General features: G+C 41.6%; 51 protein-coding genes (1 of these 51 running past the window's edge). 23 read left to right on the top strand and 28 right to left on the bottom strand.

Annotated features, from left to right (window positions below):
• Together I8748_RS12565 and I8748_RS12560 are read left to right on the top strand one after the other, a co-directional pair.
• On the top strand, window positions 1-230 hold the 3' portion of the coding sequence (locus tag I8748_RS12565; RefSeq protein ID WP_318781215.1) for a peptidoglycan DD-metalloendopeptidase family protein. It extends 2,086 nt beyond the left edge of the window; 230 of the gene's 2,316 nt are visible here — the last part of the coding sequence; the start codon falls outside the window, past its left edge; the stop codon is at window positions 228-230.
• A gap of 535 nt (window positions 231-765) precedes the next feature.
• A complete protein-coding gene (locus tag I8748_RS12560) occupies window positions 766-2,430 on the top strand; it encodes a sensor histidine kinase (protein WP_198124915.1) in 1,665 nt (554 codons plus the stop codon).
• A gap of 81 nt (window positions 2,431-2,511) precedes the next feature.
• Here the strand turns inward: I8748_RS12560 and rsmH are convergent, their stop codons facing one another.
• The gene (gene rsmH / locus I8748_RS12555) at window positions 2,512-3,411 is read right to left on the bottom strand and encodes a 16S rRNA (cytosine(1402)-N(4))-methyltransferase RsmH (RefSeq protein ID WP_198124914.1); all 900 of its coding nucleotides are present in this window, start codon (window positions 3,409-3,411) and stop codon (window positions 2,512-2,514) included.
• 460 nt (window positions 3,412-3,871) lie between these two features.
• Here rsmH and I8748_RS12550 point away from each other — a divergent pair, with 460 nt between their 5' ends.
• The 5 genes from I8748_RS12550 (at window position 3,872) to I8748_RS12530 (ending at window position 9,385) form a co-directional block, all read left to right on the top strand.
• Window positions 3,872-5,056: an NAD(P)H-quinone oxidoreductase subunit H gene (locus I8748_RS12550; protein ID WP_198124913.1), complete on the top strand. Its 1,185-nt coding sequence runs from the start codon at window positions 3,872-3,874 to the stop codon at window positions 5,054-5,056.
• A 496-nt stretch (window positions 5,057-5,552) separates the two neighbouring features.
• A complete protein-coding gene (locus I8748_RS12545) occupies window positions 5,553-6,092 on the top strand; it encodes a GAF domain-containing protein (RefSeq protein WP_198124912.1) in 540 nt (179 codons plus the stop codon).
• Window positions 6,093-6,274: 182 nt separating this feature from the next.
• Complete coding sequence (locus I8748_RS12540; RefSeq protein WP_198124911.1) at window positions 6,275-6,664, top strand: VOC family protein; 390 nt, start codon at window positions 6,275-6,277, stop codon at window positions 6,662-6,664.
• Between the two features lie 256 nt (window positions 6,665-6,920).
• The gene (locus tag I8748_RS12535) at window positions 6,921-8,180 is read left to right on the top strand and encodes a class I SAM-dependent methyltransferase (RefSeq protein ID WP_198124910.1); all 1,260 of its coding nucleotides are present in this window, start codon (window positions 6,921-6,923) and stop codon (window positions 8,178-8,180) included.
• A 338-nt stretch (window positions 8,181-8,518) separates the two neighbouring features.
• Window positions 8,519-9,385, top strand: a complete 867-nt coding sequence (locus I8748_RS12530) for an NAD(P)-dependent oxidoreductase (protein ID WP_198124909.1) — start codon at window positions 8,519-8,521, stop codon at window positions 9,383-9,385.
• 103 nt (window positions 9,386-9,488) lie between these two features.
• On the opposite strand, the gene I8748_RS12525 is transcribed toward I8748_RS12530, so the two are convergent.
• From I8748_RS12525 to I8748_RS12495, 7 genes are all read right to left on the bottom strand, one after another.
• A complete protein-coding gene (locus tag I8748_RS12525) occupies window positions 9,489-9,719 on the bottom strand; it encodes a hypothetical protein (protein ID WP_198124908.1) in 231 nt (76 codons plus the stop codon).
• 310 nt (window positions 9,720-10,029) lie between these two features.
• The gene (locus tag I8748_RS12520; protein WP_198124929.1) at window positions 10,030-12,243 is read right to left on the bottom strand and encodes a tetratricopeptide repeat protein; all 2,214 of its coding nucleotides are present in this window, start codon (window positions 12,241-12,243) and stop codon (window positions 10,030-10,032) included.
• 463 nt (window positions 12,244-12,706) lie between these two features.
• Entirely contained in the window at window positions 12,707-12,886 is a 180-nt protein-coding gene (gene psb34 / locus I8748_RS12515; protein WP_198124907.1) for a photosystem II assembly protein Psb34, read from the bottom strand.
• A gap of 160 nt (window positions 12,887-13,046) precedes the next feature.
• Entirely contained in the window at window positions 13,047-14,804 is a 1,758-nt protein-coding gene (locus tag I8748_RS36050) for a thiazole synthase (protein ID WP_198124906.1), read from the bottom strand.
• The gene (locus I8748_RS36270; RefSeq protein ID WP_198124905.1) at window positions 14,686-15,093 is read right to left on the bottom strand and encodes an FAD-dependent oxidoreductase; all 408 of its coding nucleotides are present in this window, start codon (window positions 15,091-15,093) and stop codon (window positions 14,686-14,688) included. Before I8748_RS36270 ends, I8748_RS36050 begins: the two co-directional genes overlap by 119 nt.
• Before the next feature lie 135 nt (window positions 15,094-15,228).
• On the bottom strand, window positions 15,229-15,711 hold the full coding sequence (locus I8748_RS12500) for a hypothetical protein (protein ID WP_198124904.1): 483 nt from the start codon (window positions 15,709-15,711) through the stop codon (window positions 15,229-15,231).
• A gap of 36 nt (window positions 15,712-15,747) precedes the next feature.
• Window positions 15,748-16,071 carry a 2Fe-2S iron-sulfur cluster-binding protein gene (locus I8748_RS12495; RefSeq protein ID WP_198124903.1) on the bottom strand — a complete coding sequence of 108 codons (324 nt, stop codon included), beginning with the start codon at window positions 16,069-16,071 and terminating at the stop codon, window positions 15,748-15,750.
• A 72-nt stretch (window positions 16,072-16,143) separates the two neighbouring features.
• Between I8748_RS12495 and cimA the strand changes: the two genes are divergently transcribed.
• Window positions 16,144-17,886, top strand: a complete 1,743-nt coding sequence (gene cimA, locus I8748_RS12490; protein WP_198124902.1) for a citramalate synthase — start codon at window positions 16,144-16,146, stop codon at window positions 17,884-17,886.
• Window positions 17,887-18,383: 497 nt separating this feature from the next.
• On the opposite strand, the gene I8748_RS12485 is transcribed toward cimA, so the two are convergent.
• Complete coding sequence (locus tag I8748_RS12485) at window positions 18,384-18,617, bottom strand: hypothetical protein (RefSeq protein ID WP_198124901.1); 234 nt, start codon at window positions 18,615-18,617, stop codon at window positions 18,384-18,386.
• A gap of 160 nt (window positions 18,618-18,777) precedes the next feature.
• On the opposite strand from I8748_RS12485, the gene I8748_RS12480 reads away from it, so the two are divergent.
• A complete protein-coding gene (locus tag I8748_RS12480) occupies window positions 18,778-20,928 on the top strand; it encodes an NAD(P)/FAD-dependent oxidoreductase (protein ID WP_198124900.1) in 2,151 nt (716 codons plus the stop codon).
• Between the two features lie 190 nt (window positions 20,929-21,118).
• On the opposite strand, the gene I8748_RS12475 is transcribed toward I8748_RS12480, so the two are convergent.
• From I8748_RS12475 to I8748_RS12460, 4 genes are all read right to left on the bottom strand, one after another.
• Window positions 21,119-22,699, bottom strand: a complete 1,581-nt coding sequence (locus I8748_RS12475; protein ID WP_198124899.1) for a hypothetical protein — start codon at window positions 22,697-22,699, stop codon at window positions 21,119-21,121.
• A 466-nt stretch (window positions 22,700-23,165) separates the two neighbouring features.
• Window positions 23,166-24,662 carry an Ig-like domain-containing protein gene (locus I8748_RS12470; protein WP_198124898.1) on the bottom strand — a complete coding sequence of 499 codons (1,497 nt, stop codon included), beginning with the start codon at window positions 24,660-24,662 and terminating at the stop codon, window positions 23,166-23,168.
• Between the two features lie 211 nt (window positions 24,663-24,873).
• Entirely contained in the window at window positions 24,874-25,641 is a 768-nt protein-coding gene (locus I8748_RS12465) for a TIGR03943 family putative permease subunit (RefSeq protein ID WP_198124897.1), read from the bottom strand.
• Window positions 25,642-25,727: 86 nt separating this feature from the next.
• Complete coding sequence (locus tag I8748_RS12460; RefSeq protein WP_198124896.1) at window positions 25,728-26,783, bottom strand: permease; 1,056 nt, start codon at window positions 26,781-26,783, stop codon at window positions 25,728-25,730.
• A 678-nt stretch (window positions 26,784-27,461) separates the two neighbouring features.
• On the opposite strand from I8748_RS12460, the gene I8748_RS12455 reads away from it, so the two are divergent.
• Both I8748_RS12455 and I8748_RS12450 read left to right on the top strand, forming a co-directional pair.
• Complete coding sequence (locus I8748_RS12455; RefSeq protein WP_198124895.1) at window positions 27,462-28,820, top strand: sensor histidine kinase; 1,359 nt, start codon at window positions 27,462-27,464, stop codon at window positions 28,818-28,820.
• Between the two features lie 237 nt (window positions 28,821-29,057).
• The gene (locus I8748_RS12450) at window positions 29,058-30,164 is read left to right on the top strand and encodes a hypothetical protein (protein WP_198124894.1); all 1,107 of its coding nucleotides are present in this window, start codon (window positions 29,058-29,060) and stop codon (window positions 30,162-30,164) included.
• A 301-nt stretch (window positions 30,165-30,465) separates the two neighbouring features.
• Here I8748_RS12450 and I8748_RS12445 read toward each other — a convergent pair whose 3' ends face one another.
• Entirely contained in the window at window positions 30,466-31,926 is a 1,461-nt protein-coding gene (locus I8748_RS12445) for a glycosyl hydrolase family 57 (RefSeq protein WP_198124893.1), read from the bottom strand.
• Window positions 31,927-31,996: 70 nt separating this feature from the next.
• Between I8748_RS12445 and I8748_RS34585 the strand changes: the two genes are divergently transcribed.
• A complete protein-coding gene (locus I8748_RS34585; protein WP_214662534.1) occupies window positions 31,997-32,179 on the top strand; it encodes a hypothetical protein in 183 nt (60 codons plus the stop codon).
• Window positions 32,180-32,198: 19 nt separating this feature from the next.
• Here I8748_RS34585 and I8748_RS12440 read toward each other — a convergent pair whose 3' ends face one another.
• Window positions 32,199-33,002 carry an SDR family NAD(P)-dependent oxidoreductase gene (locus tag I8748_RS12440; protein WP_198124892.1) on the bottom strand — a complete coding sequence of 268 codons (804 nt, stop codon included), beginning with the start codon at window positions 33,000-33,002 and terminating at the stop codon, window positions 32,199-32,201.
• Between the two features lie 562 nt (window positions 33,003-33,564).
• Here I8748_RS12440 and I8748_RS35045 point away from each other — a divergent pair.
• The 4 genes from I8748_RS35045 (at window position 33,565) to I8748_RS12425 (ending at window position 36,190) form a co-directional block, all read left to right on the top strand.
• Complete coding sequence (locus I8748_RS35045) at window positions 33,565-33,732, top strand: hypothetical protein (protein WP_225896394.1); 168 nt, start codon at window positions 33,565-33,567, stop codon at window positions 33,730-33,732.
• A gap of 128 nt (window positions 33,733-33,860) precedes the next feature.
• The gene (locus tag I8748_RS35040) at window positions 33,861-34,034 is read left to right on the top strand and encodes a hypothetical protein (protein ID WP_225896393.1); all 174 of its coding nucleotides are present in this window, start codon (window positions 33,861-33,863) and stop codon (window positions 34,032-34,034) included.
• Window positions 34,025-34,972: an ABC transporter permease gene (locus tag I8748_RS12430; RefSeq protein WP_198124891.1), complete on the top strand. Its 948-nt coding sequence runs from the start codon at window positions 34,025-34,027 to the stop codon at window positions 34,970-34,972. The genes I8748_RS35040 and I8748_RS12430 overlap by 10 nt, the downstream gene beginning before the upstream one ends.
• Window positions 34,973-35,794: 822 nt before the next feature.
• The gene (locus I8748_RS12425; RefSeq protein ID WP_198124890.1) at window positions 35,795-36,190 is read left to right on the top strand and encodes a response regulator; all 396 of its coding nucleotides are present in this window, start codon (window positions 35,795-35,797) and stop codon (window positions 36,188-36,190) included.
• Here I8748_RS12425 and I8748_RS12420 read toward each other — a convergent pair.
• The 4 genes from I8748_RS12420 to I8748_RS12405 form a co-directional block, all read right to left on the bottom strand.
• Window positions 36,159-36,563, bottom strand: a complete 405-nt coding sequence (locus tag I8748_RS12420; protein WP_198124889.1) for a DUF2294 domain-containing protein — start codon at window positions 36,561-36,563, stop codon at window positions 36,159-36,161. The genes I8748_RS12425 and I8748_RS12420 overlap by 32 nt on opposite strands.
• Before the next feature lie 806 nt (window positions 36,564-37,369).
• On the bottom strand, window positions 37,370-38,005 hold the full coding sequence (upp, locus tag I8748_RS12415) for a uracil phosphoribosyltransferase (RefSeq protein ID WP_198124888.1): 636 nt from the start codon (window positions 38,003-38,005) through the stop codon (window positions 37,370-37,372).
• A 155-nt stretch (window positions 38,006-38,160) separates the two neighbouring features.
• The gene (locus I8748_RS12410; RefSeq protein ID WP_198124887.1) at window positions 38,161-39,426 is read right to left on the bottom strand and encodes a URC4/urg3 family protein; all 1,266 of its coding nucleotides are present in this window, start codon (window positions 39,424-39,426) and stop codon (window positions 38,161-38,163) included.
• Window positions 39,427-39,497: 71 nt separating this feature from the next.
• Window positions 39,498-40,754 (bottom strand): GTP cyclohydrolase II, encoded by a 1,257-nt coding sequence (locus I8748_RS12405; protein WP_198124886.1) that lies wholly within the window; start codon window positions 40,752-40,754, stop codon window positions 39,498-39,500.
• 293 nt (window positions 40,755-41,047) lie between these two features.
• Here I8748_RS12405 and I8748_RS12400 point away from each other — a divergent pair, with 293 nt between their 5' ends.
• The 3 genes from I8748_RS12400 (at window position 41,048) to I8748_RS12390 (ending at window position 43,299) form a co-directional block, all read left to right on the top strand.
• A complete protein-coding gene (locus I8748_RS12400; RefSeq protein WP_198124885.1) occupies window positions 41,048-41,518 on the top strand; it encodes a tetratricopeptide repeat protein in 471 nt (156 codons plus the stop codon).
• Window positions 41,519-41,636: 118 nt separating this feature from the next.
• Window positions 41,637-42,692: an ABC transporter substrate-binding protein gene (locus I8748_RS12395; RefSeq protein WP_198124884.1), complete on the top strand. Its 1,056-nt coding sequence runs from the start codon at window positions 41,637-41,639 to the stop codon at window positions 42,690-42,692.
• A 403-nt stretch (window positions 42,693-43,095) separates the two neighbouring features.
• Complete coding sequence (locus I8748_RS12390) at window positions 43,096-43,299, top strand: hypothetical protein (protein WP_214662533.1); 204 nt, start codon at window positions 43,096-43,098, stop codon at window positions 43,297-43,299.
• 193 nt (window positions 43,300-43,492) lie between these two features.
• On the opposite strand, the gene I8748_RS12385 is transcribed toward I8748_RS12390, so the two are convergent.
• The 4 genes from I8748_RS12385 to I8748_RS12370 form a co-directional block, all read right to left on the bottom strand.
• Window positions 43,493-44,095: a hypothetical protein gene (locus tag I8748_RS12385; protein ID WP_198124882.1), complete on the bottom strand. Its 603-nt coding sequence runs from the start codon at window positions 44,093-44,095 to the stop codon at window positions 43,493-43,495.
• A 146-nt stretch (window positions 44,096-44,241) separates the two neighbouring features.
• The gene (locus tag I8748_RS12380) at window positions 44,242-44,481 is read right to left on the bottom strand and encodes a hypothetical protein (protein ID WP_198124928.1); all 240 of its coding nucleotides are present in this window, start codon (window positions 44,479-44,481) and stop codon (window positions 44,242-44,244) included.
• A 34-nt stretch (window positions 44,482-44,515) separates the two neighbouring features.
• Window positions 44,516-44,785 carry a hypothetical protein gene (locus I8748_RS12375; protein ID WP_198124881.1) on the bottom strand — a complete coding sequence of 90 codons (270 nt, stop codon included), beginning with the start codon at window positions 44,783-44,785 and terminating at the stop codon, window positions 44,516-44,518.
• Between the two features lie 12 nt (window positions 44,786-44,797).
• A complete protein-coding gene (locus I8748_RS12370; RefSeq protein WP_214662532.1) occupies window positions 44,798-46,807 on the bottom strand; it encodes a serine/threonine-protein kinase in 2,010 nt (669 codons plus the stop codon).
• A 245-nt stretch (window positions 46,808-47,052) separates the two neighbouring features.
• Between I8748_RS12370 and I8748_RS12365 the strand changes: the two genes are divergently transcribed.
• The 4 genes from I8748_RS12365 to I8748_RS12350 all read left to right on the top strand — a co-directional run bounded on the left by I8748_RS12365 (window position 47,053) and on the right by I8748_RS12350 (window position 51,599).
• A complete protein-coding gene (locus I8748_RS12365; protein WP_198124879.1) occupies window positions 47,053-48,153 on the top strand; it encodes an ABC transporter substrate-binding protein in 1,101 nt (366 codons plus the stop codon).
• 314 nt (window positions 48,154-48,467) lie between these two features.
• Window positions 48,468-49,229: an ABC transporter ATP-binding protein gene (locus I8748_RS12360; protein WP_198124878.1), complete on the top strand. Its 762-nt coding sequence runs from the start codon at window positions 48,468-48,470 to the stop codon at window positions 49,227-49,229.
• Window positions 49,226-50,074, top strand: a complete 849-nt coding sequence (locus I8748_RS12355; RefSeq protein ID WP_318781214.1) for an ABC transporter permease — start codon at window positions 49,226-49,228, stop codon at window positions 50,072-50,074. Before I8748_RS12360 ends, I8748_RS12355 begins: the two co-directional genes overlap by 4 nt.
• Window positions 50,075-50,228: 154 nt before the next feature.
• Window positions 50,229-51,599, top strand: coding sequence for an aromatic ring-hydroxylating dioxygenase subunit alpha (locus tag I8748_RS12350; RefSeq protein WP_198124876.1), 1,371 nt, complete (start codon window positions 50,229-50,231; stop codon window positions 51,597-51,599).
• Between the two features lie 282 nt (window positions 51,600-51,881).
• On the opposite strand, the gene I8748_RS12345 is transcribed toward I8748_RS12350, so the two are convergent.
• From I8748_RS12345 to I8748_RS12325, 5 genes are all read right to left on the bottom strand, one after another.
• Window positions 51,882-52,274 carry a hypothetical protein gene (locus I8748_RS12345; protein WP_198124875.1) on the bottom strand — a complete coding sequence of 131 codons (393 nt, stop codon included), beginning with the start codon at window positions 52,272-52,274 and terminating at the stop codon, window positions 51,882-51,884.
• A 634-nt stretch (window positions 52,275-52,908) separates the two neighbouring features.
• Window positions 52,909-55,104, bottom strand: a complete 2,196-nt coding sequence (locus I8748_RS12340; RefSeq protein ID WP_198124874.1) for a lytic transglycosylase domain-containing protein — start codon at window positions 55,102-55,104, stop codon at window positions 52,909-52,911.
• Between the two features lie 316 nt (window positions 55,105-55,420).
• Window positions 55,421-55,933, bottom strand: coding sequence for a GNAT family N-acetyltransferase (locus I8748_RS12335; RefSeq protein WP_198124873.1), 513 nt, complete (start codon window positions 55,931-55,933; stop codon window positions 55,421-55,423).
• Window positions 55,930-56,247, bottom strand: coding sequence for a type II toxin-antitoxin system TacA family antitoxin (locus I8748_RS12330; protein ID WP_198124872.1), 318 nt, complete (start codon window positions 56,245-56,247; stop codon window positions 55,930-55,932). The genes I8748_RS12335 and I8748_RS12330 overlap by 4 nt, the downstream gene beginning before the upstream one ends.
• A gap of 148 nt (window positions 56,248-56,395) precedes the next feature.
• Window positions 56,396-57,655 carry an FAD-dependent hydroxylase gene (locus tag I8748_RS12325; RefSeq protein WP_198124871.1) on the bottom strand — a complete coding sequence of 420 codons (1,260 nt, stop codon included), beginning with the start codon at window positions 57,653-57,655 and terminating at the stop codon, window positions 56,396-56,398.
• Window positions 57,656-57,671: the final 16 nt, after the last annotated feature.

The following is a 57,671-nucleotide window of genomic DNA, read 5'->3' as shown; positions in this document are numbered from 1 at the left end:
ACGGTGGCTATGGCAACCTTGTAGATATCCGCCATCCTGATGGCAGTATGACTCGCTATGGTCATAACAGCAAGATTCTGGTAAAAGCAGGTCAGCAGGTGCATCAAGGAGAGACAATTGCTTTCATGGGTAGCACTGGTTACAGTACAGGCCCACACAGCCACTTTGAAATTCATCCATCAGGCAAGGGAGCAGTTAACCCAATAGCTATGCTACCTCCCCGCCTATAATTCTTGCTTGACTTGAACTCAAAATAATTACCTTATTTGTAAGAGGGGGCTAAGCTCCCTCTTTTTCTTTCAATTTTATTAATTTAGGATTTGGGATTTGGGATTTTGTGAGGCATCCTATAATGTTTACAGTGGACTAGACTCACCTTCTGCCTGCTGCCTCAAAACCTGTAACTTTTGTACTTCATGCCAACGAAAGCAGCTGTATGCAAGAAGTCTATATTTTGAGCTAAGTAACTTTAAGTAAATTAAATGTCATAATAACTAAATATTTTTATCTATCATAAGTAAAATTTATAAGTAAAATTTAACAGATACTTGCTTAACTCAGATTGTAGAAAAGTAAGTCATAGTAGAGCAAAATAAAACAATGAATAAAATTATTCCGTATAATCACTTAATAAAAATTAGTTTATGGATTAAAAGAAGTTGCTAAAATGATTCCTATAGAAGAAACGCCTAAAATTGTATTGTGGATTTTGATGAGGTAAAAAATATAGAAGCAAATTAGACATTCAAGATAGCGGGCTAAACAATGCAATTCTCAAAAGCCACAGAATGTCAAAAAGCGATATCTAAGGATAAACCGCACTGTATATACTCAGCGGATATTCCCCAGACTATGGAAGAAGTGAATCAAGCCTCCCTGCAAGAAGAAGACAGTTTTAGGAAAAGCTTGTTAAATAAAACTGCTGAAGAACAACAAGTAAGTGATCAAGGAAATGATTGCCATCAAGCAATCATGATTTTAAGTGGAGAACAACATACAAATTTGGTAGAAAAACCAAATTCCTTCCACATGTTTAAGCAAATGGGGTTACTTCAGCGGCTCACAAACCTCATCAACCAGCAATTAATTTACTTACCTCAATTATTAAACAAAATATTACAGGAAATTTGTGATGCCATTGATAGTGCTGAATTTTGTTTTATGGCATTAAATAATTCCCAAACTCAACAATTAGAATTAAATGCCAAAGCTGGAATAGAAGTAGACAAACTCTCATTACTCAATTTGAGTAGCAAAGTAGAATCAGGCTCAATGTCTTTTCCTGTACCTGCTCATATCAACTTAGCTTTACTAGATCAAGTTTTTGCCACAGGTATTTCACACTTATTCCAGGGTAGTGAGGAACTTGAAGAAAGTTTTGTTGTAGCCTGTCCAGTCTTCTCTCATCCCTATTTTTCCATGTTTTCTTATGTCACCCCTGCTTCCATGTATGGTGTAGCGATAGAGTCAGCACAAGCGGGACGGTTGGGAGTGCTAGTAATTGGTAACTGGGAAAATTCTTGTGCTTTTGATGTGACTTCACAAAAACTTTTGGATGCAGTTGTTGAAGTAGTAGCGATCGCTATCAATCATGTCAGAATAAATCAAGCTTTGCAAAAGCAAGAAGAACGCTTAGCTAAACAAACAGCAATTTTATTACAGCAAACTCAGGAACTAGAAAAAAAACAACACCAAATTCAGCTACAAAATTTACAACTATTAGAAGCAGCTAAGCTAAAATCAGAATTTTTATCTACCACCTCTCACGAACTTCGCACACCCTTAAATGTTATTCTAGGTTTATCACAAGTCTTGTTGCGTCAACGCCATTCCACCTTATCTGAGCAACAAACAGAGATGGTGCAACGCATTCTTAGTAATGGTAATCACCTGCTAGAAATGATTGACGATATGCTGTACTGTGCTACAGTCCAAGCTGGTTGTATATCATTACAAATAGAAAAATTTAATTTAGCTACTTTAGTATTGACAACTGTAGCCGAACACCACTCATTAGCAGAAGATAAAATCTTAAACTTGCGAGTAGATATCAATATTAATTATCCTTTTGTGGTAAATGATCGCACCCGTCTCAAACAAGTTTTGATCAAGCTATTGTTAAACGCCATTAAGTTTACAGAAACAGGCGGCATAGCAGTAAAATTATGGGAAACTTCTAATGGACAAATAGCGATCGCAGTTCAAGATAGCGGTGTTGGCATTGCTGAGTCTGACCTCGAATCTATTTTTGAGCAATTCCGCCAAGTTGATCAAACTACCACACGTAAATATAGCGGTATCGGATTGGGGCTAGCAATCACCAAATCATTAGTAGAAATGATGCAAGGCACAATCAGCGTTACCAGCAAGCTAGGGGAAGGTTCCACCTTTTACATAGAATTGCCGAGAAAAATTGAAGTTAGTTGCTAGTTGTCAGTTGTCAGTTGTCAGTGGTCAGTTGTTATTCTCCCCATCTCCCCTGCTCCCCTGCTCCCCATCTCCCCTGCTCCCCTACTCTTGCTTCCTCTGCGCTATCCTCAGCTTAGCAGAACGCGATCGCGGATTATTTGCAATTTCCTCTTCAGATGCAGTAATCGGCTTTTTTGTCAAGACTTGCAACAAAGGGGAATTTCGTAAACCATGTTTAACTAAACGGTCTTCCAGGCTGTGAAAACTAATAATTGTAATTCTGCCACCTGGAACTAAAGCCTTTGGTGCTTGTTCTAAGAAGGTTTCTAAAGACTTTAACTCATCGTTGACGACAATTCGCAGGGCTTGAAAAACACGCGTAGCAGGATGAATCCTACCATAACGGTATTTAGGAGGAACACAAGTGGCGATCGCATCAGCTAATTCTGTAGTCGTGTGCAACGGGCGTTTTTCGACGATGCGTCTGGCAATGCGCCTTGATAGTCTTTCTTCACCATATTTAAAGAAAATGTCTGCTAATTCCGCCTCATCCCATTCATTAATCACATCGGCTGCGGTTAGCGGCTGTCGCTTATCCATTCGCATATCCAGACTGGCTGTGTGGCGAAAGCTAAAACCCCGTTCTGGCTGGTCTAGATGGTAAGAACTTACCCCTAAATCGGCGAGGATACCGTCGAAAGTGTTGGGAGTAAACTTGTAGGCAGCAAAATTGCTGAGAATAAATTGTATGCGATCGCCATACTCAGCTAAATTTTTCTGCGCCGCCGCTAAAGCATCCTCATCTTGGTCAAGCGCTGTTAGTTGCACATCCGCAGCAGCTTCTAGTATGAGGCGACTGTGACCACCACCGCCCACCGTCGCATCCAAATAATGACCGCCAGGACGTACCGTCAGACCTTCAATCACCTCTCGACTCAAGACAGGAATATGGGAAAAGGTCACGGTTTCTAAATCTAGCGGTGTTTGTGAATCTGGTGTCATCGGTCAAAGGGAATAGAGAATAGGGAATAGGGGCAGCCTATGGTGCAGTGTAACGCCTTACCAAGGCTTACCGCCAATGGGCAGGGGTTCAGACTCATCAGTTTTGGGGTAGGAGGGTATAGATAAATTTTTACAAATTAGTTTGCTCTCTATTCCCCGTTCCCTATTCCCTGTTCCCTACCCCGAAGCAAATGAAAAAATTCCTACGCCTCAATTCCTTGCATATCAAGCTTCCATATAATAATTGAAGAAGTGAAACAAAATGCAACATCAAATCAAATCCCTTCGCTGCCACCCCATCTCCAACCTAATCCTGTATGGGCAATACATTTAGACACCTTTAGGGGGCCTCTATAAATATGTTGCTCTTACACCTTCAATTTTGGCAGACACGATAAATCGGGTCTGGTTGGCATCTACGCTGTTCAAGTCGAAATTTTCATAGGAGAACACGGAATTTATGGCAAGAATAGAAACCCGCACTGAACCTATGGTGCTAAATATGGGGCCTCACCATCCCTCCATGCACGGGGTTCTGCGGCTAATTGTTACTTTGGATGGCGAAGATGTCATTGATTGTGAACCGGTAATTGGCTATTTGCACCGAGGAATGGAAAAAATAGCTGAGAACCGCACTAATGTGATGTACGTCCCCTACGTCAGTCGGTGGGACTACGCAGCGGGAATGTTCAACGAAGCCGTCACTGTCAACGCGCCAGAAAAATTGGCAGGTGTAGCTGTTCCTAAACGTGCTAGCTACATTCGCGTCATCATGCTGGAATTGAACCGCATTGCTAACCACTTGCTGTGGTTTGGCCCATTCCTGGCTGACGTGGGTGCCCAAACTCCCTTCTTCTACCAGTTCCGGGAACGGGAGATGATTTACGATTTGTGGGAAGCCGCCACAGGTTACCGCATGGTGAACAACAACTACTTCCGCGTTGGTGGCGTTGCCGCTGATTTGCCCTATGGTTGGGTAGATAAGTGTTTGGAATTCTGCGACTACTTATTGCCTAAAATCGACGAATACGAACGCTTGGTTACTAATAACCCCATCTTCCGCCGTCGTGTTGAAGGCATTGGCACTATCACCCGCGAAGAAGCGCTGAACTGGGGGCTGTCTGGCCCGATGTTACGTGCTTCTGGGGTTAAGTGGGATTTACGGAAAGTTGACCATTACGAGTGCTACGACGATTTCGACTGGGAAGTGCAGTGGGAAACCGCCGGTGATTGCTTTGCCCGTTACGTCGTGCGGATGCGGGAAATGCGCGAATCTGTGAAGATTATTCGCCAAGCTATCAAAGGATTACCCGGAGGCCCCTACGAAAACCTCGAAGCTAAGCGTTTAGCTGCTGGCAAAAAATCAGAGTGGGATGCTTTTGATTATCAGTACATTGGTAAGAAAGTTTCCCCCACCTTTAAGATTCCCAAGGGTGAAATCTATTCCCGTGTGGAAAGCGGCAAAGGTGAACTAGGAATTTATCTGGTTGGTGATGATAACGTCTTCCCTTGGCGGTGGAAAATTCGCCCAGCAGATTTTAATAACCTCCAGATTCTTCCCAGTTTATTGCGGGGCATGAAAGTTGCAGATATTGTCGTGATTCTCGGCAGTATCGACGTGATTATGGGATCTGTAGACAGATAGCCAACACGAGTATGAAGGGTAAAGGATAAAGTAACTGTAATTTATTGTCTTTCGGCCTACCCTAGCTTACCGCGTCTATGGGAAGGCCTGACAGCGAACGGTAACAGTTTCGCCGAACATCTTTTATTCTTCATACTCTCGTTATAACTAAAAAACTAAAATAAATGTTAATTTTTCATTTTTTCTGATGAATTATGCTAACAAACTAGAGTTTGCAGCTTAAAATTTGGCATTTTAAATTAAGGAGGTAAATATAAATAAATCAAAGTTTGTAGTAACAGCTTTTGCAATGAGTGCTAGTGGCTCCAGCGCTCATTACTAACCATGACTACGCTTTATATTTAATTGTACTCAGCTATTTGCTTGGAAATTTTAAGCAAAATTTTATTCGATGCTGATCTTCTGACTGTTTTTCATATAACAAGATTTTTGATGATAAGTCTGATAAATTACTAGATAACTATGACGGTGTTTACTTAGCCATAATTGTAGAACTGTGCAAATTCATTCTCAATCGGAGTCTGACCCAAGCCCAAATGAGCATACTGAACAGGGTTTGCAAAGAGTGCTTAACCGCCTTGTGAGAACAACGCATCGGAATGCGTTAATCCAACAAACGACGGATCAACTTAGAGAGTCACTTCAGGTCGATCGCGTGGTTTTGTATTACTTCTATTGGCAGTGGCACGGGCAAGTAACTTTTGAATCCTTAATTAATAATAAATTTTCAATATTAGGTTCAATAGGAGAAGATGATTGTTTTAATGACCATTATGCTGCCCTGTATTTAGCTGGGCGAGTCAGAGCGATCGCTGATATTGAATCAGAACCAATCCAGCCTTGCCACCGAGATTTTCTCCGCAGCATCCAAGTCCGCGCCAACTTGGTAGCACCAATTTTGATACCTAGAGGATTGTGGGGATTATTAGTAGCTCATCAATGTCAAGAACCTCGCTCTTGGTCGCCATTAGATATAGAATTAATACAAACAGCAGCAATAACTCTAGCAACAGACAGTAACATCCGAGAGAGTTAGTTAAGGAAAAATAAGACTACTAAAAAGCTCATCTTTTTTTAAATATTTGACAATTCAAAATTTCATAGCATTTGCAAACATGATAATTATTGTTATCAGATTTACATTTTATTAACATAAATTAACATTGTTTATTTTTAAACATAATCTTGGCATTTTCGCTAACTGAAGGAGTATCCGCCATGAAGTTTGGTTATACAATCATCTGGGTTAACGATGTGGCTAAGACGGTAGAGTTTTACGAAAAAGCCTTTGGTTTAGTTCGTCGCACTCTCCGGGATACAGGTAAGTTTATCTGGGCTGAAATCGAAACTGGAGATACCACACTGGCTTTCTCCTCTATCAGCGAAGCAGAGACATTATTTCCAGGTGGTTTTTATGCCAATGACCCTACACAACCTCCGGCATTAATCCAAATATCATTTATTACTCCTGATGTTGGTACCGCTTATATGAAAGCATTAGGAGCAGGAGCAAAAGCCATAGATGCGCCGAAAGCCCAGCCTTGGGGACAAACAATTGCTCGTGTCCGCGATCCTAATGGTGTGCTAGTGTCGCTAGTGAGTGGATGAAAGTTTCACTGATGACTGATGACTGTCAAGAACGAACAGTTATGAGGGGATATTTTTTGTTTGGTAACTTATATCAGTTCTTTATAAGCTGCGCTAAGTAAAGCTTCAAGAATAAAGTCGTAAGAACTGAGAAAAGCAATAGCACCAATTGCACTCATTTATAGTTTGACCTAGTTTGGCGCAGCTTCACACAGAATTGGTATTAGTCTGGCAAGCTATAATTCATAACTCCTAACTCCTAACTCCTAACTTTCTTATGGATTCTAATGCAGCGCTGTGTACAGCCATAGCCCATCGCATTGCTGCTAGTCCTAAACGGCGAATTACTTTTGCCGAATACATGGACATGGTGTTATATCACCCAGAACATGGTTATTATTCCAGCAATGCAGTCAAGATTGGATTTAAGGGCAGTGATTTTTTCACATCTTCCAATCTCGGTGCTGACTTCGGTGAATTACTGGCAGAACAATTTGTCCAGATGTGGGAAATTTTAGGGCGACCTACCTCTTTTTCTCTAGTAGAAATGGGAGCAGGTCAAGGTCTATTAGCACTGCATATCCTCAACTACCATCAGCAGCACCACCCAGATTTTTTTGCCGCGCTGGAATATGTGATTGTGGAAAAGTCACCAGCATTAAAACAAGAACAGCAGCAACGCTTGCAGCAGTTCCCTGTGCGCTGGTGCAGTCTAGAGGAGATTCCTAGCAATGCAATAACAGGCTGCTTTTTTTCCAATGAATTAGTCGATGCCTTACCAGTCCATCAGTTCGTATTAGAGAAAGGCGAACTGCGAGAAATTTATGTGACAACGAGGGGAGATAAGGAAGATGAGACAGATGAGACAGATGAGGGAGTAATTTCTTCCTCTGCTCCCCTGCTCCCCCGCTCCCCTGCTCCTCCTAATTCCCCTTCCTCTCCACTATTTGTAGAATTGATAGGGGAACCTTCCACGCCACAACTGGTAGAATATTTCAATATAGTCGGAATTGATTTGACTCAAAGTTCCTATGCAGATGGTTATCGCAGCGAAATTAATTTAGCTGCTGTTGACTGGTTGAGTATAGTAGCAGACCGCTTGCAGCAGGGGTATGTGTTAACAATTGATTATGGCTACCCTGCCAGCCGTTATTATAATCCCAGGCGATCGCAAGGAACGCTACAGTGCTACTATCAACATCGCTACCACGACAACCCTTATATCAATATCGGGCATCAAGATATCACAGCCCATGTTGACTTTACTGCTTTGGAACAATGGGGTAAGCGGTGCGGTTTAGAGAAAGTTGGTTTTACGCAGCAAGGTGTATTTTTGATGGCATTGGGTTTAGGAAGTCGTATAGCTGCCCTTTCTCATCAAGAAATACCCATCTCTCAATTGCTGCAACGGCGTTCAGCACTACATCAGCTACTAGATCCCACAGGACTGGGTGGCTTTGGAGTCTTAATTCAAAGCAAAGGACTCAACGAGAAAGAAAAATCTCAAGCACTCAAAGGATTAACTGTGGGAGAGTAAAAGCAAATCTCAAAGGTTAAAACTCTCTTTAAGAATCCTGTATCGGTCTGATATGGACTAGCATTACATTGACTACTATCAAGACAAAAATAGTACGAAGGTAATAATTATGAATGCTCATGACCTATTTTTATTGGTGACATTACTTACTCCTGGTATCTTACTTTCAGTTCTAATTATGGTGACTTTTGCCGCAGGTGGCTGAACGGTGGAGTTAAGGAGTAAAAACTAGCAATTAGGGAGTAGGGACGTTGAGATTGAATCTTAAATAACTACTTCCTAGCAACTGGCAATTAAACGATGAAAACGCGATCGCGCTTACTAAAGGAACGTGAACAATGAAGGTGGCATTTCTGGGAACTGGACTGATGGGACTACCAATGGCTCAAAGATTATTAGCAGCAAATATAGAGGTAGTTGCCTATAATCGTACCCCAGAAAAATTAGCACCCCTACAAGCAGCTGGCGCCCAAATCGTCACACACCCCCGCTACGCAATTCGTGAAGCTGAGTGCATTATTCTCATGCTCACAAATGCCGCAGCCATTTATCATGTGTTGCTTTCAGATACTTCTTGGCGAACTCTAGAAGGACGCACCATTATCCAGATGGGGACAATTACCCCCACAGAAAGCCAAGAGATTAGAGATTCAGTGGTTGGGGGTGGGGGACAATATTTAGAAGCACCCGTGCTGGGTAGCATTCCAGAAGCAAAAAATGGCAAGCTGATTGTCATGGTGGGTGCTGAACCAAAGCAATATCAAAACCATTTACAGTTACTACAAAATTTCGGCCCAGAACCTTTGCTTGTAGGGCCAGTGGGGGCTGCGGCGGCGCTGAAGTTGGCACTAAATCAACTAATTGCTTCCCTAACAACTAGCTTTGCCCTGAGTCTAGCTTTTATCGAGCGTCAGGGGGTAGACGTGGATTTATTTATGCAAATCCTACGTGAAAGTTCATTGTACGCGCCTACCTTTGACAAAAAGCTGCAACGGATGTTGGATGGCAATTATGCCAATCCTAATTTCCCCACAAAACACTTGCTCAAAGATACAGATTTGTTTATTTCTGAAGCAAAATCTTTGGGTTTGGATCTCAGCAGTATTGAAGCCGTGCGGCAAATTTTGCACACAGCAATGAAAATGTCATTTGCTAATGATGATTACTCATCCTTATTTTCTGTCATTAAAGAATGGGGAGAATAGTGTTAGTCGAGTGCAGTTGCGATGGCATCTCCCAACTGTTTCAATGCTCTTTGTTTACGAAGCCGCATAATAGATATGCCCGCCATAGTAGCGGGCAATTATACTAAATTGAGTATCGACGATCAGGGCCTTTGTAGAGTGTCATCATTTCCAGAGTAGGTATGTTCTCAACTACATGAAACAACTGAAACTTACTATTGCCAAAAGTAAACAAGATAGTTTGGGTTTTTGGATATTTTTGTAAGATTGCAGCTGCTACATTAATTACAGAAGCAAGTGCGCTATCAGGAAATTCGACGACAACTCTGTTGCCTTTTTTGATTGTTATAGTCATATCATGTTAATACACTAAATTTGACATACACAAATACTAACCAACCCAAGAAGCCAAACAAAAATAGGACTGACGCAAAAAAGTTCTCAAACCTTCATTACTCCGTGTCCTCTGTGTCTCTGTGGTTCGTTATTCCGTAACCCATACGTTAAGTCCTGACTTTGTGACGGGCAGTTTGACGCCAGTTGCTTCAAGTCGGCAGAGGCACGGAGAATAAGAGTTTGGAAGATTGAATTTTTATTTTTCATCCTCATATTCAGCAACGCTAGATTTTTCATTAATTTTGGTGTATGCAGTTTATAACGACGACTTACAATTTTGGCAGAATTTCTGGTAACAACTGACCTGGTACTTTGGACAAAGCCAGATTTTGTCCTTGTATGCCTAATTCACTGTGGAAAGCCCGAATTGTTTTCACTATGTAAGTGAAAGTTGTTTGGTAAGCCTCTGGTTGTTGACTAAATCCTTTTAAGGCTTGCAAATGGTTATCTAGTGCTGCTTCGAGATGTTGCGATCGCATGACTTGATCGCCACTAAAAGAATTATCCGTTACTAGCTGATAATGGGCTAGCCCCAAGTTATTATGAGTAGCAAATAAATCAAAACTTAAAAGTTTACTGCTCAGAGAATGAGCCAAAGCAATGGCTTCTTCATAAGCAGCAATACATAACTTTAGCAACTTTTGCCGCACATCTTTAGTTGTTTGGGGTAAGTTAGCTAAATGCCAGTAAGCTGTACCAAGATTATTTTGTGTAGCGGCGCAAGCATTGGGAACAGTGGCTGGGGTGCGATATTTGAGGGCTTCGCGGTAGACTTCAATCGCTAGCCGCAGGTTTTGCACTGGTTGTTCGTATTGGGCAAGATTCCAGTAGGCAGTGCCGATATTATTTTGAATCATGCCATACTTGAGCGGTTCTTGTTGGGGGTTGTAGTGAACCAGGGCTTCATTGTAGGATGCGATCGCCTGTTTTAAATGCACAATTGGTTGATCGTATTGTGCCAAATGCCAATAAGCAGTACCTAAATTATTCTGGCAAGCAGCATACTTTAAGGCGTCCATTTCAACTGTACGATAGCGCAATGCTTCACTGTAAGCTAAAACTGCTTGCTGCCAATTTTCTGCTGGATTAGAAAAACGAGCTAAATCACCATAAGCTGTTCCCAGATTATTTTGTATTCTTGCATAAGTTTCTGGGTGGGTCTGTGGTGAAATTGACTTTAAAGCCAGCTGATAAAATTCAATTCCCTGTTCTATATAAGTTTGTCCTGATTCTGAATCCTGTGGTGTACGGTATAACATCCAGTAGAGTGTACCTAAATCATTTAAAATATCTGGTAATTGTGGTGAGGCTTCATCGTAAGCGATCGCTTCTTGGTAAGCAAGAATTGCCACCATCAGATTTTCTAAAGTTGACTGTCCTTGCTCAATGCGAAGGCGGTATAAATTTCCCAAATGATGATAAGCTGCTGCCAGTGCTGAGGCTGAGGCTTGCTGTGAATGCAATTCCTCAATTTCCCATAAAACTTGTTGCGGTTGCCAATCATCATCTGGTTCTTCAGCAATCTTAGTATTAATTGTTGCTATTACTAGCTCTGTTAACTCCTTGCTAACATGTGACAATGGTGGCCATGGGTTGTTATTCCCACTTGATCTACTAGCAGCATATTCCTGCTGTTGTAAACTACTCTGCAATAATTCTGAAGTAGTTGGTATAGTTTCTTGCGCTTTAAGAGTTTGATTTGCTGGTATTTCTGGTGGTAAGTTGAACTCATCCTCAAACTCTAGTTTTGTGGTAGCTGTACCTTGAAGTTCTGCTTCACTAACTGATTCCTCTAAAATAGATTGCTCAAGACTCCCTAAATCCAAACTTCTAGAACTGGAAAAACGTTCTGGATAATCTCCATTGTGTGTTGTCGGTGTGGGTTCTCCGGCAAACACAAACACACCAGTACGCCAACGCCAAAACTGTGGGGCTGATTGCTGAATGGCAGATAACCAAGGACGCGATACCCACAAAAGTAAGCTAGATTCAAGGAATCGGTTAGATTCTGGGCTAGAGAAATACTGCTCACTTAAGCGTAAATGGTGTAAAAATGAACGCTGTACTGCTACTGGTTGTTTGGTTAGCTGTTCTACACCTACAATCTGAAATACTGGTATTGGCAACGGTCGTCCAGGACTATCTTTTGATGCCCCTACAATTGGTGGTGGATAATTAGCTAACCATTGACTGATCTGAACTATAAGATTAGGCTCGCTCAAATTCAACCGCAAAGTCACTAATCGCGGATAGGCTGGAGTGCTAGTTGCCTGTCCATCTGATGGCTGATATAGTACTTGTCCAACTGGATAAGCCAAAGTAGAATGCAAACGAGCTGCTACTTGATTTCTCAAGTGTAAATCATCACACACCGCCAAAAATATCTGTCGTCGTAAGTCAAGACTTAGAGCGAGTTTCAGACGGTGATAGACTTGTCGATTCCAAGTGAAATTATTGGAGTGTGCAGTATCATTCACGCTCATGGCGGCTAAATAGCCAAGACATAGTTTACATCCCCTGATATCAATTTTGGATTTTAGATTTTGGATTTTGGATTGAAAGTCTTGATTACAAGGCTGTTCCAGAAATCTCAAATAATAGTCAGCTGTTACATATTGAACTTGCATATTTAATCATGTTGACTGTTGACTGTCATTGGTCAGCGGTCAACGACCGTTACAAGTGATTATGCAACTTAGATATGTTTTAGCTTTTCTACACCAATTTGGGATTACAGGGCGCATCTAAACATAACAATCTCACTATGACTATCATCAAGTGGATGTTACTTTACTCAGGATTTATTGAGCTTCTCAGGTTAAGCAGAAATAAAGTATATAATATTACTCTAATATTGTCATTTTAACAAAAAATGAAAAGCCAGGTTCCCAGCAAAATGGAAACCTGAAACACTAAAAAATTAAATTTTATTAAAAAATTTTATCTTCAGCTGAGATTGGAAACCGAGAAGGCAACAAAAATTAAGCCACCAACCAAAGCTGTGGCAGCAACTCCTATAAAAATATAGTTACGCTTTTCACTATCTGTAGGAGGTTCTGCTCGATAAACCTTTGGTTCTTTGGCAAAATTATTTAGAAGGCCGCCTTCTTCGTTTGTGTAGGGCATGAAGTAATTCCTTATTCCTTTTGTTTATTTATTGTTACACAAATCTTATACTATGCTCTCATACTATGGAACGAAATCGTTACATTTATGGGGATTGGGAATTGGGAATTGGTTTTTACTATTACCCATGACCCATTACCCATTACCCATTCCCCATTCCCTAACTAGTAATAGTTCCAGTGAGTGGTGAACTGGCACTTGCGTAGTCTTTGATAGGCATTCTGCCGGCAAGGTATGCTAGACGACCAGCGACTGTTGCCAAATTCATGGCATGAGCCATGACTGCGGGGTTTTGGGCAAGTGCGATCGCGCTATTAATTAATAAGGCATCTGCCCCTAATTCCATCGCCTGTGCTGCTTGTGAGGGCGAACCAATGCCAGCATCTACCACCACTGGGATACTGGCATTTTCAATAATAATCTTGATATTAGCAGTAGTTTTCAGCCCTTGCCCTGAACCAATAGGCGAAGCTAAAGGCATAACTGTCGCACAGCCCACATCTTCTAAGTGCTTAGCTAACATGGGGTCAGCATTGATGTAGGGCAACACTGCAAAACCTTCTTTTACAAGTTGTTCTGCGGCTTGCAATGTGCCAATGGGATCGGGCAATAAATATTTAGAATCTGGTATCACTTCTAGTTTGATGAAGTTGTTATCTTCTTGCCCTAATAATTTCGCCATTTCTCTTCCCAAACGGGCAACCCGAATCGCTTCTTCTGCGGTTTGACAACCTGCTGTATTCGGTAGCATCCAGATTTTTGTCCAATCAAGTGCTTCAGCTAAACCTTCGTGTCCGGCTGCTTTAGTTTGTACCCGCCGCACTGCCACCGTCACAATCTGGCAACCACTAGCCACTACACTTTGCTGCATTTCCTCAATGCTACGATATTTGCCTGTTCCCGTCATCAAGCGAGATTGAAAAGTTTTGCCGGCAATCACAAGTTGGGAGTCGGGAGTCGGGAGTCGGGAGTCGGGAATTGAGAGTGGCAAGTTCTCCACAGAGACAGCAGGGTGATGCCCGTTGGAGAAATTAGCAGAATGAGTCAGCATGGACGTGGAGGTAGATGGCTGAGTGTGGAAGCGGGAATAGTGGAAGTGGGAAAGTAAAGGATCGGATTTTTGTTCCCAAATCAAATCGGCAATCAAGGCTGCGGTTACAGGTGCAAGCAATATACCATTGCGGTAATGACCTGTAGCTAAGGTTAAATTTTTACAGTGGCTAGTGCCAAGGATAGGTAATTCATCAGGAGTAGCTGGGCGAAATCCCCACCAAAATTTCTGGATAGGATAATGCTCTAATGAGGGGTATAGGCGAATGGCTTGTTGGAGTAATGTTTGAATGCCTGCGGGGGTGTTGTGGGGTGTAAAATTAACATCTTCGCTAGTAGCCCCAATGATTATTTCACCATTTTGTCTGGGAACGATGTAAATATTCTGCCCATACAAAATCCGCATTAAAGGCAATTCTGACAAAGATTCCGGTACTCGCACGCTTAACATTTGCCCTTTTCGAGGACGCACTGGTAAAGGTAGTAATTCATTTGACCAAGCACCTGCGGCTAATACATAGTGACCAGCGCGAATTACTCCGGCATTGGTTTGCACACCTACTACTTGTCCCTGCTGCTGCAAAAATGCTTGTACTCGAATGCCGTCTTTGAGTTCAACACCAACAGACTCAGCCGCTGTCCAAAGTAAATTTGCTAATGCTTGATTGTCAACTTGTGCATCTTCTGGATACCACCAGCCACCAGCTACTGTTTCCCCCAATCCTGGCTGATATTGGTGAATTGCGGTTTTATCTAACCAATAAGCAGGTGATTGATAGGGAGATGGGGGGGATGAGGGAGATGAGGGGGATGTTATTTTCCTGACTTCCCCTGCTCCCCTGCTCCCCTGCTCCCCTGCTTTCTTCATCAATGGGTGCTAAAATCCCACAGGGCCAGTAACCACTATTCAAACCTGTCAAATCTTCTAATTTGCGCGTCCAGTCTGGATATAGAGAACGCGATCGCCAACACAACGCGCGCATTGCTTCATCTGTAATTTTCTCCGCATCTGGTGCTAACATGCCAGCAGCAGCATGAGTGGCAGCAGCCTGAAAATCACGGCAAAGCACGGTGACATTTGCCCCGCGCAGTTTCAGTTCAACGGCGATCGCTAAACCAATAACGCCGCCACCAATAATTAAAATTTCATTAGTCATTAGTCATTAGCCATTAAGAGCCACTGCGTTACTTTGTATACCAAAGTTGTAGCAAGTGGCGTTCATTAGCGATTTATTGTTAGCACATAACTAATAAATCATAACCAATAACTTATTACTAACGACTAGCAACCATTACCACAAAGCTCGAATCGGTTCATTGCCTTCATTTGTCTGGGGTGATGTGTCTGTTGATTGCACATCCGTAGTCTTGGAATCTGGTGTATTTTCAGTAGATGACGATGAATCATCGCCAGTGTTATTTTGAGCAACACTGGTTCTATTCTCAGTGGATCTGCTATTATCCTCAGTAGCGTTAGTTCTGTCTTCATTAGCGCTAGTTCTGTCTTCATTAGCGCTAGTTCTGTTTTCATTGCTGGTGTTGAGGTTATCTTGGGCAATGCTAGTTCTGCCTTCGCTTGCAGTATTATTACTCCTAGTCCTGCTGCCAGCAGAGCTATTAACATTGATATTAGCTGGGAGAACTTGTGATTTTCTGCCGTTGGGAGTGTTACTAGCACTTTGTTGTCCTCCCATGGGAAAATTGATGCCTAGCAACGTACCCAGCAAAATCGCTAAGCCTCCAGCCATTAAAACTAACGGTGTCCATCTACCCATTTTGTTTTGCTCCTTTGTAACCTAACCTTTTGGCTTCTATACTGTTTGAGAACCTTGACCCCAAAATCCATCGAATTTTGTCACTGTCACATCGCCTAGAACCTGAGTTTGGCAGGCTAAACGCAGGTTTCTTGTAGGAGAATGGGGAGGAAGCGATCGCCGCGTTTTGTCACGCCAATTCGCCGCAGAGACTTCACCTTCTACTTGGACGGCACAAGTACCACAACTGCCAATTCCTCGACAGTTTATTACCTTAGCACCGCCATTGTAGAGGTCAATACCATTTTGCAGCAAAATTTTTCGTAAATTGGCACCGCGATCGCACTCAATTGTTTTACCTTGAGCTAGTATCTTGGGCATTTTTAGATTACCAAACTGGCTTGTTGTATCTTGGCACATTGCCTTAAAAATTGTCTCGAAAGTCCCTGTCTTATGACCACAAATCCCACACCTCAAATTTGGCTCTATGACACCACGTTACGGGATGGCACTCAGCGCGAAGGGTTATCAGTTTCTATAGAAGACAAGTTACGTATTGCTCGCAGACTCGATCAACTAGGGATTCCCTTCATTGAGGGTGGTTGGCCTGGTGCCAACCCTAAGGATGTTCAGTTTTTCTGGCAACTCCAAGAAGATCCGCTAAAACTTGCAGAAATTGTGACTTTTTGTTCAACTCGACGCCCTAATACTACTGCCGCCGACGAACCGATGCTACAAGCAATTCTCGCTGCGGGCACTCGCTGGGTAACAATTTTTGGCAAATCTTGGGATTTACATGTCACCACAGGTCTGAAAACGACTTTAGAAGAAAATTTGGCAATGATCCGTGATACTGTCGAGTTTTTTTGCTCCCAAGGGCGTCGCGTGATTTACGATGCAGAACACTGGTTTGATGGTTACAAGCACAATCAAGATTATGCTTTGCAGACACTAGAGGCAGCCCTCAAAGCTGGTGCTGAATGGTTAGTCCTTTGTGATACAAATGGCGGCACATTACCCCACGAAGTTAGCCAAATCGTACAACATGTAGTGCAGGTGACTGGGGACTGGGTATCAGGGACTGGGTATCGGGGACTGGGTATCGGGGACTGGGTATCGGGGACTGGGAAAGAATCTACCCATTCACCAATTCCCAATTCCCAATTCCCAATTCCCAATTCCCCATTTCCAATTCCCCAAATCGGAATCCACACTCATAACGATTCAGATACTGCGGTAGCCAATGCCCTAGCTGCTGTGATGGCAGGGGCAAGGATGGTACAAGGTACAATCAATGGTTATGGTGAACGTTGTGGTAATGCTAACCTTTGCTCATTGATTCCCAATCTACAACTGAAGCTGGGTTACAGTTGTATCGGAGAACACCAGCTAAATCAACTTACAGAAGTTAGTCGCTTTGTGAGTGAGGTGGTAAACCTCGCTCCTGACGAACATGCCCCTTTTGTGGGACGTTCCGCATTTGCTCATAAAGGCGGTATTCATGTCTCAGCAGTGGAACGTAATCCTCTGACTTATGAACACATCAAACCAGAACAAGTGGGTAATCGTCGCCGCATCGTCATTTCTGAACAGTCTGGACTCAGTAATGTTTTAGCGAAAGCCCGTACTTTTGGCATTGAACTGGACAAGGAAACGCCAGAAGCTCGGCAAATTCTCCAGCGCCTCAAAGACTTGGAGAGTGAAGGATATCAATTTGAAGCAGCAGAGGCGAGTTTTGCCCTATTGATGTATGAAGCTTTGGGTGGGCGTCAAGAGTTCTTTGAAATCAAAGGCTTTCAAGTTCACTGTGACTTGGTTGAGGGCAAAGAAACTAACAACGCCTTAGCTACAGTCAAAGTAGCTGTCAACGGCAAGAATATTTTGGAAGCAGCCGAAGGTAACGGCCCAGTTGCAGCTTTGGATGCAGCGTTACGCAAGGCTTTAGTGAATTTTTATCCGCAAATCGGCACTTTTGAATTGACAGATTACAAAGTGCGGATTTTAGACGGTCATACGGGCACAGCAGCGAAAACCCGCGTGCTGGCAGAATCAGGCAATGGTTATCAACGCTGGACAACTGTAGGAGTTTCCACCAACATTCTGGCAGCCTCCTATCAAGCAGTTGTCGAAGGTTTGGAATATGGTTTGTTGTTACATTCCCAAGCGGAAGTAGCAGTAAAAGGGATTGGGGATTAGGGATTGGGAATTGGGAATTGGGAATTGGGAAGAATTTTTCCCCCAATCTCCCCTGCTCCATTGCTCAGTCCACAGTTCCTTATACTTGCCAATGCGAAACAGATGTTGATTGTCTCAAATCTTGCACCTGCCCAATTTACCGCCAAGAAATAAATTTCTTGGCTCAAAGCTGAGTTTGCGATTAGCTTACTAAAATAAATTTCATTCCGTTAAAACGGACTTTAGCTATAAGCCTTGAACTTAAGTTCAAGGCGTACTCAGGGTCAGATGCAAGATTTGTACCGACAAGCCCTACTCTTCTTCTTCAAAGACGCACTCTGCAAACGGGAACGTTAGAGAGTGAATGGGTTTAGCAGTCGCTTGGGTTGGGCTAACCCTACCAAGAGCGCTGCTTCACAGCTTCGCTCACGCAATTTCAGCCAAAATTTCCGAGAGATAGTACAGTTGTTCAGTAAAAATAACTAGATACGTAAGTAACGTTTTTATTGCGCCTCTTTTTATGGAAAACTTTCCCACGCTTGGGCGACCAATTGACTTAGCCAGCGTCTTTGTTGTCGATCTAGCAATGTGTCATCTGCCAGTACTTGAGCAGTTAATTCCTCTAAAGATTGTCCCTGAGAACGGACAATCTTAACAACTCCAGCGATCGCTGAGGCAACTAATTCTTCATCAATCGGCTGTTGTTGTAGGTCAAAAATTTCTTGGGGACTGCCTGGGATGGGATAATTCATGGCGTGGGTTTACAGAAATTCAAAATGAACAATAAATTTGAGAAACTCTTAAAAATTCTTTACTGAATCTTTACTCAACTAATAGGGCGGAGTTTACCGTAATTTCTCCCTTTTTAAAATCTGTCTTTGTGAGTAGATTGCTTGGAGATGTCAGCAAAACATGAAAGAAATACTATATTTAGAAGTTCCAATTCCAGATATTTCGGTTGTCCGCATCTGGCTACAAGCAGATTTTGAACCAGGAAATGGTCAAAAAATACTGACATCAGATGGCTTTCGTCTGAGAATATCTACTGAGGCTACAACTGCTGACGCGGCTATTTCCGAAAATTTACCGACAGAACTTTCTGTCTTTGTCTGGTCAGTGCAGCGCACCACTTATCTGAAAGTGTTCCGTTGGGGAAATCAACCCTTTCCTGGAGAAGCACAAATCCTACAACGCCTGACTAAGGAAATTAGAAAACGCTTTGGGCATAATTACCCAGAACCACCACAGATTGATTCTAGTCAATCGATTTTTGAGGCCCTAGCACCCTATTACCCGCTAACCGTTAAATATTTTCAAAAAATGCCTAACGGTGAATATGACCTCAAACGCGCCTATTGGTGGGAGCAAAGATGGCGCGAAGGAGTGCGTAATCCTCGGCAACCCCGCCAAGTTGTGTTTTCACAGAGCAGAGGAGCAGGGGAGCAGAGAAGCAGGGGAGCAGGGGGAGATGAGGAAGGCAGGAAAATAACATCCCCATCCCCCTCATCTCCCACCTACGACCTGATCTACATCGGTGGGGCATTAGGTGCAATCCATGCGGCAGTGATGGCTAAACTGGGATATAAAGTGCTATTGGTGGAGCGCTTGCCGTTTGGGCGAATGAATCGGGAATGGAATATTTCTCGTGATGAAATTCAAAGCTTAGTCAATCTGGGTTTGGTGACAACTGCTGAGTTGGAAACCGTGATTGGTAGAGAGTATAAAGATGGATTTAATAAGTTTTTTGATGGCAATAATCCACCCAAATTGCGATCGCCCATCTTACACACACCCACAGTCTTGAATTTAGCCTTAGAATCTGATAAATGGCTGCAACTGTGCGGACAAAAGTTGCAGGCGGCAGGTGGTGAAATCTGGGATGAAACAGAATTTATTCGTGCCGATATTAATAATACACAGGTTGTTGTTACTGTCAAGCATTTACCTAGTGGAAATGAGCAACAAGTCACTGGGCGACTATTAGTAGATGCAATGGGAACTGCTTCCCCAATAGCTTGGCAATTAAATGGTGGTCGTGCGTTTGATAGTGTATGTCCGACAGTGGGGGCGGTAATTGAAGGTGGATTTGAGCCAGGAGTTTGGGACTCTCAGTATGGAGACGTGCTTTACAGTCACGGCGATATTTCACGGGGAAGGCAGTTGATTTGGGAATTGTTTCCGGGAGTGGGTGAAGAACTGACAATTTATCTATTTCACTATCACCAAGTCAATGCTCAAAATCCCGGTTCCTTGCTGGAAATGTATGAAGACTTTTTCACAATTTTGCCAGAGTATCGCCGCTGCGATATGGATCAGTTGGTGTGGAAAAAGCCGACATTTGGATATATTCCGGGACATTTTAGTGTCAGCAGTAGCGATCGCACCGTTGCTTTTGATAGATTGATTGCGATCGGTGATGCTGCATCTCTTCAGTCTCCCCTCGTGTTCACAGGTTTTGGTTCTTTGGTTCGCAACTTAGAACGTTTAACAACATTATTAAATATTGCCCTCAAGCATGACTTGCTGAGTTTTGCAAACTTAAACCGCATTCGCGCTTACCAAAGCAATGTTGCGGTAACTTGGCTATTTTCCAAAGGCATGATGGTACCGACTGGGAAATTTATACCACCCCAACGGATTAATTCTATGCTCAATACCTTCTTTGGGCTGTTGGCAGACGAACCACCAGAGGTAGCAGATAACTTTATTAAAGATAGGTGTGATTGGTTAACCTTTAACCGTCTAGCACTCAAAGCAGCTCGCAAAAATCCTGCCTTACTTTTATGGATTTGGCAACTCGCTGGTTTCAAAGATTTGCTCAGGTGGCTAGGTAATTATTTTAACTTTGGTCGTCATGCCCTAGTTAGTGCCTTGCTAAGTGGATGGTTCCCGCGTTTATTGGTACGAATAGGCCCTTGGTTGGAACCCCGCTATCCGGCATTATGGTTGCGACTACTGGCTATTCGCTACGCTATCACAACAGGTAAGCCGCGATCGCCAAATCAGTTAACAACAGTCAACTCAGAAGCAATGATTCAAGAGTCAGTAGTCAGTGGTCAGTAGTCAGTGGTCAGTGGTCAGTGGTTATTAGTTACTGGTCAATAGTCAGTAGAAAACCAGAAACAACTGACAACTAATACCATTTTGGATTTGGGATTTTGGATTGTGAGTCGTATTGTGGGTACAGGTTTTGCGAATCAATCTGTTGCAATCATTTTTCAATTTGGTATAACAACTAACAACTGACAACTGACTATTGACCATTAGGACGGAAATTCGGCAGTTCCACCGATGCCAAGGATGTGCGTTTCTTGGGTGGACGCTCTGGATAAACTACTGGTGAAGGCGATTGAGTCTCATAGGTAGAATTATCAAATGGCTGTTGTAACACATCAGTCTCTGATAATTCTGCTTGATTCAATGGAGAGGTTTGTGAGAAATCATTCTCTGGTTCTTCAGCAGTAGTCTTGGTCAAAGGTAAGGTGAAGGATACAGGTGAGTAATTGACTTGTAAAGGTGTGAAATCTTCTGGCAATGAATTAGAAAAAGTTGTAGATAGCTCGACTTCTGCTTGGGATGATTGCAATTGCAATTCTTGTGAAGTTTCTGTTGACTCGTTATCTTCAAGGGTTGTTGCCCAAGTTTCCCACACAGAATCATCAATCTGATTGCTGTTTATATCTGTTTCCCCAGCAGTTGGTGATGGTGATGCAGATACAGGTTGGGAGGTGAAAAACATTTGAATGAGACTATCTATCTGCTCATCTAGTTTTGATGAACCCACAGAGGAAGTAGTTTCTGGTGGCGTGGGAGAATTATCAATTTCAGGTGAGGCCTCTGGTTGAGAGTTATGGGGTGTATCTTCTTGAATTGACCAGTTCCAAGGAGATGATGTAGGAGCAGAGTAATTACTTCTGTATGGAGGTGCTGACGATTTACCCCAAGGATAATCGATATTATTATTTATGGATTCTGGTTCTGCTGACCAAGGTCTGATGGGTTGCACGTTGGGAAATAAAGACCGAGCTTTTTTAGAAAATCTTGTTTGGTGGCTGGCTGTGTGAGAGGTACTACTTGCTGTCTCGTCCGGGGAATCATAGCTAGGAACAGTTGTATCTAGACATTTTTCCAAAGCTGCCTTAAATTGCAGCGTTTGACGTTGTTGTCGCATCAGTCTAGTACGTAACTCTCGACAAGCATTTTCTGATTGCAATACCTGCTGAGACTGTTCATTATAATTAGTTTGCAGTAGGGCACATTCCCGTTCTAACTGGGCAAGGCGCTGTTGGCTAATTTGTAACTGTGCTTTATAAGTTTCGATAAATATTTCTTGGCGTTGAACTGTTTGTACCGCTGTTTCTAACTGCTGAAATAGAGATTGGATTTGTTCGGTAGCTGCGGCTAGTTCTTGAGTTTGTTGGTTGAGCATCGACTCGGTAACACTGGAGCGTCTTTTTTGCCACTCCAAAGCCTTTGTTGACTCAGCTAGCTCATCTTTAAGATGCTCAATTTGCTGATACAAGTCGTCGTTAGCAGCACGCAATTCCTCATTCAATACCAACAACTTTTGAAATTCAGCATCTATAAGTGCTTCTTTTTCGTTGTCAGGCTCAGCAACCCAGTCTTCCTGGGTTGATTCCGTTGGGGATATGGAAGTTGGCATTTGGTGCTGTTCATCTTCTGCCGGTTTGAGTAGTGGCAATTTGCCAATTGCCATGTTTTCAGAAGGCACGACAGAGTAAAATGGACAGCTTGCCTGCTCTGGTTGTAGCGAATTAGCAGAATTTAGGGATTCCATCACAGCCCTGTTGTTTGAGGTGTCAGCTTCATTCATCACTCTTGACCCACCCACTTAAAAATGTCTAGCAGTGCTAGCTTGAGTATTGTTGATGTGTCCGATCAGGGTTTACTCTAGAAGCCAAGTTGGACTCTCCCTAAACATGAGTAATCAGTCAGTGTTCCCCATTTTGCATCTAGACCTGATGACGTTATAACATTATGATGTTATCCCCCGTCAACCTGAGGAATGGCGGGGGTTTTTAGTTCAAATGCTACCAAGGTGCAGGCTTTAGTACATATGCCAAGCAAAGGTTTTATCCAGCTTTGCTTTGGTAAACATTTATTTGGTAGTGGCTTCCTGATTTTAATTAACGCGCTAGAGAAATATTAGCACCGTATACAATTTAACAAACACTTTGCTCTAAAAAAAACTAATTTTGGGAATTGGGAATTGGGCATGGGGCATTGGGGAGAGTCTTAACAAATGACAACTGACAACTGACAACTAACTCCTGACTCTTTTAAGGCAGCCAACGGGGATGGAATCCAACTAGAGGAAGCTTTTCTGGTTTAATTGTGTTAATGGCAGTGTCAGAAATAGGCAATACAGGCATTAACCAGAGGCTACTACTAGCGATCGCTTCTCCGTCATCGGTTGTTAATGGGTTTGCAGATGATGCAGTATCATTTGTTTGTGCCATTATTTGGTCAAATAATAAGCCCAAACCATCGGGCGATAAGCTCATTTGCACATTCCGCTGGTCGATGGGTAGTAACAGTAGAGGTTTTTGTTCTCCAGTTTTGAGGTTAATTGCCACTAAATAGGGTTGTTCTACGTATTCTGCTTTGGACATTAATTGTGTCAGCAAGCAGTAGAGGGTAGGTAAGGCGGGATCAAATTGGCAGTCGATAATGGAGCCTGTTGTTTTTAATAGTTGCTTTTGGATGCCTTGGTTGGTCACTAAAAACAAATCTCGTGTGTAATCTGTATTAAACTTGACCATTGCCGCTTGGGAGCCGTCTTTAGAGAAAGCTTGCACTAGCCCAAACTGCGGTAGAAAATCTAGGGGTTTATTGGCGTCGCCTTGTAGTGGAAGTATTGCTGCTCCTTGCCCTTGGGCAACTGCTACAGCCTTACTATCGGGAGTAATCATAAAGTCTCCCCCTGGTTGACTTTTCAGACGTTGAGGAACAGTATTTTTGCCTGATTTGTCGCTGGTTGCTGGCATAAACCACAAGCCAAAGTCACCAGGATTAGCTTTATTTCCCCGTTGGATAACAATAGTTTCTCCATCTGGGGATAAGTCAAATTTCAGGTTTTGATAGTCTTTATTATCTAAAATCAGGTCTATTCTGCCTGCTGGTTCTGGTTGTGTTCCAGATTGAACAGGAACGCCTGTTGTGGCTGTGTACAACTGGGCTGAAAGTAAGTCTTGGCTGTTTGAGTTGCGAGCAGAAAATAAGATTTTATCCCCTTTTGGAAATGGCTTAAAATCCATAACAATTAGGTCTTTGGGGCTAATTACTCTTTTTTGTTCTTTTGTCAAGTTGTAGAGTACTAATTTTCCTTGGTCTTCTCGATCAGCTCCTATATAAGTAATAACGCGATCGCGGCTACTAAAATTACCTGTAAAAGGCTGTATTAACCTATTTTTACCTTCTTGTTCAGAAAACTTATCTTTTGCTTTCTGTAACTGCACTTTATAATTTGTGCCGTAGGGTGCTGGTGTGATTAGGGTATAAACCATACGTCGCCCTGCCCAACTGACTTTACCTGCTAGAGGTGGTTCGATTTTCAAATTCTCCTCTACGCTTTTTGTGTCCATTGGGCGGCTAAAGGTGAGGGTGAAGGAAGTATCATCTGCCCCAATTTGTTGATTTTGCCAAGTAAAATCGCGGACAGATGCCATGACGACATCACCTTGCAATATGATCAACCCAATCAGCAGACTCAGCAGCAGCATGAGTGCGATCGCTACACGATCTAGTGGTTGAATAAATGTTTTAGATTTTGTCATTTGTCAGTTGTCAGTTGTCAGTTGTGAGGCTGTGCGTTGGGGAGACACTGCGTTGCGCGGGTTAAGAGCGTTGAAGCAAGTGTCGTCGGCTTTGCCGACTTGAAGCAACTGCCGTTAGCGCAGCGGTAGCGAGTCTTCGAGCGTCACCCGAAGGGTCAGTTGTCAGTTGTCAGTTGTCAGTTATTTTTTGCCATTGACTACTGACAACTGACTAATAGCTATAAGGATTCTGCGGTTGAGGAATGTTTTTGATAGAGGTGGCGGCAATGGTAAGTTGGCGTTTACCTGCTAAATTTTCTGTTGTCATTTGTCCTTCGACTTCCAGCCAACTATCAGCAGCGTACTGCTGTTGATTATTTGGTAGTTTAACTGGCAATCCTACGGGGTACGCGTCTGCTGCACAGCAAGATAGGACAAATCGCGCTAAAAATAAATATTCTTTTGCTAAATCTGGTGGATGAAGTACAAATCCCTGAACTTTGACTTTTTGTCCTGTATATGAGTCTGGTTCTGGATAGACGCTGAGTGTACGTACCCAGTCTACAAGCGATCGCTCTTCTGGTCGCACAGAAGCCCGAAATGCTTGGGGTTTAATGCGTATGTTTGCCACTAAGTCACTTACATCTTGCTTGAGTGCTTTATCACTGGCAAAAACTTGCGGTGTAATGATGAAACCCAAAATTGCTGCGTTTAACAGCAAGGCACTACCCCAACCAGGGGCAAATAAACTTATATGCTGGGTATTTGGCACAAGATCACGGCGACGCCACCGATAAAGTTCTTGTGCTTTCAAGAAACCAACAAATATTAAGCTAATTCCAGTAACTATCACTAACCAAAAGTAATTTGGGTGAATCAACAGATTCAACTTGCCCGTCAGCCAATATCTCAACAGCAAAATTCCCCAGGCTGTAATTGCTAAGATATCTAGCCAAGGTAAAAGATTTGGGATTTTAGGTTTCAAATTTTTAGGAGTCATTGGTAAATGGTCAATGGCCAGTAGTCAGTCTTTAGTAGTCAGTGGTCAAGAACAACTAACAGATGACTACTAACAACTGACAATTTTCAAAATACATGTAAGTTCAAAAAAAGAGTAAACAAAAATGTTAATTGTGCTGCTAATGCAAATAAGTAAAAGATAGTCCTGGGTTTAAAGATAGATAACATCAATCCCACACTTTTGATGTCAATCATTGGGCCAAACACGAGAAATGCTAACAATGACCCACTGCTGAAGGCTGAAGCAAAAGATAAAGCAAAGAAAGAATCAACTGTGGAACAAATTGACACCACTACTGCTAATATCAACATAACCACAATTGAGGTAATGGGGCCAGCACCTAGACTGAGAATTAATTCACGGGGAGCTAGGATTTGAATAACAGCAGCGATCGCACTTCCTAAAACCATTACACCCCCCAATTCGCGTAATTCTTGGATGATATTATCCATCAACAGACGCAGTTTAGCTGCTAAAGGTTTACCGTAGTTGGAGGTAGCAGTATTTTCCTGTAATAAATTATCGTCCATCTTTGTAGGTAAACCTGCTTTTCCTCCTAAAATATAAGTCCCCGATTGCAATAAATTGGGTGCATTAGTTTCCTGTTGGACTTGGGAATGTTTACCACGACGTTTGTTTTGCAGCTGGGCTGGGGGATTAAACTTGTAATATCGAGCGATCGCAGGTTGAACGATGGGAATTAAATCTTTTTGAAAACTGAAAACAAAACCAACAATGGTGGCAATTAATAGCGAAAATACCACTCGCAGAACTACTATTTCTGGCTGATCTCGAAATGCCGTCCAAGTTGCCCAAATCACAATTGGGTTAATCGTTGGTGCTGCCAGCAAAAAACCAATTGCCACAGGTGTGGGTACGCCCTGCATCATTAACCGCCGCGCTACCGGCACATTGCCACACTCACACACCGGAAACAAAAAGCCGATCATACTGCCCACTAAAGCACCTAATAGCGGATTCTTGGGCATTCTGTCTACTAGTTTGCGCTCATCGATAAACAACAGCAGCAAGCTAGATAATAAAACTCCCAGAAGCAAAAACGGCATCGCCTCGACTAGCAGACTCAGAAATATAGTGAAACCATTGTTCAGTTGATTCATGGGCCTCGCAGTCAAAAGCGTTTTAGAGTTTTTTGTATATGCCTAGTCATTCTATCGAAATGGGGATCAAAAGCATGTATGGACACTTTAGCTTTATTGAAACAGCAAATTCGTACTCGGTTTGTAGTCATGCTTAGACCTTAATCAGCGCCAGCAAGTCATGGATTGCTATTTTACCTAAGTGCATCTACAGATGATAACTATTTTGAAGATTGTTTGATTGCCAGAATTGTTCCATGTTAACGGTATAACCATATAGTTGCATGACTTACAATTAAATAATATTTATACCCGCTGTAAATCGGCAGACTAGTGTGTTATCTTCGATATATTTTTACAAACAGTTCATAGTTTTTAAACATCCAGGGATCGCTATTGGTTGCTAACATTCATGATTTTAGCTATTTCTGCCAAATTGAATATGAGCTTTGGTTGTTTTTTACTACAAAAACATTGAAACTGCAAGCCCAAAGCAAAATAAATATCGTTAGTTGTCAGTTGTCAGTTGTCAGTGAACAGTAGTTGTTTTCCCTATCTTCAGTCATCAGTCATCAGTCATCAATGATCAATTGTCTCCTTCATCTCCCCATCTTCTCCTTCTCTGACTTGCATACAAGCTGGCAGAGGCTAAAATATTAAGTTACCGTTTCTTAGTTTTTTTATACATCAGGGTCTACAGTGCTACAAGAATTTAGTTCTTCAATATTACCGCCGGTTTTGTCTTTTGGTAGCGATCGCGATCTCGGTTTGGAATCAACCCTCCAAGAACTGCCAATGTACGATTTTCATGTGGAAATTAGTTGTACTGGTGCGGAAGTTGCTAATTATTTTGAAAAATACCCACTGCTACCGGGCGCAATCCTGATGGAAGATGGAAAATTCATAGGTATGATTTCGCGGCGGCGACTGTTGGAATTTCTGATTCGCCCCCATGGACAAGAATTATTCAACCAAGAAAATTTGGGTGTTCTCTACAACTATGCGCGGACAGCTATTTTGCTGCTTCCTGATACAACATCGATTTTGGCAGCGATGCAACAAACACTGAGGCGATCGCCGGAATTGTTGGCAGAACCAATTGTAGTGCAAACAGTTGCTAATACTTACAAATTATTAGATATGCATGACTTGAATCTTGCTTCTTGGCAAATTCAAGGAATAGAAACTCAGGTACGGTATGAACGCAGTCAAGCTCAAATGATTCAAAATGATAAGATGGCGAATTTGGGGCGGTTAGTGGATGGAGTAGCCCACGAAATTTTAGACCCAGTGGGGTTTATTTGGGGTAACTTAACTTATGTATCTAATTACAGCCAAGATTTACTCAAGTTAATAGCAGCTTACGAACAAGGCTTACCTCATACATCAGAAGCAATCAATCAACTGAAAGAAGAAATTGAATTTGATTTTTTAGAACAAGATTTATCAAAGGTGCTTACCAGTATCCGCACTGGTGCAGAAAGGTTAAAGAAACTTGTCACTAGTTTACAAAATTTCTGTCACATTGATGAAATTTATCCCAAACCAGTAGATTTACATGCTTGTTTAGATAATATTATTCTCTTGATTAAAAGCCGTTTGAAAGGAGAAATTGAAATTATTAAAAATTATGGTAAATTGCCACCAGTCTCTTGTTTTATGGGGCAATTAAACCAAGTATTTATGAATATTTTGATTCAAGCTACTGATACTTTACTTGATGAAGCCGCACGACAGCAACTTCACCCAGAATCTACTAAAACTGCTGATAAACCTAGAATTAAAATTACGACATTAGTAATTTCTCAAGAAGCAACCAGACCAAATGCACCAGATTCCCGCTGGGTTTCCATTTGCATTGCTGATAATGGTTCAGGGATGTCTCATGCATCTCAACAGCAAATCCTAGAATCTTTCTCTGTAGAAAAACGAGCTGATAAAGAAACTAGTTTGGCAGTCAGCTATCGAATAATAACTGCAAGGCATGGCGGTAAATTAAATTTAAATTCACAACTGGGTATAGGCACAGAATTTGAAATCCTATTGCCTTTGGTATGATTCAGTATAAACATCTAGTCTACATCTTTAATATTTAGCTAATCTTCACATATATATTTTTTTAGCTTTTGGCAATCTGAAATATACTGATAATTAAATATTTGCATTTTAGTAAAAATTTAGATATTTCAAGGTTTTCCATAAAGTTAATTTAAAGTTATTTTTTTTCAAATAATTGGCTTATTATAAATAATTAAGGTATGCAAGATTTGCTAGACAGTACTAAGGTAATAAATAATGTCTGCGATGCAAGAGGTTTCAGATATAGAAAATCACAGAGATGTTGAATGTTTAGCACAGCAATGGGCTAAAAAATATTTACAGAACCTCCAGGTTGATACTAGCGATAAAGAGAGTTATGACAGGCTGAATTTGTCAGAGATAGTATCACAACAAGGACGAGAGAGAACTGCTCAAAAAATCATGGGATCTTTACGGAGTGTTAGTGCCATAGCTTGGAACAAAACAGAGGCGCTGCTATCGGCTCAACTCAAGCGACATCGCATAGACCCTAGTATGATTGATCCGTGGGAAATTGCGGCAGATTCTTTTAAGATTTACCAAAAAGCTTTGGATGTATATACCCAGCAAGCAGCATTGCGTCCCTTATCTTTTGTAATGAAGCTATCTCAGAAAGATAATTTACTTGATGAAAAAGCATTAGAAGTTTACACCGAACAAGCGGCTCCTAATCAATTGGTAAGGGTAATTGGTGCAGATATAGGAGCAATAAGAAAGAAATATACAAATGTTGACCCTAGAGTTATTGGCTTTGTGAATATGCAGTTTCATTATACTAGCCAACTGCTCACACAACCCCTTGAGTCTGTAGAGCGATCGCTGGTTGGTGCATATTTTAAAGTGATTGATGACCATCTATATATGCCACTGCAACGTGCTTATGATGCAGCGGCTAACCATGATTATAATTCAACAGTTTTATCAGCAGTACGAGAGCTATTGTTAGTTAGTACAGAAATTGCTAAGAACATTTGTCAAAATGTAATTGAACATTATCCAAATTATCATTCTATATCTGGTAATTTGAGTGATTCATTAGTTAAAATCTCTAGCATTCGAGATGTAGAGATGTTTCAAGTATATTTGTGGGTATGTGCTTTAGAAGGAAGCATTGTTGCTGTTCAACAAGAGTTATTTCCCTTATGTGTAATGCTTTATCCACCATTAAAAGTACAATGGGAACTAATTCGCCATATGCTAAATTTGCTAGGGCAAGAAATCAACGCTCGTCTAACTCCTCTACAAGCTAATGCTTTAATGCCATATTTCCAATCATTATGCCAAATGTTTTCTCCAGAGGTATTTGGTGAACTTGGTTTGTAGAGACAAAATAAGGCTGTTGAATAGACTTCTTGCATAAATCTTTTTTTGGCTCACCCAAAGTCGCATTCGCCGTCAGGCGTTCCCGCAGGGTAGACGCAAAGAAAAGAGCGCTAAGAACGACTTTTGCAAGAGGTCTAATGATGACTGATGACTGATAACAGAACTGTAGTGGCGTGGCAAGGCTAAATTAATGCAATAGATTTTTGAGGAAATTGAGGTATATCAACGTTTTCTGCTACATCTAATGCACTATTTTAGCCCGGTCGCGCTACTACTTAATAGTAACTTTATAAATAATCTCTTACAGCAATTTTTCGCCACGTTGGTAAATTTCTCGTGCGTATTCCGTCCAAGTGCCTTGTCCCCAATAACGAAAACAGCTTGTTTGCAGCAAAAGATTATGTAATAGTAAATTGCGGTATTCAGATGAATTAGTGGCCAGTAAATTATCAACTTGTTGATGAAATAAATTACTGAGTTTATTCATTGGTGATAAAACATTTTTATATCCTTGTACCCAACTAATATGATTCGTCCATGAAGCTCCATCCATATGAAAATTGGGATTAATTTGCTTTAATTCTTGAATGGCTTTCTCTACAGCTTCAGGTTGAGAATTTTCAGGTGAAACTCGCTGCCAAAGTTGATGTTGCCCTACTGGCTGGCAAGTTGGATAATCTTCAGGCTTACAACCAGCAGCTTCTATTAATTCTAAATATTCTGTACCACACATTCCGACAACGCCAGATTTCCCTCCTCCATGATGCACCATATCCCACCAAGCTTGTTTGAAAGCTTGAGGAAATTCATTCATCATGACGCCACCATTTTCACCATCTCCAATTTGGCTGACTATTGGTGGTACAAATACACTACCTAATTTTTGTTTTGATAGAGTTTTAGCTTCATAATAAGGCTGCATTTGACCAACTAATTTAGTATCTGAACCTTGAGTTTTAATCAAGGCTGTGATGCTAATTGTTTCACCTTGGGAATTACGAGCAATTAAACGATGTGGTAAATGTCTGTAAGTTAGAGATTCACCGTTAATTGTTTCTACAGAATGTTCCTGTACAAGTAGCCAGCGATATCCACATTCTTTGAGCGCTTTGACAAATTCAAATAAAGTATCAGGGTGATTTGGTAAATGCATTTCTGGTGGAGAAAACCCTTTAACTCGCGCCAATGCTGACCAACCAAACATAGCTGCAAAATGGTGTTGCCATGCTAAGATATGCAATTTAATATCTGGTATGGGCGTCGAAGGCACAACTGCATGACTCCACATTGTACCCAACCACTCGACATAAGGTTGATAGGTAGAATCGCAAGTGATACGTTTAAGGTTATCTATGATGTCGTTGCGTCCCATTTGCCTGAGTCCCCACAAAAGATTGCCAGAATAATCCAACATCACACGGGGGTTGCAGCCTTGATTTACGAGTTCGGGAATAAAGTCCCCCATGCGGCTGTAACAGTATGCAAATGGCCCTGCGTTGTGGTTATCTCCTTCATGAGGATGTTCAAACATATATTGCAGATTGCTAATGAGTGAACCATCATGTCCAGCAGGTATAGTTGGTTGATGCATGTGCAAAGCGATCGCAAATACTGCCTTCACATCCTCTAACTTAATATTGGTGGAGGGTAAGAATATAGGTTCATCATGGTTGACGACAGCAAGAACTTCTTTCTCGTATCCAGTAATATTTGGCAAGCCATCAATAATTTCTGGTAAATCTGTGGTAGGTAAGGACAGCATGAAGGATAAAGTTGAAATTTTACTTTTATACTTTATCTTTTTAAAGTTGATGGCTGATGACTGATGACTGATGACTGAGATTGATTTGCAAAACCTGGATGCACAAGGCGCTTCACAATCTAAAATCCAAAATAGAATGATTTCATGCGATCGCCTGTATGCTCCTAAGCTAGGCGATCACATGACAATGTTTTTCAGGATTTACGTGCAGATATCAACGAAACTGAGTTTTTTGAGAGTAAAACATCACTGACACGAGAGATTTTGCTGAATCAACTTGGTTTTTCTGCCATCTGCTGCTTTTTCGTTGCTGGTGGTGTTGCTATTTCTAAAATTAACTCTAGCAACCAAGGGGCGAGGCGTTGACACCATACAGCTAAATGACTTTGCCATCCTACTAATATTTCTGGTGCATCTGTTTGCAGTCCGGCGAGGAGTGCTTTAGCTACTTGCTGGGGTGTCATAGGGATCACCCAACGAAATAATTTTAAGTCGCGCACCATGTCTGTGTCGGTGAGGGAAGGCAATAAGGCTACTACTCGGATGTTATATTCAGCTAGTTCTCGGCGCAAAGCTTGGGTAAATCCTAAAATGGCAAACTTTGTGGCTGAATAAGTCGCCATGGTTGGTGCAGCTACTTTCCCCATTAAGCTGGATACATTGACAATTGTCCCCTGTCTTTGGCTAGCCATGCGTTTAGCTATGAGGCTGGTAAGGGTGTACATCCCCAGTAAATTCACAGAAAGTTCTTCTTGTACTTGCAATAGTTTTGATTGCAGAAACGAATTTTGGTATGCTACGCCTGCACAATTTACTAACAGATGAATGGGGCCATAGTTGCGCCAAACTTGAGCAACAGCAATGTTTACCTCTATTGGTTTACTTAAATCCAATGCAAGGATCGCAACTTCTACACCCATAGTCTCGATTTCACTGGCTACCTCGGCTAACTTTTGGCGATCGCGTGCTATCAATATTAACCGCTTCATCCCATTTTGCGCTAGTGCTAGCGCGATCGCTCGTCCAATACCACGGGAGGCCCCAGTAATTAGGGCAATTTTACCTTGAATATTCATCGGTTTTTACCTCCAAAATCTCGGTCTTACCGTACTCTTGGTGATTACAGACACAGAGTTACTGGCATCTTGGTCAGGGTAAGACACATCAGTTGTCTTTGAAATCAGAATGGAAATAAGCCTTTGGCAACGATATATTCCTGGGCTAATCTGCATTGCTCATACAAATCAGATTAACCTCGCTTCCCAGATTGAAAATCAACACTTCACGCAATTGGCTGAATGGATATAGCTCATAGGTTTTACCTCTCTTAGATTTAGAGCGTTCACCAGTATCGCTGCCATACACACGTTAACAATTAAATCAAGATATTGCAATATTTTTTAATAAGTTTTGCTTAACACTTATTTACAAACCTCATTATATATAGCAAACAGTTTGAGAAATAAGTTTTTATAAATCCTGCTCGACAAATATCGGAATTTCTTGACAATCAGTAAAAAGAACTGTCCTGGATTGAAAATTGCTACACTCAAGCCATATTTTTGACATCAAAAAGACACATAATGTTGGAAACCTAGCAGTTTTGATTGTGGTCAGTACATTTAACATACTTACATAATGAATACTCCCAGCCATGCCATTCTCAATCTGTTTATTCTCAATCAACAAATGCGGACTCAAGCAAGCGGGGCAGTTTTTATCGGCGTCATCTTGCCTGAGGTTCTGATATTTTTGTTCTACTTTTTGATGAAATTTGGGTATCGTCTGCCATCAAACCAGATTTAGTCAACAGTATACTATCAGCCCTTTTGGCAAGCTATTTTTAGTACCTTTCATTCTATTCCTTTGGCACTCATTGGGATACCAAACACTACGGCAGTATTGTCGCTTTTATAGAAATTTTGCTGGTATTTATGGCCAGTATTTCTCTTTTTATGTCCATGCGATCGCCTTTCAGTAAAGGGCTACTATTGTTAGTTAATCTGTTTTACTGGATTCGTATTTCCGATTCTACGAGAGAGGTAGTTAATTCCAAATTGGTTGTGAGCGATCGCCGCGCAGCTGATAATCTGAAATTATGGTATTAGACAGTCAAAATCATCTCAACTTTTTTTATGATTACCTTGTTGCTAGTGTACGTCTAGCTGTACCTTTAGCATTTGCTGCCTTAGGAGGATTGTACTCTGAACGGTCGGGAGTGCTAAATATTGCTCTAGAAGGCATGTTGCTCACTGGTGCTTTTACTAGTGCTGTTGCCACTTTTTACACGGGAAATGTTTGGCTTGGTGTCCTAGCAGCTTTGCTGGCTGGGGGATTAGTCGGTTTACTCCATGCTTTTTTGTGCGTCACTTTGCGCGTAGACCAATTAGTATCAGGATTAGCTATTAATCTTGTGACTGCTGGGTTCACATCATTTTTGGCCAGGCTGGTATTTAATGGTGGTAGCGCAGGGCGATTGCCAGGAATTGACGCTATCATCTTTCCTGGTCTGGCTAATATTCCCCTAATTGGCGCGTTGTTATTTCAGCAAGATATTCTGGTATATCTATTGTTATTCTTAATCGCTTTAACTACATATATTTTATTTCGTACCAGCTTTGGTTTGACTTTGCGCGCTGTGGGAGAATATCCCCAGGCTGCCGTCACGGCTGGGGTATCTGTGCAAACAGTGCGATACTGGGCTGTGGTGACGAGTGGCTGTTTTGCCAGTTTAGGAGGCGCTTATCTGACTTTGGTGCAAATAAAATTCTTTACAGAACAGATGACTGCTGGTAAAGGATTTATTGCGATCGCAGCATTAATTTTTGGTAGGTGGCATCCTATAGGTAGTGCTTTAGCTTGTTTATTATTTGGTGCTACAGAAGCTTTGCAATTACGAATTCAGGCATTGGGGGCAAATATTCCCTATCAATTTTTGACTATGTTACCGTATGCGATCGCTATTTTGGCATTGGTGGGATTAGCTGGCAAATCTACTCCTCCAAAAGCTTTAGGCGTTGCTTTTTTCCCAGAAAATCGCCATTAAAAGGGAACTCTTAACGGATAATTCTTTTAAGAAAAAAATTTAGTTGTTCTGTAACCCATTTTAGGGTTAATTTCCCCCTTATTGTTCAGAGTTCCTGTCTTGTTCGCACAGCGTTACCGTACCCCTACGCTTAAGCAAGCTACGCGGAGTGCTTCTTTGAAAGAGAAGGGTAAGGGCTTGGTCAGATTAATTATTTAATATTATATTAAATATTAATATTTTCTATAATTAGCACTACTGCTTGACGTAATCTACATTTATGAGATGATAAGTAGAAGGCTAAAGAGAAAAGCCTGTCACTGAGCAATTTCTGTGATTGGCATTTTATATGTAATTATGTCCACCTGACTTGAAGAAGGCAAAATAGGCAAGGATCAAAGTTAAATTCTTTACCTATTCCCTATTCATATTCCTATTCCTATTCCCTATTTAATCTGTTACTTGTGTACGCAGTTCATGACAGCTATCCATAAATATTTACTTGATGTTGACATCAGCAACTTGTCAATCAAAAATGTCTGATCGTAATTATTTTTTGCTAGCTGCTCACAGTTAAAAGTTAACAACTTCAACCAGGATGATTCATTTATTGAAGTTACCCCAGCTTGTTCATGTCTAGCCTAATTGTCAGCCTAGACAATCAACTTAGGAAACTCTATACGAGTTAGTCCATTTCAAGCCGCACTTTGCCGGATGAAGGAATCCTCGTACATCCGTTAAAAAGCTTTCTAGGAAACGTAACCTTGCTATCAGCGAGGTTATTTCTCGGTTGCATAGTAGAGTTTGGGTGTATAGCCTTTCATTATAGGTCACTAATTGCTTATGGATGGACGACCCGTAATATTAGTTGTAGAAAAAAATCTACATGATTTAGAATTACTGGATTCTCACCTCAAAACACTAAATTTATCCTGTATTTGTACTAAACAAGGAGCAAGGGCAGTAATATTGGCACAAACACATAAACCTGACCTCATATTATTAGACATGATGTTGTCTGATTTGAGTTGTAGCCAAATAATTGAATACTTAAAGCAAGACCCAAAAACTGCAACTATTCCTATCATTGCATCAATACCTTCAACATTGATACAAAACAATAATTTATCTATCTTGTCAGGTACTGATGATTACATTACCAAACCCTACGATTTTCTGAATTTAGAAATTGTGATTAGCCGCCATCTCAATCAGCTAAATTCTTCAAATTTACTTTAGGAATAGATTCAGGATTACGAACATCAGGCACTTGTTTTAAAACAATAATAATTCCAGTACGACCTGTAACTAAATTAGTGTTGAGCATCAGGTCAATAATAGGACTACCAATAATTTGTTCAATTAAACCTTGGAGTTGCGGTTTAAGAATTTTATATAAAGATGAGCGTACTTGCTCTGCCAAATTTTCATAACCCTCATACATTAAAATCCGTTCAGTTTGGGTTACAGAATTTTCTAGAGAAATGACTAATTCTGTATCAAAGAAATGACAAATAATTTGATTAGGACGCTGCCCTAATATTTCATTATATAGAGAACTAAGCCGTTGTGTAATTTCTCTTTCAAGTTGTCCAATAGTGGGATGTGACATTAGTAAATCAGTGCAGTTGAAATTTCTTTTGTAAGTTTACCAATGATGAGTCATTAAATCTACTTTTAGGTAAATAAATCATATTTTTGTTTCACGCCTAGATATGAAGTGGTTACTCTTACAAGAACATTTAAAAGCGTACCTGCGTAGGTGGAAATAAAAACGTATCAGTGTATTTGAAATACAGCAGTTTGCAAGTAAATCAGGTACAAAACTACAAAACGCAGAACTATTGACCAGACATGAGAAGATTCTTACTCCTACCTAATGTACTGTCGGTGACACTCGTTTTGACGCTCAAAAAGCGTAGCGTTTTGCCTTAGGAGAAGACACAACTTATACTATTTCACTAAATTAATGATACAAATAATTTCTCCCCTGCCCCTCTGCTTGCACGGCAGTTGCTCCACTTGGGGAGCCACTGCGTTGGGCGGCTATGCCGACTTGAAGCACGTGGCGTGACACCCCAAGACCGCACTGCCTCCTAAATGTATCAACTTTAAAGTGAAACGGTATTAGCTGCACTAACACTATAGCTGTAGCCAGATGTGTTAGGACAATATTGATTGATCAAAGCCAACAAACAACTGGGTTTCCACTTAGTAATCAGCACTTTGCTATAACAGCAGTTCGTAATCGATGTATGTATTAATCAAAACATATTCATGCAAAATATCTAGCATTTATCTCTCTATAAATACCTGATAACTCAGCAAAAGCCAACATAAAAAATAGCGCAGGAAATATATTTTTCCCTTGTTAATTTATCTCTTACTCTGATTTTCTTTTTCTATCTTAGTATTAGCTTATTTTGTGCCAAACAAGCGATCGCCTGCATCGCCCAGTCCGGGAATAATATAGCCATGTTCATCCAAATAATCATCAATAGCAGCAGCATAAATAGGCACATCAGGGTGTGTCTCACAGAAATTCTGAATACCTTCTGGTGCTGCTAGTAAGCAGACAAATTTCATTGATAAAGGATTAGTTGATTTCAGCCTTTCTACGGCTGCCACAGCAGAATTACCAGTTGCTAGCATCGGATCAACTACAATCATATCTCGCTGCTCAACATCATGGGGAACCTTCAAATAATACTCAACAGGGATTAAGGTTTTCGGGTCACGGTATAAACCAATATGTCCAACCCTAGCTGATGGTATCAACTCCAACATTCCATCCAAAATTCCCTGACCTGCCCGCATGATAGAAACTAATACCAATTTTTTATCGGGGGCAAGTACTGGTGCATTCATCGCCGCCAGTGGTGTTTTTATCTGTTCAGATTTCAGCGGTAAATCTCGCGTTACCTCATAAGCTAACAACAAACTAATTTCCTTCAGGAGGTTGCGAAATTTTGTTGTACTAGTTTCAGCTTTACGCATGAGCGTCAGTTTATGCTGAATCAATGGATGCTCAATAATTGTGACTTGATTTTGCATGATTTAGTCAATAGTCAGTTGTCAGTGGTTAGTGGTTAGTAGTCAATTGTCAATGGTTTAGTCATTAGTCAGTCGTCAGTGGTTAGTAGTCAATTGTTAATAGTTAATAGCAAAGAACTACTGACAACTGACAACTAACAACTGACTAATAACAATTAAAATACTGTACCATCACTGACAATTTGTAAGGGTGGTTTACCATCTGTTCTGAGTTCAGCAGCAATTTTCCGTCCTGCTGTCCAAGTTCCCCCTTGCAGGATTTTCACTAATGGTAATTCTTCAGCATTCATACTCAATTTTTCGCGGATTGCAGCAGCGATTTTATCTAAAAGGATTACAGTTAAAGCTCGCCACTCAACTATAACTTCTGATGCTACAGAATGAGATAATCTGAAAATCTCCTGGTTTTTAATATTGATAAGTCCTAAGTCGAGACATAATCCCCCATTGCGATATTCTGGTAATCCCGTGAGGACATCTAGACCAGTAATTTCTAAACCAAGTTCCTGTAATGGTTCTAATAAAGAGTATGTTAACCACTGAGAAAGTTTGTGAAATGGCACAAATGCAGGATGAAGTGATTGTGCTGTTTCTAAACATGGATGTTGCCAAACATCACCAAGATTAACTCCAGCAATTTCTAATCTTCCTGGCCAAATGTTGCTGAGTCCTTCTAGAACAGCATTGAATACAGTGGAAGCTGCTAACTGTCCATTTTCAGATTTGCTCAACAGATAATTTACCAAATTCCCTGGACGAGGCTTTTCTTCACCAAATAAATGAGGTAAAGAAACTAAAACTTCACCTAATTTCTGTAATAATTTCCACCGTCCATCAATTCCCACGAGGGGATTTTCTGCATTTACTTGAAACCCAGTAGCAAGTTCTGCTTCAGTTAATGCTTGCAATTTTAAAGCATCAACTTCTAATAAATTATCGCTAGAAAAAGCCCCTTGACAAAACATTTTAAAACTAGCAACAGCCAATCCTTCAGAACGGCTCAAATTCAGCTGAGTTTCCTGTTCATAATATCGCCAATTTTCCCCAGCACCAGCATCTAACAACACACTGACAATTGCCAAATCAAACTTAGCAGCAGCTTTGAAAAGAGGCGTTAATTCTGCTAACCGATTCTCCAATTGATTTAATCGCGGTACATTCCCTACCTCAAAATGTCGCCAACGACTATGAAACGGAATTTGCAAATCCGGGTACTCGCAGCGCATCACCGAAATCACATAATCGGCTACCCGTTCCAACTGCGTCAAATCACAAGCAAAATAGCGCGAATGCCCTTCATTTACCCATGCGAATATTTGCTCACAACGCTCCCGAATAGCCCTTGGAGAACGAAAATATGCGATCGCCTCCCTCCCCTCTTCTCTGTGCGTTCTCTGCGCCTCTGCGGTTTCTATTTCCACACTTTCACTCCTCGTAATATAGGGAGTAGGGTAAATTTTCACTACTCCCCACCCCACACTCCCTTCTTAAACTATTCCAAACTTCGCCCCTTCACCTCAGCCAAACTATCTGCATCTAAAACATCCCCTGTGGTATAATAGCCAGCAGCTTTCTTTGCCTCAATTTCTACCCGTGCATCTTGGGGAATCAAATCCTCTGGGATTGGTATCCGTTCTACAATTTCAATGCCCGCCTCAGTAATAGCGTTGTACTTCATATTACTCATAGACACCATGCGGTCAATGCGAGTAATGCCCAACCAGTGCAACACATCCGGCATAAGTTCTTGAAAGCGCATATCTTGCACACCTGCGACGCATTCTGTACGCGTAAAGTAGGCATCAGCGCGATCGCCTCCTTGTTGTCGTTTGCGAGCATTATAAACTAAGAATTTCGTGACCTCTCCCAAGGCCCGCCCTTCTTTACGAGAATATACAATGATCCCCACACCACCTTCTTGGGCTGTTTGCACACAGACTTCAATACCGTGTACTAAGTAGGGGCGACAGGTACAAATATCACTTCCAAATACATCAGAACCATTACATTCATCATGTACGCGCACAGCTACAGGTTTATCGGGATCGGCGATCGCTGCCATATCCCCGACAATATACACCGTCAAGCCTCCAATTGGCGGCAAAAACACTTCTAAATCTGAACGTGTCACTAGTTCAGGGAACATCCCCCCAGTTTGTTCAAATAAAGCCCGACGCAAATCTCCTTCTTTGATGCCAAAACGCTTGGCAACTCCCGGTAAATACCAAACAGGCTCAATGGCGGCTTTTGTCACCACCAAATCACCGTTTGCTTTCATTATCTCGCCATCCACCTGCAAGCGCCCTTTTTCTACAGCGTCTTGCAGTTCTGGCATGTTAATGTGAGCTTTAGTGATGGCGATGGTGGGGCGGATATCATAGCCCTGTTCGTAATATGACGTAAATACCTCAGATGCGATCGCCCCAAATGGATCGAGAGAAACAATCTTTTCAGGGTCAGCCCAACTAGGATGTGGGCCAATATGTTCTACTGGGGATGTATTCGTTAAATCTGCTCGATGATCTGATTGTAAAGCACCGCTCGCAACTGCTAAAGCGCGATAAATCGCATAGCTGCCAGAATGAGTACCAATCACGTTGCGATGTGCCTGTTTAGTCAGAGTCGCAATTACCGGCCCCCGTTGCATCGGATCAGCTGCTCCCCATTCAATGGGGATCGGCTTGGGGCCAAAGCGACTAGGATGAGATGTGAGAACAATATGCCCGGAAACGCTTTTTGGCTTTGGCATAATCATTGATTTTTTTGTAATGTTTTTATGAACTATTTGTCACTACGTATGTGTCAACTACCAATAGTCAGTTCTTGTTTTCTCCAGTTTGGTATCCTAATGTTTTGATCCCTGATAACTCTGTATATCTAGGCTTGTATGAATAGTATTGGTTAATACCACAAATAACACACCAATTGCTTAACTCGCAATTATTATGAGAGAATTTTAAAGAGGACTTTAAAAAAGACATAGTATATTTTGTACGAAAATTGATACCTTGATACAAAGATACAATCACTAACCTCAAATTCATGGATTCTTTATCAATTAATTCTTTACTTGAAGCCTTGAAAAACCCGGATGCCACAGTCCGGGAGCAAGCAACCAAGAAACTCTGGCGGATTTGGTTTCAGCAAAAGGGAATTTACGGACTCGAAAGAATCGACCAAAGTCAAAAATTACTCGATGCTGGGGAAATGACAGAAGCCGAACAGATGTTGACAGAACTGATCAAAGAACAACCAGATTTTGCTGAAGCCTGGAATCGGCGGGCTTTTCTCTACTACAGTATGGGTGATTATAAACAATCTCTGGCAGATTGTCAGATGGTCATCCAGATTAATCCAGTACATTTCGGGGCACTTCACGGTATGGGGTTGTGTTACGCCGCACTGGGACAGTATAGTCAAGCGATCAAAGCTTTTAAACGCGCTTTAGAAATTCAACCCTATTCCTTAGTGAACCAAAAATTAATTCTAGAATGTACACTCAGACTCAGCTAAAGGTTGAAGTATGAACTATTGAATTAGTCCACCCGAAAAACCTAATTTTTTTGCTACTTGTCAGCCATGCATGTACCGATAAGTCTCCACTTCAACCTTTATCCTTGAGACTTCTTTCATGAATCTGTTACTACCCTCATCAACAGCAATTCATTCCTTTAGTCGTCGTCAGTTTATCCAGTATGGTGCCCTTTGTCTGGGCAGTAGCATTGTTACTGCTTGTAGTAAAAGCAATCAATCACCAACCGCTGGTTCTCAATTAGATAAAGTCACTTTCGGGACAAACTGGTTTGCCGAAGCAGAACATGGTGGTTTTTACCAGGCTATTGCTACTGGTATCTATAAAGACTATGGTCTTGATGTCAGTATCAAAATGGGCGGGCCCCAAGTTCCTAGCGGTACTCAATTGTTGATGGGGGGTGCAGTAGATTTTTTTATGGGTCATGGTGTCGATGCCGTGAACGCCATAACAGAAGGAATTCCCAAAATCACGGTGGCGGCAATCTTTCAAAAAGATCCGCAATGTCTCATCGCCCATCCCAACACAGCAATTAAAACCTTGGCTGACCTCAAAGGCAAGCCTATTTATGTGTCTGCTTCTGCCAATGTCACTTATTGGCCTGTTATCAAAGCGAAGTATGGTTTTACCGACGACCAAAAGCGCCCTTATAACTTTAATCCTGCTCCTTTTTTGACTGACAAAAACTCAGTCCAACAAGGTTATATTACCTCTGAACCTTTTGCCATTGAAAAGCAGGGCGGGTTTAAGCCATTAGTATTTTTATTAGCAGATTATGGGTATCAACCATATTCGACTACTATAGAAACCAAAAAAGAACTAGTAGAAAAAAATCCCAATTTAGTGCAGCGATTTGTGGATGCATCTATCAAAGGTTGGTATAGCTATTTAAAGAATCCCCAACCAGGCAATGAGTTAATTAAAAAAGCTAATCCAGAGATGACGGATGAGCAAATTGCCTACGGGATTCAAAAGTTGCAAGAATATGGAATTATTGTTTCTGGAACAGCGGAAACACAAGGTATTGGAGCAATGAGTGAGGAACGATGGCGATCGTTCTTCGACAGTATGGTGAATGTGGGAATTTACAAACCTAATGTTAACTATAAAGATGCATTCACATTGCAATTTGTCAATAAAGGCACAGCATTTTAACGTGAGTCTCCAACGCAGGCGCACCTACGGGAAGGGCGAAACAAACAAGTCAAATCCTCTTTCCTTCTGCCTCCTGCATAGCTGCCTTATTTCTAGGAGTTCGATGAACCTCTCTTCAACCCCTCTTGGACGCAAAGAGGGGCTTTAAGATCCTTGCTTAGTAACGAAAAATCAAGCTGATGAATCGGTAGTTGAAACTATTGATAATTCGTTACATATTTGTTAAATCATCCCCGAATTCAGCATTTATCAAGAACTTTCTTATCCAGAGATAGCCCAACAACAAGATATTTCCTATCAGAATGTCTGCAAGCGTATTTCCCAGGCGCGGAAGATTTTGCAACAGGAGTTGAGGGGATATTTTATCGGAGAGGAGGAAACGGATAGGGATAAATATGTGATCGTGAAAGCTCAAAGTACTAGTATCTTGATGGATCTAGCCGAAAGCCAGGAAAATCAACGTACTGTGAACTATGACATCAACACAGAATGGGACTGGGGTGGACAGGCTTGGGCTGAGACATTTCCCCCGTCCACAGACCTCACTAAAGTACTGATCGCAGATCCTCCACCTGACTTCAATCCAGGGGTAGTTGTTTTTAGTTAGGTAAATGGGTTCTTTAGCGACACTCATCTTTCATCACAGTCATATTCACCAAAGCGCGATGGCGCGGAGCACCCAGCGTAGCTGCACAATTTGCTGATAATTCGTTAATTTATCCGTCACTCCTTTCATAGTGAAATTTGCTCCAATTCAATTCAAACCTATCACACCAAGCAAAAAAGCAATATCGCCTTCATCAGCCATTCTGCACCATCCAAACCAGAAAGCCCAAAATTTGCTCAATTGGTGGTAGTGGATAATCATTCAAGTCAATCGTCACAGTTTGCTCTTCTAGTTGGAGAAACCGCCAAACTGTACCGCTTGTCACCGTTCCGAAAATCGTGGTAATCGGTTGCTGCTTCTGTTGATTAAAGCGTTGTGCTGCCACCATCTCGGCTAAACATTGTCCCAGTGCTGGTTTGAGGTCTTCTTTCTTCGCTTCCACCAAAACCACCGCTGGCGCTTTAATATATAATTGTTCTGAAGAGCGACTAATGAGAAAATCCACATAACCAGTCAAATCAACCTCTGGCTGCACATTGAACTCTTCACCAGAAAAGACGCTAATTTGTCCATGAAGCTGACGTTTTACTTCTAATAAGACTGGATTGATAATGCCTTCAGAACGGGCTTTTTCACTACCCACTGCAACTGCCCAAGGTAGGGTTTCTTTCAAGGTATCTTTGAGCAAAGAAGTTGGATTGACTGGGGAAATCTCTGGTAAAAAGCGATCGCCTTCAACAATCGTCAGTTGAAAATCTTCTACAGCTTTACTCAGAGTAAATTTACTATAAGGCATAAAGGTTTTCCCCATCTGTTTTAGAAGCTAGGACAAACACCCTAATTATCCATTTGGAAAATGCGCTCGCTCCTCATCTTAAATCTATGAAATCGAGGGTGAGATTTTTTCTAACGAAACTAAACCATTGTCTTCAAAATTAATCTCTAGCTGATATCCTTATAACCAATCCGCATCGTAAATAATCTGGCATTTGGTTTTTTCTGCTTTAACTTTAATGCTGTTTCTACACCAGTTTTATCAATTCCGTATTCGCCGGTTTTTGCATCAATAACTATCATCTTGCCAATGTTATCGTCACACTCCACTTGTTGACGAATGCCATTGTCGTAAAAGAGTTTAGCTCTTTGGGCAACTTCTTCTACAGTCCAAAAAATAGCCTGCATGATAATTACACCTGCTTTGTGCTGTTTCATTATTTTAGCCGAGTCGGTAAGGCTTGGGGAGCAGAGGTGCTTTCGGTGCAGGAGAGTAGGGGTGAAAGAATTTGTATAGCAAAGTGCTGAGTGCTGAGTGCTGAGGAGCCACTGCGTTGGGCGGCTTTGCCGACTTGAAGCATGTGGCGTTGCTGAGTAAAAACCCAGTTATTTCAAGGCTTTGAGGAATCAGCAGTGTCCTAACACATATGACCACGGCTATAACAGTAATAGCGATCGCCTCTGTTACCTTTGTGCGAGGAATCTGTTGCAAACTCTTAACTTATTAAGGCGATCGCCAAACTTTGATGGTGTCGTCTGCACTACCGCTGACAAGGGTCTGTCTATCTTGGCTGATAGCTAGGGAAACAACTTGCTTGGTATGGGCAGAAATCTTATGTATTAGTTTTCCCGTTTCTAGATTCCACAGCCGAATTTCTCCATCCAAGCCGCCACTGGCGAGAATTTTCGCATCGGGGCTAATAGCGATCGCTAAAACTGAGTATGAATGCCCCTCCAGTGTGCGAAGCAATTTACCTGTGTTTAAATCCCACAACTTAATCGTTTTGTCAAGACTGCCGCTGGCAAGGATGCGATTATCAGGACTGATGGCTAGGCAAGTCACCCAACTTGTATGTTGGGGTAGAGTATAAAGTTGTTGACCAGTGCGGATATCCCACACTCGGATGGTTTTATCTGTACTACCGCTAGCAAGGGTCTGTCCATTGGGACTAATAGCCACTGATAAAACTGGCAGTGAATGCCCGTAAAGGGTGCGTAGCCGCTGACCTGTGGTATAGTTCCATAATCTAACAGTCTTATCTGCGCTACCAGTGGCAATAATTTGATTATCGGAAGTAATGGCGATGGCATTATTCCAAGCTACATAGCCATCGGCTTTGATACTGCGTATCTGTTGTCCATTACTGAGATTCCACTGCTTAATTGTCTCATCTAGACTCCCGCTGGTGAGGCTTTGACTATCGGGGCTGATGGCAACTGATAAAACTGGCAGGGAATGCCCGTAAATAGTGCGGATTAATTTGCCAGTTTGGGGATTCCATAACTTGATTGTCCGGTCATGGCTGGCGCTGGCGATGGTTTGTCCATCTGGTGCGATCGCTACAGATGAAACTGCCTCAGAATGACCAGTTAGCGTATTCACCAAAGTGAGATTTTTTGCCCATTTTTCTGCTGGGTCAGGCTTGACTAAAGAAATCCAGCTAAAGTTGGATAAATTAGGAATTAGCAATAGAAGCACAGCACCAGCAGCGATCGCAGAAGCTACTCCGACCATCAAAGTGGATCTAGTGCCAAAATTCCAGCCAATGGAATTACGGGTAAAAGAACGTGGTCTGTATGGTGATGAATTTTTTGGAGGCTTCGATTTACCTTGCGCTTTCAAGGCGCGTTCAATCTCTGCTAACCGTTGCAAAATTACATTAGTACTTTGGGGGCGTTGACTAGGCGATCGCTTGATTAAATCATCAATTAAATCTGCTAACAACGGCGAAATTTCAGGAGCATAATTACGCCATCGTACTTCATCATTATTGATATCATAAATATCCGGGTCGTTCGGGTTCTTACCAGTCAATAAGTAAACAAAAGTGCGACCGATAGCAAAAAAATCTGATGTTAAAACCGCTTGACCATTGAGTTGTTCTGGTGGTGTGAAACCTGGCGAATTTATACCTGTCACCTGCCCAGCAGCTTGTTTGAGCATATAAGTCTGCGTAACTTCCCTGGCTGCCCCAAAGTCAATTAATACTAGTTGTCCATCTGCTTTCAGCATAATATTGGACGGCTTAATATCCCGATGGAAAAAATTCTGCTGATGCACTTGATGCAGAATGGTAAATAATTCGATTAGCCATTCAAGCGCTAACTCTTGATTTATGGGGCGATTACTGCGCTGTTGCAAATATTGCTCAAGATTTAGCCCTTCAATTTTCTCCATTACCAAGCAGTGCAGAGGCTCCTGACTATTTTTAGGGAAAAAGGTAAAGTATCCTGTACCCTTGGGAATTCCTGGATTATCTAGCTGAGTTAAGACTTGAGCTTCTTGTTGAAATAGCGATACCGCCTTGGAGTTACTGTGTAAGAGAACCTTGAGAACCTTTGTTGTATTAGTGCGTTCTATTACCTCATAAGTCTTGCCAAAGCCGCCACCTCCTAGCACGCCAATGACCCGGTAACGCCCTTCAAGCAGCAATTCAGATCCACAACTCTGACAAAACAATGTAGAGTTATGATTTTGAGGGTTTGGGCAGTGAGGATTTATACAGAAGCTCATTGTTTTTTATATAATTTTTTTATATTTAGGTAATTATATTTTGAAGTAGGCAAACATAATTAAATGTAAAATGCCAACTAGAGAAACTCGCGCTCTGTTGGGGCTTTTCCCTCCTGCCTTCTACTTCAGTAAATTATCAATCCACCTGAGCTAAATTATGAAAATAAAACCTCGGCGGTTATGATAATCTTATACTATAAACTCAATAATATTATTGAGTATATTTAAATACTTATTTATTAAAAATGAGAGGCATAAGATTAAGTCACCTATATGACTCTAGGAAGCGAATCTATGGCATAAATCGCCGAAAATTCCTACAATATAGTTCACTTGCACTAGGTACTGGAATCCTAGCAGCTTGTACAAACGAAAACAAAATATCAACAGTAACTCCCGCATCTGACTTTAGAAGCAACGGCAAACTAGACAAAGTAATTTTTAGCATCCATTGGGTAGCGGAAGCGGAGTATGGCGGTTTTTACCAGGCTGTAGCTACGGGTATTTATAGAGACCACGGTTTAGATGTCACCATTAAACCTGGTGGCCCTAGAGGTAATTACACCTTATTATTAATGGGAGGATCTGTTGATTTGATCATGGGTCATAGTGGCGATGCCATTAGCGCCTTGAAAGATGGTGTTCCCATGATCACAGTCGCTGCTACATTCCAAAAAGACCCCCAAGTTTTAATTGCTCATCCAGGTACGGGGAACGACTCTTTAGAGAAACTCAAAGGCAAGCCAATTTTAGTTGGTTCTGGTGGTGAAGCTACCTATTGGCCATTTTTGAAAGCAAAGTACGGTTTTACAGACGACCAAAAGCGCCCTTATAACTTTGATGTTCAACCATTTCTCAAGGATAAAAATATTATTCAACAAGGTCTTTTAACAGCAGAACCTTTCGAGATTAAAAAGAAAGGAGGATTTGAACCAGTATCAATTCTATTAGCAGATTATGGTTACAATGCTTATGGTTTTACGATTGAAACAACAAAAAAACTCGTAGAACGTAACCCAGATTTAGTACAAAGATTTGTTGATGCTTCAATTAAAGGCTGGTATAGCTACCTTGAAGACCCAGTTCCAGGTAATAACCTGATCAAAAAAGATAATCCAGATATGACCGATGAGCAGTTAAACTTTAGCCTAGAGAAGCTAAAACAAAATGCCGTAATTACTGGAGGTGAAGCTCAACAACTGGGCATAGGTGCAATGACAGAAGAACGCTGGCGATCGTTCTATGACAACTTGGTGAAAGCAGGTGTTGTTGAAGGCAATATCAACTACAAAGATGCCTTCACCTTGCAATTTGTGAATAAAGGAGTAAATTATTACAAATCCTAACTTGAAAAAGGGAGTTGGGAGTCGGGAGTCGGGGAAAAATATTTCCATGCTTTCTAGTGTACGTAGTTCATGACGGCTGACTTGAAAATACTTTGTGTCTTAGTGCCTTGGTGGTAAAAATTAAATAACCACAAAAGACACGAAGACACAAAGGTTATTCATGTTTTCTAATGTACATAGTTAACTGAATCTTGTATTTATAAATAGCTTCTAAGGGACTGACAAATAAAAAAATCCCACTGTTCACAGTTATCATTCATCATTCATCAGTAAACAACTTCAACCGGGATAATTTATTTTTTTGGAGTTCCCTAATGAGTAACCGTAGTGTAATTACACTCAGTCAAATTAGCAAGGTCTACACCAATGGCAAAGTTGCCTTGCAAGACTTGAATTTAGTAATTCGAGAGTCTCAATTTGTTAGTTTAGTTGGTGCTTCGGGGTGTGGTAAAAGTACAGTATTGCGGCTAATTGCGGGGCTAGGACAGATTAGTTCTGGCAATATTGACTGGGGTATAACTCAGCAAGCACGAAAACTCGCTTTTGTTTTCCAAGATGCTGCACTGATGCCTTGGGCGAATGTCGAAGAAAATGTCCGCCTACCGCTAAAATTAGCAGGAATTGCCCAAAAAGATAGCCAAAAATTAGTGCAGCAGGCACTAGCACTTGTAAGATTAGTAGGTTTTGAACATAGCTATCCCCGCGAGTTATCAGGTGGAATGAAAATGCGGGTATCAATTGCTAGGGCATTAGTCACTCAGCCGAATGTGCTGCTGATGGATGAACCATTTGGGGCATTGGATGAAATTACTCGCAGCAAACTCAACAGTGACTTACTTGATTTATGGCGTCAACATAGTTGGACAGTGGTTTTTGTAACCCACAATATTTACGAAGCAGTGTACTTGTCAAACAGAGTGCTGGTAATGGGAACAAGTCCTGGACGTATAGTAGCAGATGTCGAAATTGCTGCTCCCTATCCCCGTGGCGAAGACTTTCGCACATCATCTTTGTATAACAAATATTGCCGCGAAGTTTCTGATCATCTAGCTCAAGCTATGACCGTTACATTGTGAATTGGAAATTTCTCAAAATGCTATTTATCCGTCGTTACAAATTACAAAAAATATCAAAAAAAGTCATTTCTGCTGATATTTATGCTCCCCTAGCAATTGGGATATTAGCATTAGTATTATGGGATATTGTGGTGCGAGTAAACCATCTACCTCCTTATATTCTTCCCGGGCCTATATTAGTATTTCAGACTTTAATTAGGGATTGGAATGACCTTTTTTCATCACTATTAATTACACTGCAAATTACAGTTTTTGCTTTTATAGCTGCTGTAATTTCTGGCTTGTTGATTGCAATTTTGTTTACTCAAAGCAAATGGATTGAAAGAAGCTTATATCCTTATGCAGTAATTTTACAAACAACTCCCATAGTAGCGATCGCACCCCTAATTATACTCTGGTTAAAAAATAATACCTTTGCCGCTTTAGTAGTTTGTGCCTGGATTGTAGCCTTTTTCCCCATCGTCTCCAACACCACATTAGGACTTAACAGCGTTGACCGCAACTTGCTAAATTTATTCCAACTGTATAAAGCCTCTCGTTGGCAAACATTACTATATCTCCGCTTACCTAGTGCCATGCCTTATTTCTTAGGTGGTTTAAAAATCAGCGGTGGGTTAGCATTAATTGGGGCAGTTGTCGCTGAATTTGTTGCTGGTACTGGCGGGGCAAACTCAGGTATCGCCTATCGGATTTTAATATCTAGCTACAACTTACAAATTCCCCGGATGTTTGCGGCGTTATTTTTGACAACTGGGTCAGGTGTATTGATATTTGTAAGTTTGAGTACTTTATCTGACTTAATATTAAGAAAATGGCATGAAAGTGCTATGAAAGATGAGAAATAGAGTTTTATACTAATTAGTAATGAAGACCAACAGCGCCAGAGTCAACCGATTTTGGATTTTGGATTTACTCTATACCTGAAGTCATTGACTCAAGGATTTTGGATTTACGATTCGCTTTGATATTTTGCAATCGTATAATACAGGATGAGAAAAAATGGATAACAATATAACTGTAGAAACCAAAACACCAGATACCGCACCAAGGATTTCTACCTGGGCGATACCTGAAGAAACACAACAATTTAATTGGAGGCAATGTTGGTATCCTGTTTGTTTTTTGCAAGACTTACCTGCAAAGCGTCCCTATAGTTTTTCGTTGTACGATGAACCTTTGGTATTGTTTAGAGATGAGCAAGGACAGCTCATTTGTTTAAGCGATCGTTGTCCTCACCGTGCTGCTAAACTTTCAGATGGACAGTTAATAGACGGCAAAATCGAATGCTTGTATCACGGCTGGCAGTTTGGCAGTGATGGCCAATGTCTGCATATTCCCCAGTTACCCGCAGATGCCAAAATTCCAGCCAATGCTTGCGTGCAATCATTTAAGGTTGTGGAACGCCAAGGTTTAATTTGGATGTGGGCCGGGGAAGCTGAGGCTGCTGTGGAAGAGAAAATTCCCATCATACCGGAGTTGGATGAGCCAAAGTTTGTCACCGTTCAAACCATGCGTGACTTACCTTTCGATCAAAGCTATTTTATCGAAAATGTCATCGATCCAGCACACGCTAACATTAGTCACGATGGCACCCGTAATGGCGGTAAACGGGAATACGCCCAACCTCTAGAAATGGAAGTACTGGAAACTTCAGTTGACGGGATTCGCGGCAGGCTGCGGGGAATGCGAAAATTGGATACAAATTGGACTAGGCTTGATTTCGTCGCCCCCAATTTAATTATTTACAGATTTAACATCCCACAGCGAAATTGGTCTGGGGGTTTAGCTTTTTATTCTATACCTCTAGGTAAAGGTCGATGTCGGATTTTTGGGATCAATTTTCGTAACTTTTTGACTTGGACAAATTATCTACGACCTCGCTGGTTAGAACATTGGAATCGTAACCAACTATTAGAAGAAGATTTGGCTTTGATTGCTGGACAACAAACACAAGTTGAACAGTTGGGAGTAAGTTTAAAAGACTTGTATTTGCCCTTGAAGACATCTGATGTGCTGGTAATTCAGTATCGCAATTGGCTGGATAAATTTGGGTCATCTTTGCCCTATTACCAAGGTTATTTCACCTCTAAAAATGCAGATAGTGAGTGTGTGCATCAAAACTTGAAAGCACTTGATCGACTCTCACAGCATACACTAATTTGTAGTTCCTGTAATCAAGCTTATGAGGTAACAAAAAAGGTCAAACAAATTAGTGTAGGAGTAGCGATCGCATTTGCAGCTTTGGCCATTATCACAGATAATTTTGGTATCAGAATAGCAGAAGTGTCAGCTTCGATTGCAGCGGTGATAGTGGTATTTATTGCTGAGAAAGTCAAAATCAACTTTGAACGCGCTTACACTCGTCACTAAGAAATGATTTATCAAGTAAACCTTAAAAGGTTTTGAAGAATCAACACTGTCCTAATTCATATCTTGCACTTGTCGAACTCACGTTGAAATAATACCAATTCTCCAAAATTAGGCAACAGATACGTTGTAGGGGCGTACAGCTGTACGCCCCTACAGTCAAACCATATGTTACGAAGATTATTGAAATTGATATAACCTATGTGACTACGGCTATATCTCAAAATAAAACCCCTCTCAGTTTGTCGCTGGAGGGGCTTTTTATTCATGTTACTACTTCAATTATTACTCTCTAAATTGGGCTGCTGTGATTGTCTGTGGCTTTCCATTCTGGATCTGTCTAAACAAGAAATTCTGGTAATTTCCATCTTTATCAGCATATGCATATACTTCATATCGCAAGCCGTCCACTTTTCCATCAGCTACCAGTTTATTCCAATCGTTACCATTGACTCTGATAACAGCAGTTGGGGTACAGACATCATATTTAACATCTGTCGTGATAGTTCCCTTATACCAACCAATTGTTGCGGTTGGTTGTGTAAACCAGCCTGATTCAATAGTAGCAGATCCCTGATTGAGAACGTTTTCACAACTTTCTGCTGCTAGTGCTTGTCCTTGTCCGATGGAGAAAGTCAAGGAAATTATCAGTAATAAAGCGGCAATGAGTTTTTTCATTGGTTTTAGACCCTAGCAAATTAGACTGTAAATAACATTACATCAGTACATTAACAAGGATTGAAGATGATTTAAAAGTCAGAAAAGTAGGAAAAGTATGCTATTTTTCTGAATATAAGAATATAAAATCCTAAAACTAAATTAGCTAATTTTATCTAATGTAACCAAGTAATACTTGACAAAATAAACAGGATAAATGTTTGTCAATTTTATTATGGGCAGACATTTTATATCATGTCCTTTGCTTATTACTTATTAAATCTTAAGAACCCCACTCCACCAAAGCTATGCTTTGTTTCCCCTCCCCGTTCACGGGGAGGGGTTAGGGGTGGGGTGCAATGACTGTGGGAATCATAACTAATTAACCAAACTTGATATTACCCACCAATAAGGACGGGCGAGACACGTATTTTACAAGAGTTTACTAATACAAAAAATTAGCCTAAAGCATTACCAAAAAGTTTTTGCTTCTTACTTTAGAAGGATAATACAATCTACCTATTCGTAGATGTTTTCATAAATTAAATTAGATTGCTATAGCTGATTAAGTATTAAGAAAAAATAAGCAGCAGAACAAGAAAGCAGAGGATAATTTTCTACAAGTCTTTCCTCTGCTTCCATCTGTTCAGGAAAATCACTGTTGTGGTAGTTTTGGGTGTGTCGCCGAGTACTTTGCCACTATGTTAGAAATTTCAGGGTTGTAAAGTCTGAGATAATTCCAATAGTTACCAAAGACTTGCCGCACATAATTTCTGGTTTCGTCAAAGGGAATTTCTTCAACAAATTCATCTGGATCTTTTGTGGGTGTAGTTTGTAGCCATTTAGAAACATTACCTGGCCCTGCATTATAACTAGCGATCGCTAGCAATGAATTCCCAGCATACTGTTGATGGGTATGATCCAAATACCAGGTACCCAACATAATATTATCGTTGGGATTTTCCAGATTAATTGTTTTGCTATCTACCTTAATTTGGGGGGCTATCCATTTAGCTGTATCTGGCATGACCTGCATTAAACCAGTAGCACCAGCAACAGATTTAATTTTAGGTTCAAACCGCGATTCTTGACGGATTAAAGCAGTGACTAACAAAGGATTAATTTGACGTTCTTTAGACCACTTTTCAATTTCTTGAAGATAGGGAAATGGATAGCGGGCTTGCCAATAAGTTATCTGTTTGCTCAAAGCTTGATATTGGCTTTTTTCTTCAGGAATCTCCCGGTCTTCCAACTTAGAAATAATGTCAATTCCTGATTGATTTTCTCCCCTAGCTAGCCGCATCAATCCTTCAGTGAATTGTTCTGCTACAGTGGGTTGGTCTTTACTAACAAATTCTGTTTCCCATTGCAACCAAGCATCGCGGTCTTGACCTAATAAATACAATTCTTTGAAGGTTTCCGAACCAGCGGTAGGTATAGGACGCTTTGATGCAACTACCTTTGGATTCATTTGTCGTAAGTTGTTAAAGTTGCCGACATCCAGACCCAGAATAATCGCCGATCGCCACGCATAATAAGAGTAGGGAAATTGACCTAAGACATACTCAAAAGCTGATTGAGCTTCTTGTTGCTTCCCTAAAGTATTTGCCCATTTGCCTACCCAAAAGCCGGCTCTAGGAGCCAGAATGCTGTTAGGGTTGTTGGTGGTAATTGGTTGTGCCCATTCCAAGGCTGCTGCGTAATCTTTGACTTTGGCTTTTTCTTGGGCGATTTTCCAACGATACTCTGCTGCCTCATCAGAATTACCATACTTGGATAGAAGTAAGTCCCAAGCTGCTTTGGCTGACTTTTGGTCGTTGAGTCCAGTGAGAATTTTAGCTTTTGCTGCTACTGCTTGACTTGCTTCGTTGGGGAATTTATTAATTACCAGGTCAAGATTAGGTATGGCATCTTTAGGCGTTTTTGCCATTTCTGCTAGACGTAGCAAGGCTGTCCCTGTTTCTTCGGCTTGGGGAAATTGCTGTACTAATTGATTATAGGTAGCGATCGCTTTTTGGCGGTCTTTATTGGCTACCTGCAATCCCCTACCTTGACGGTAGAGATTGCGGGGTGTTTTAGTTGCCTTAGCATAAGCATCCGCAGCTTTGGCAAATTGATTGTTTTCCCAATAGGCTGTGCCGATGATGTCCCAATCTTGGGGTTTGAGGGATGGTTGCTTGACTAACTGATCTAAAACCCCTACTATGCCGGCTTGGTTATAGGCATATTTTGCCAAGATTAACTGTAATTGTGGCTGATTGGGGTTCTCTTGCAACTGCTTGCGGATAATTTCCCAGGTGAGAGGATTAGAAGGAAATTGTGCGATCGCTTGCTGCTGTTGCTTTGGTTGGGCGATGAGATACATCGCTTTGACTGCGGCTGGTTCTTTGGGATACACTTTCAGCACTTTCTGCCGCAGATCCGAAGCTTTACCTTTCTCCCCTACGATATCTTGTGCCTGTGCCTGTTTCAGCAAAATATAAGGTGCTAAGACAGGATAGTCTTTCTCTAGTCCTTCGAGTAAAGTTAGGGCTTTGTTGGCTTGTGTTCTTTCAATGTAATCACTCGCCAATAGATATCTCGCCCGTTCCCGGTCTGGCGAAGGGGCATTTTGGGCAAGTTCTGCTAGTTTTTGTGCCCTTTCCACTGGGGATAGAGATATGAGTGAGAACACAGCCGAGTTGGCTTTGTTAGCCTCAGAAGTTTGTTCTGTTGCATTGTTACCTAGTTTGAGCCATTGACTCAAGGATTTTCCCATCTGCGGTGCCGCCACCATTGCCCCTGCTGAAAAGGCCAACAGTGCTGCACCAGCGATGAGAGGAATTTGCTTTTTTTGTATTTTCTTCAGCATGAATACTCGCTGAAAAGTTCCGATGAATTTCTTGAAACTCTAACATTCCTGGCCAGAAGTGTAATCAGTTTTTGCATTGAGATTTTTATTTGTTCGCAGAATAAAGCAATTTCCCAATTTTACTATTGGTATTACTGAGCTTGTAACGCACGCTTAATCTCATTACATCTATCCAAAGGTTGACACTCTGCGCGTCTGAAGACGCGCAGAAACTCTTACGGATTTTTGCTGTATCTCTTCAATTTTTGACCAATCATCGAACTTATGTGCAAGCTTTAAACAGCCAAGGGTTTTATCTCGCAAAGATTGCAAAGGTTCAACTGAACTGTCTTTTGATGAGCGTCATCGGCAGGTACAGCCGTCGAAGCTGGCCGGGAAACAGGGTAAATCCATGATGTTCATAAAAAGCCCGTGCCTGTTCATCTTTGGCATCCACCACTACCGCCATCGCGGCAATCTCGCTCATCAGGCTGCGCCGCAGGGCATCAACGAGCAGAAACGCCCCCAGCCCTTGCCCCTGGTACCGTTCATCTACGGCAAGCCGCCCCAGCAGTGTGGCCGGGACGAGAGGATACCTCGGCAGCCTCGCGCGTAGTGCTTCTGGCAAGTCTGCTACCTGAATCGACGTGGCCGCCAGCGTGTAATAGCCTGCTATGCGGTTCGCATCCACATCATGCAGCACAAACGGCGTTGCCACATAACGCCGCAAATCTTGACTGGCTTGTTCCCGCAGATAACGGTCGAGGGCTTCGGTTCCACACCGGAAATCCACCCGATTGTGTTCAAAGTTCAGCAACTCGATGGTATACGCAAAAGCGGGGGCGCTCACGCCAGCCCCATGCTTTCTTTGTAACGGCTGATTGCCCGTGCCAGCGGTGCATCAGGCTGTAGTGCAGGGGGATTGATCAGAGAATCGATGAAAGCGATGCTGTCTTCCCGGCTGAGTTTGATCAGGGTGTGTTCCTCAATCGTCTTGACAGCCGCCTCCTGGGCGTGACTAACTACAAAATCAGTGACGGTTCTGCCTTCCAAATCTGCCGCCCACTGCAACAATTCCTTCTGCTCACGGGTAAGGCGTGCTTCCAGGCGTTCTGGTTTGCTGCGTTTGTCTTCTGTTCTGCCGGGTTTGTGCTTGTCGGACATAGGAGGCGACCTTTTTTTGCTCTCTTTTTTAGAGTACGTCTTGAAGCCGTACAAATCAAGATCAACCCAACCTACACAATTTACGGGTTTTGACTGATGACTGTTGACTGATAACTGATACAGAGTACTAGTCCCCAGTACCCAATCCCTACCGTTTTGCTAATTCGGGAGTACGCCCTTTCAAACCGATCATTAATTTAAGCATAAACACTTTTAGCAGAGGTACTCGCTGCAAAAACCATAAACCGAGGCGACGAACTAACACCAATGGTAAAAAGTTGTTAGAAAACATTCTGTCTAACATATCGGTGAAACCTAAAATTGTCAGGTTTTCATTTTTACGCCAACGTTCATAGCGTTTGAGGATTTGAATTTTGCCAATATCTTCACCTGAAGTATGTGCTGTTTGCAAAACTTGGGCTAAAGCAGCTGCATCCCGAATACCAAGATTTAAACCTTGTCCACCAACGGGATGACAATTGTGTGCTGCATCACCAATTAATGCTAGGCGAGGAAGGACGTAGCGATCGCTTTGCATGAGTTGCACTTGAAAAATAAAGCGATCGCCTAATAATTCCAATTTACCCATCTGGTTGCCATAGCGACGAGTTAATTCTGCTAAAAATTGCTCATCATCTAAAGCACATAAAGCTTTTGCTTCTTCGTGGGGGGCTGTCCACACAATGCGGCAACGGTTGCCAGGTAAAGGTAAAATGGCGAACGGGCCGCTAGTCCAGAATTTTTCGTAGGCGGTGTCGTTGTGGGGTTTTTCTGGTTTGACAAAAGCGACAATGCATGATTGCCAATATTTCCAGCCGTGGGTTTTGATACCAGCAGCTTGACGAATGGGCGATCGCGATCCGTCTGCGGCTACCACTAATTTACTGCGTACTGTATATATCTGCTCGGCAATTTTAATATCTATTGCCACAATGTCTTGCTGATACTGAGTATTGACTACTTCAGCCGGACACAAATAAGTTACATTCGGACAACTTTGCACAAACTCCTGCAACGGGTGCAATAATGCTTGGTGTTCTGCCACATAACCCAACTCTGGTGTGCCTAAATCGCCTGTTTGAAACTCCACCACATCAGGGTAATCGGCATCAGACAGGCGAACTTGGCGATATTTAGCAATTTGTGGCAGAATTTTATCCCAAATTCCAATACCTTGGTAAATCAGCGCCGAAAGCATATGAATTGCATAAGCTTGTCCTTTAGCCACCGCCGCCGATGCTACTTTCGCTTCAATTAGTAGGACACTCAGTCCAGAATCTTTTAAAGCAGAAGCTAGGGTTAACCCAATAATTCCACCGCCTACAATTACCAAATCATATTCATATCCCCGTAAGTCTTGGGGCGTCTGTTGAGGGGAAACAGTTTGATAAAGCTGGGTTACGGACATTGTGAAGATAAGTTAC

Origin of the sequence: Amazonocrinis nigriterrae CENA67, assembly GCF_016056305.1 — a bacterium.
GTDB lineage: Bacteria > Cyanobacteriota > Cyanobacteriia > Cyanobacteriales > Nostocaceae > Amazonocrinis > Amazonocrinis nigriterrae.
The sequence above is the reverse complement of the archived record's forward strand: the minus strand, read 5'-3'. Positions and strand labels throughout refer to the sequence as shown.

Coding starts and splice junctions, on each gene's coding strand:
- I8748_RS12560 (WP_198124915.1), top strand. CDS start 766: ATGCAATTCTCAAAAGCCACAGAATGTCAAAAAGCGATATCTAAGGAT.
- rsmH (WP_198124914.1), bottom strand. CDS start 3,411: ATGACACCAGATTCACAAACACCGCTAGATTTAGAAACCGTGACCTTT.
- I8748_RS12550 (WP_198124913.1), top strand. CDS start 3,872: ATGGCAAGAATAGAAACCCGCACTGAACCTATGGTGCTAAATATGGGG.
- I8748_RS12540 (WP_198124911.1), top strand. CDS start 6,275: ATGAAGTTTGGTTATACAATCATCTGGGTTAACGATGTGGCTAAGACG.
- I8748_RS12535 (WP_198124910.1), top strand. CDS start 6,921: ATGGATTCTAATGCAGCGCTGTGTACAGCCATAGCCCATCGCATTGCT.
- I8748_RS12530 (WP_198124909.1), top strand. CDS start 8,519: ATGAAGGTGGCATTTCTGGGAACTGGACTGATGGGACTACCAATGGCT.
- I8748_RS12525 (WP_198124908.1), bottom strand. CDS start 9,719: ATGACTATAACAATCAAAAAAGGCAACAGAGTTGTCGTCGAATTTCCT.
- I8748_RS12520 (WP_198124929.1), bottom strand. CDS start 12,243: ATGAGCGTGAATGATACTGCACACTCCAATAATTTCACTTGGAATCGA.
- psb34 (WP_198124907.1), bottom strand. CDS start 12,886: ATGCCCTACACAAACGAAGAAGGCGGCCTTCTAAATAATTTTGCCAAA.
- I8748_RS36050 (WP_198124906.1), bottom strand. CDS start 14,804: ATGAAGAAAGCAGGGGAGCAGGGGAGCAGGGGAGCAGGGGAAGTCAGG.
- I8748_RS36270 (WP_198124905.1), bottom strand. CDS start 15,093: ATGACTAATGAAATTTTAATTATTGGTGGCGGCGTTATTGGTTTAGCG.
- I8748_RS12500 (WP_198124904.1), bottom strand. CDS start 15,711: ATGGGTAGATGGACACCGTTAGTTTTAATGGCTGGAGGCTTAGCGATT.
- I8748_RS12495 (WP_198124903.1), bottom strand. CDS start 16,071: ATGCCCAAGATACTAGCTCAAGGTAAAACAATTGAGTGCGATCGCGGT.
- cimA (WP_198124902.1), top strand. CDS start 16,144: ATGACCACAAATCCCACACCTCAAATTTGGCTCTATGACACCACGTTA.
- I8748_RS12485 (WP_198124901.1), bottom strand. CDS start 18,617: ATGAATTATCCCATCCCAGGCAGTCCCCAAGAAATTTTTGACCTACAA.
- I8748_RS12480 (WP_198124900.1), top strand. CDS start 18,778: ATGAAAGAAATACTATATTTAGAAGTTCCAATTCCAGATATTTCGGTT.
- I8748_RS12475 (WP_198124899.1), bottom strand. CDS start 22,699: ATGAATGAAGCTGACACCTCAAACAACAGGGCTGTGATGGAATCCCTA.
- I8748_RS12470 (WP_198124898.1), bottom strand. CDS start 24,662: ATGACAAAATCTAAAACATTTATTCAACCACTAGATCGTGTAGCGATC.
- I8748_RS12465 (WP_198124897.1), bottom strand. CDS start 25,641: ATGACTCCTAAAAATTTGAAACCTAAAATCCCAAATCTTTTACCTTGG.
- I8748_RS12460 (WP_198124896.1), bottom strand. CDS start 26,783: ATGAATCAACTGAACAATGGTTTCACTATATTTCTGAGTCTGCTAGTC.
- I8748_RS12450 (WP_198124894.1), top strand. CDS start 29,058: ATGTCTGCGATGCAAGAGGTTTCAGATATAGAAAATCACAGAGATGTT.
- I8748_RS12445 (WP_198124893.1), bottom strand. CDS start 31,926: ATGCTGTCCTTACCTACCACAGATTTACCAGAAATTATTGATGGCTTG.
- I8748_RS34585 (WP_214662534.1), top strand. CDS start 31,997: ATGACTGAGATTGATTTGCAAAACCTGGATGCACAAGGCGCTTCACAA.
- I8748_RS12440 (WP_198124892.1), bottom strand. CDS start 33,002: ATGAATATTCAAGGTAAAATTGCCCTAATTACTGGGGCCTCCCGTGGT.
- I8748_RS35045 (WP_225896394.1), top strand. CDS start 33,565: ATGAATACTCCCAGCCATGCCATTCTCAATCTGTTTATTCTCAATCAA.
- I8748_RS35040 (WP_225896393.1), top strand. CDS start 33,861: ATGGCCAGTATTTCTCTTTTTATGTCCATGCGATCGCCTTTCAGTAAA.
- I8748_RS12430 (WP_198124891.1), top strand. CDS start 34,025: ATGGTATTAGACAGTCAAAATCATCTCAACTTTTTTTATGATTACCTT.
- I8748_RS12425 (WP_198124890.1), top strand. CDS start 35,795: ATGGATGGACGACCCGTAATATTAGTTGTAGAAAAAAATCTACATGAT.
- I8748_RS12420 (WP_198124889.1), bottom strand. CDS start 36,563: ATGTCACATCCCACTATTGGACAACTTGAAAGAGAAATTACACAACGG.
- upp (WP_198124888.1), bottom strand. CDS start 38,005: ATGCAAAATCAAGTCACAATTATTGAGCATCCATTGATTCAGCATAAA.
- I8748_RS12405 (WP_198124886.1), bottom strand. CDS start 40,754: ATGCCAAAGCCAAAAAGCGTTTCCGGGCATATTGTTCTCACATCTCAT.
- I8748_RS12400 (WP_198124885.1), top strand. CDS start 41,048: ATGGATTCTTTATCAATTAATTCTTTACTTGAAGCCTTGAAAAACCCG.
- I8748_RS12395 (WP_198124884.1), top strand. CDS start 41,637: ATGAATCTGTTACTACCCTCATCAACAGCAATTCATTCCTTTAGTCGT.
- I8748_RS12385 (WP_198124882.1), bottom strand. CDS start 44,095: ATGCCTTATAGTAAATTTACTCTGAGTAAAGCTGTAGAAGATTTTCAA.
- I8748_RS12380 (WP_198124928.1), bottom strand. CDS start 44,481: ATGCAGGCTATTTTTTGGACTGTAGAAGAAGTTGCCCAAAGAGCTAAA.
- I8748_RS12370 (WP_214662532.1), bottom strand. CDS start 46,807: ATGAGCTTCTGTATAAATCCTCACTGCCCAAACCCTCAAAATCATAAC.
- I8748_RS12365 (WP_198124879.1), top strand. CDS start 47,053: ATGAGAGGCATAAGATTAAGTCACCTATATGACTCTAGGAAGCGAATC.
- I8748_RS12360 (WP_198124878.1), top strand. CDS start 48,468: ATGAGTAACCGTAGTGTAATTACACTCAGTCAAATTAGCAAGGTCTAC.
- I8748_RS12350 (WP_198124876.1), top strand. CDS start 50,229: ATGGATAACAATATAACTGTAGAAACCAAAACACCAGATACCGCACCA.
- I8748_RS12345 (WP_198124875.1), bottom strand. CDS start 52,274: ATGAAAAAACTCATTGCCGCTTTATTACTGATAATTTCCTTGACTTTC.
- I8748_RS12340 (WP_198124874.1), bottom strand. CDS start 55,104: ATGCTGAAGAAAATACAAAAAAAGCAAATTCCTCTCATCGCTGGTGCA.
- I8748_RS12330 (WP_198124872.1), bottom strand. CDS start 56,247: ATGTCCGACAAGCACAAACCCGGCAGAACAGAAGACAAACGCAGCAAA.
- I8748_RS12325 (WP_198124871.1), bottom strand. CDS start 57,655: ATGTCCGTAACCCAGCTTTATCAAACTGTTTCCCCTCAACAGACGCCC.